Origin of the sequence: Mesobacillus subterraneus (assembly GCF_023715485.1) — a bacterium.
Lineage (GTDB): Bacteria > Bacillota > Bacilli > Bacillales > Cytobacillaceae > Mesobacillus > Mesobacillus subterraneus_B.
Window position 1 is genome coordinate 1 of record NZ_JAMBOF010000013.1, and the last position, 57,671, is coordinate 57,671.

At 41.7% G+C, this 57,671-nt stretch carries 49 protein-coding genes, 1 rRNA gene, 3 pseudogenes and 1 riboswitch (1 of these 54 running past the window's edge); of the genes and pseudogenes, 20 read left to right on the forward strand and 33 right to left on the reverse strand.

The features are described 5' to 3' along the window. Both M3204_RS17285 and M3204_RS17290 read right to left on the reverse strand, forming a co-directional pair. Nucleotides 1-105 (reverse strand): 16S ribosomal RNA (locus M3204_RS17285); the annotation flags it as partial. Between the two features lie 497 nt (nucleotides 106-602). Continuing rightward, entirely contained in the window at nucleotides 603-785 is a 183-nt protein-coding gene (locus M3204_RS17290; RefSeq protein ID WP_251484735.1) for a hypothetical protein, read from the reverse strand. Between the two features lie 799 nt (nucleotides 786-1,584). Here M3204_RS17290 and M3204_RS17295 point away from each other — a divergent pair. Next, nucleotides 1,585-1,785: a cold-shock protein gene (locus M3204_RS17295; protein WP_009791915.1), complete on the forward strand. Its 201-nt coding sequence runs from the start codon at nucleotides 1,585-1,587 to the stop codon at nucleotides 1,783-1,785. A gap of 251 nt (nucleotides 1,786-2,036) precedes the next feature. Here M3204_RS17295 and rpmG read toward each other — a convergent pair. Then, a pseudogene (rpmG, locus tag M3204_RS17300) lies at nucleotides 2,037-2,186 on the reverse strand (50S ribosomal protein L33). Nucleotides 2,187-2,235: 49 nt separating this feature from the next. Further along, a pseudogene (locus tag M3204_RS17305) lies at nucleotides 2,236-3,137 on the reverse strand (CobW family GTP-binding protein); the annotation flags it as partial. A gap of 164 nt (nucleotides 3,138-3,301) precedes the next feature. Here M3204_RS17305 and M3204_RS17310 point away from each other — a divergent pair. The 3 genes from M3204_RS17310 to M3204_RS17320 all read left to right on the forward strand — a co-directional run bounded on the left by M3204_RS17310 (nucleotide 3,302) and on the right by M3204_RS17320 (nucleotide 6,474). Beyond that, nucleotides 3,302-4,408: a metal ABC transporter substrate-binding protein gene (locus M3204_RS17310; RefSeq protein ID WP_251484737.1), complete on the forward strand. Its 1,107-nt coding sequence runs from the start codon at nucleotides 3,302-3,304 to the stop codon at nucleotides 4,406-4,408. Nucleotides 4,409-4,498: 90 nt separating this feature from the next. Then, on the forward strand, nucleotides 4,499-5,494 hold the full coding sequence (locus tag M3204_RS17315) for a permease (RefSeq protein WP_251484739.1): 996 nt from the start codon (nucleotides 4,499-4,501) through the stop codon (nucleotides 5,492-5,494). Between the two features lie 11 nt (nucleotides 5,495-5,505). Further along, entirely contained in the window at nucleotides 5,506-6,474 is a 969-nt protein-coding gene (locus tag M3204_RS17320) for a TIGR03943 family putative permease subunit (protein ID WP_251484741.1), read from the forward strand. 113 nt (nucleotides 6,475-6,587) lie between these two features. Here the strand turns inward: M3204_RS17320 and M3204_RS17325 are convergent, their stop codons facing one another. After that, on the reverse strand, nucleotides 6,588-7,481 hold the full coding sequence (locus tag M3204_RS17325) for an oxidoreductase (RefSeq protein ID WP_285857038.1): 894 nt from the start codon (nucleotides 7,479-7,481) through the stop codon (nucleotides 6,588-6,590). 661 nt (nucleotides 7,482-8,142) lie between these two features. Here M3204_RS17325 and qoxA point away from each other — a divergent pair. Genes qoxA through qoxD form a run of 4 tightly spaced genes read left to right on the forward strand, consistent with a single transcriptional unit; the run spans nucleotide 8,143 to nucleotide 12,032 of the window. Then, entirely contained in the window at nucleotides 8,143-9,168 is a 1,026-nt protein-coding gene (gene qoxA, locus M3204_RS17330) for a cytochrome aa3 quinol oxidase subunit II (protein WP_251484753.1), read from the forward strand. Continuing rightward, entirely contained in the window at nucleotides 9,158-11,137 is a 1,980-nt protein-coding gene (gene qoxB, locus M3204_RS17335; protein ID WP_251484755.1) for a cytochrome aa3 quinol oxidase subunit I, read from the forward strand. Before qoxA ends, qoxB begins: the two co-directional genes overlap by 11 nt. Beyond that, nucleotides 11,127-11,732, forward strand: coding sequence for a cytochrome aa3 quinol oxidase subunit III (gene qoxC, locus M3204_RS17340; RefSeq protein ID WP_251484757.1), 606 nt, complete (start codon nucleotides 11,127-11,129; stop codon nucleotides 11,730-11,732). The genes qoxB and qoxC overlap by 11 nt, the downstream gene beginning before the upstream one ends. Further along, entirely contained in the window at nucleotides 11,733-12,032 is a 300-nt protein-coding gene (gene qoxD, locus M3204_RS17345; RefSeq protein ID WP_251484759.1) for a cytochrome aa3 quinol oxidase subunit IV, read from the forward strand. Nucleotides 12,033-12,172: 140 nt separating this feature from the next. Here qoxD and M3204_RS17350 read toward each other — a convergent pair whose 3' ends face one another. Continuing rightward, a complete protein-coding gene (locus M3204_RS17350) occupies nucleotides 12,173-12,382 on the reverse strand; it encodes a hypothetical protein (protein WP_251484761.1) in 210 nt (69 codons plus the stop codon). A gap of 213 nt (nucleotides 12,383-12,595) precedes the next feature. Continuing rightward, a riboswitch (TPP riboswitch) is annotated at nucleotides 12,596-12,705 on the forward strand. A gap of 104 nt (nucleotides 12,706-12,809) precedes the next feature. On the opposite strand from M3204_RS17350, the gene tenA reads away from it, so the two are divergent. Then, complete coding sequence (tenA, locus tag M3204_RS17355) at nucleotides 12,810-13,499, forward strand: thiaminase II (protein ID WP_251484768.1); 690 nt, start codon at nucleotides 12,810-12,812, stop codon at nucleotides 13,497-13,499. A 244-nt stretch (nucleotides 13,500-13,743) separates the two neighbouring features. Here tenA and M3204_RS17360 read toward each other — a convergent pair whose 3' ends face one another. Further along, nucleotides 13,744-14,559, reverse strand: coding sequence for a DUF2935 domain-containing protein (locus M3204_RS17360; RefSeq protein ID WP_251484770.1), 816 nt, complete (start codon nucleotides 14,557-14,559; stop codon nucleotides 13,744-13,746). Nucleotides 14,560-14,736: 177 nt separating this feature from the next. Between M3204_RS17360 and M3204_RS17365 the strand changes: the two genes are divergently transcribed. Both M3204_RS17365 and M3204_RS17370 read left to right on the forward strand, forming a co-directional pair. Next, nucleotides 14,737-15,204, forward strand: a complete 468-nt coding sequence (locus M3204_RS17365; protein WP_251484773.1) for a hypothetical protein — start codon at nucleotides 14,737-14,739, stop codon at nucleotides 15,202-15,204. 68 nt (nucleotides 15,205-15,272) lie between these two features. Then, nucleotides 15,273-15,434 (forward strand): hypothetical protein, encoded by a 162-nt coding sequence (locus tag M3204_RS17370; protein ID WP_251484775.1) that lies wholly within the window; start codon nucleotides 15,273-15,275, stop codon nucleotides 15,432-15,434. Between the two features lie 318 nt (nucleotides 15,435-15,752). On the opposite strand, the gene M3204_RS17375 is transcribed toward M3204_RS17370, so the two are convergent. Next, nucleotides 15,753-16,919 carry a TraB/GumN family protein gene (locus M3204_RS17375; RefSeq protein ID WP_251484777.1) on the reverse strand — a complete coding sequence of 389 codons (1,167 nt, stop codon included), beginning with the start codon at nucleotides 16,917-16,919 and terminating at the stop codon, nucleotides 15,753-15,755. Between the two features lie 436 nt (nucleotides 16,920-17,355). Further along, on the reverse strand, nucleotides 17,356-17,913 hold the full coding sequence (locus M3204_RS17380) for a YdhK family protein (protein ID WP_251484779.1): 558 nt from the start codon (nucleotides 17,911-17,913) through the stop codon (nucleotides 17,356-17,358). 171 nt (nucleotides 17,914-18,084) lie between these two features. On the opposite strand from M3204_RS17380, the gene M3204_RS17385 reads away from it, so the two are divergent. Continuing rightward, nucleotides 18,085-20,040 (forward strand): alkaline phosphatase family protein, encoded by a 1,956-nt coding sequence (locus tag M3204_RS17385; protein WP_251484787.1) that lies wholly within the window; start codon nucleotides 18,085-18,087, stop codon nucleotides 20,038-20,040. A gap of 100 nt (nucleotides 20,041-20,140) precedes the next feature. On the opposite strand, the gene fdhD is transcribed toward M3204_RS17385, so the two are convergent. The 6 genes from fdhD to M3204_RS17415 all read right to left on the reverse strand — a co-directional run bounded on the left by fdhD (nucleotide 20,141) and on the right by M3204_RS17415 (nucleotide 25,758). Beyond that, nucleotides 20,141-20,935: a formate dehydrogenase accessory sulfurtransferase FdhD gene (gene fdhD / locus M3204_RS17390; protein ID WP_251484797.1), complete on the reverse strand. Its 795-nt coding sequence runs from the start codon at nucleotides 20,933-20,935 to the stop codon at nucleotides 20,141-20,143. A gap of 114 nt (nucleotides 20,936-21,049) precedes the next feature. Then, entirely contained in the window at nucleotides 21,050-21,190 is a 141-nt protein-coding gene (locus M3204_RS17395) for a hypothetical protein (protein WP_251484799.1), read from the reverse strand. Nucleotides 21,191-21,210: 20 nt separating this feature from the next. Then, nucleotides 21,211-21,423 carry a heavy-metal-associated domain-containing protein gene (locus tag M3204_RS17400; RefSeq protein WP_251484802.1) on the reverse strand — a complete coding sequence of 71 codons (213 nt, stop codon included), beginning with the start codon at nucleotides 21,421-21,423 and terminating at the stop codon, nucleotides 21,211-21,213. 13 nt (nucleotides 21,424-21,436) lie between these two features. Beyond that, nucleotides 21,437-21,934 carry a DUF1641 domain-containing protein gene (locus M3204_RS17405; RefSeq protein ID WP_251484804.1) on the reverse strand — a complete coding sequence of 166 codons (498 nt, stop codon included), beginning with the start codon at nucleotides 21,932-21,934 and terminating at the stop codon, nucleotides 21,437-21,439. Then, nucleotides 21,909-24,890, reverse strand: coding sequence for a formate dehydrogenase subunit alpha (gene fdhF / locus M3204_RS17410; RefSeq protein WP_251484806.1), 2,982 nt, complete (start codon nucleotides 24,888-24,890; stop codon nucleotides 21,909-21,911). Before fdhF ends, M3204_RS17405 begins: the two co-directional genes overlap by 26 nt. Next, complete coding sequence (locus tag M3204_RS17415; protein ID WP_251484808.1) at nucleotides 24,883-25,758, reverse strand: formate/nitrite transporter family protein; 876 nt, start codon at nucleotides 25,756-25,758, stop codon at nucleotides 24,883-24,885. Before M3204_RS17415 ends, fdhF begins: the two co-directional genes overlap by 8 nt. A gap of 93 nt (nucleotides 25,759-25,851) precedes the next feature. On the opposite strand from M3204_RS17415, the gene M3204_RS17420 reads away from it, so the two are divergent. Next, the gene (locus tag M3204_RS17420) at nucleotides 25,852-26,070 is read left to right on the forward strand and encodes a hypothetical protein (protein ID WP_251484811.1); all 219 of its coding nucleotides are present in this window, start codon (nucleotides 25,852-25,854) and stop codon (nucleotides 26,068-26,070) included. 319 nt (nucleotides 26,071-26,389) lie between these two features. After that, nucleotides 26,390-27,748, forward strand: a pseudogene (locus tag M3204_RS17425) (IS1182 family transposase). Nucleotides 27,749-27,890: 142 nt separating this feature from the next. Here M3204_RS17425 and M3204_RS17430 read toward each other — a convergent pair. After that, nucleotides 27,891-29,273, reverse strand: coding sequence for an LVIVD repeat-containing protein (locus tag M3204_RS17430; RefSeq protein ID WP_251484814.1), 1,383 nt, complete (start codon nucleotides 29,271-29,273; stop codon nucleotides 27,891-27,893). A 561-nt stretch (nucleotides 29,274-29,834) separates the two neighbouring features. Between M3204_RS17430 and M3204_RS17435 the strand changes: the two genes are divergently transcribed. Together M3204_RS17435 and M3204_RS17440 are read left to right on the forward strand one after the other, a co-directional pair. Further along, nucleotides 29,835-30,617 carry an SDR family oxidoreductase gene (locus M3204_RS17435; RefSeq protein ID WP_435367733.1) on the forward strand — a complete coding sequence of 261 codons (783 nt, stop codon included), beginning with the start codon at nucleotides 29,835-29,837 and terminating at the stop codon, nucleotides 30,615-30,617. A gap of 118 nt (nucleotides 30,618-30,735) precedes the next feature. Further along, on the forward strand, nucleotides 30,736-30,954 hold the full coding sequence (locus tag M3204_RS17440) for a hypothetical protein (protein WP_251484817.1): 219 nt from the start codon (nucleotides 30,736-30,738) through the stop codon (nucleotides 30,952-30,954). Nucleotides 30,955-31,004: 50 nt separating this feature from the next. On the opposite strand, the gene M3204_RS17445 is transcribed toward M3204_RS17440, so the two are convergent. The 4 genes from M3204_RS17445 to M3204_RS17460 all read right to left on the reverse strand — a co-directional run bounded on the left by M3204_RS17445 (nucleotide 31,005) and on the right by M3204_RS17460 (nucleotide 35,436). Further along, entirely contained in the window at nucleotides 31,005-32,180 is a 1,176-nt protein-coding gene (locus M3204_RS17445) for an amidohydrolase (protein WP_251484819.1), read from the reverse strand. Further along, entirely contained in the window at nucleotides 32,180-33,415 is a 1,236-nt protein-coding gene (locus M3204_RS17450; protein WP_251484821.1) for a Zn-dependent hydrolase, read from the reverse strand. The genes M3204_RS17445 and M3204_RS17450 overlap by 1 nt, the downstream gene beginning before the upstream one ends. 11 nt (nucleotides 33,416-33,426) lie before the next feature. Then, entirely contained in the window at nucleotides 33,427-34,614 is a 1,188-nt protein-coding gene (locus M3204_RS17455; RefSeq protein WP_251484824.1) for a hypothetical protein, read from the reverse strand. 279 nt (nucleotides 34,615-34,893) lie between these two features. Beyond that, on the reverse strand, nucleotides 34,894-35,436 hold the full coding sequence (locus tag M3204_RS17460; protein WP_251484827.1) for an HD domain-containing protein: 543 nt from the start codon (nucleotides 35,434-35,436) through the stop codon (nucleotides 34,894-34,896). A 182-nt stretch (nucleotides 35,437-35,618) separates the two neighbouring features. Here M3204_RS17460 and M3204_RS17465 point away from each other — a divergent pair, with 182 nt between their 5' ends. The 4 genes from M3204_RS17465 to M3204_RS17480 all read left to right on the forward strand — a co-directional run bounded on the left by M3204_RS17465 (nucleotide 35,619) and on the right by M3204_RS17480 (nucleotide 42,565). Then, a complete protein-coding gene (locus M3204_RS17465; protein ID WP_251484830.1) occupies nucleotides 35,619-36,926 on the forward strand; it encodes an alkaline phosphatase family protein in 1,308 nt (435 codons plus the stop codon). A gap of 281 nt (nucleotides 36,927-37,207) precedes the next feature. Further along, a complete protein-coding gene (locus M3204_RS17470; protein WP_251484832.1) occupies nucleotides 37,208-38,482 on the forward strand; it encodes an MFS transporter in 1,275 nt (424 codons plus the stop codon). A 63-nt stretch (nucleotides 38,483-38,545) separates the two neighbouring features. Continuing rightward, complete coding sequence (locus M3204_RS17475) at nucleotides 38,546-40,003, forward strand: M20 family peptidase (protein WP_251484834.1); 1,458 nt, start codon at nucleotides 38,546-38,548, stop codon at nucleotides 40,001-40,003. A 918-nt stretch (nucleotides 40,004-40,921) separates the two neighbouring features. Beyond that, a complete protein-coding gene (locus M3204_RS17480; protein ID WP_251484845.1) occupies nucleotides 40,922-42,565 on the forward strand; it encodes a sensor domain-containing diguanylate cyclase in 1,644 nt (547 codons plus the stop codon). 774 nt (nucleotides 42,566-43,339) lie between these two features. On the opposite strand, the gene M3204_RS17485 is transcribed toward M3204_RS17480, so the two are convergent. The 13 genes from M3204_RS17485 to M3204_RS17545 form a co-directional block, all read right to left on the reverse strand. Further along, on the reverse strand, nucleotides 43,340-44,077 hold the full coding sequence (locus M3204_RS17485; RefSeq protein WP_251484848.1) for an SDR family oxidoreductase: 738 nt from the start codon (nucleotides 44,075-44,077) through the stop codon (nucleotides 43,340-43,342). Continuing rightward, nucleotides 44,064-45,827: a M28 family peptidase gene (locus M3204_RS17490; RefSeq protein ID WP_251484853.1), complete on the reverse strand. Its 1,764-nt coding sequence runs from the start codon at nucleotides 45,825-45,827 to the stop codon at nucleotides 44,064-44,066. The genes M3204_RS17485 and M3204_RS17490 overlap by 14 nt, the downstream gene beginning before the upstream one ends. After that, nucleotides 45,805-46,377, reverse strand: coding sequence for a GNAT family N-acetyltransferase (locus M3204_RS17495; protein ID WP_251484856.1), 573 nt, complete (start codon nucleotides 46,375-46,377; stop codon nucleotides 45,805-45,807). The genes M3204_RS17490 and M3204_RS17495 overlap by 23 nt, the downstream gene beginning before the upstream one ends. A 74-nt stretch (nucleotides 46,378-46,451) precedes the next feature. Beyond that, nucleotides 46,452-48,062 carry an ABC transporter substrate-binding protein gene (locus M3204_RS17500; RefSeq protein WP_251484859.1) on the reverse strand — a complete coding sequence of 537 codons (1,611 nt, stop codon included), beginning with the start codon at nucleotides 48,060-48,062 and terminating at the stop codon, nucleotides 46,452-46,454. Between the two features lie 19 nt (nucleotides 48,063-48,081). Further along, the gene (locus tag M3204_RS17505) at nucleotides 48,082-49,122 is read right to left on the reverse strand and encodes a ketopantoate reductase family protein (protein WP_251484879.1); all 1,041 of its coding nucleotides are present in this window, start codon (nucleotides 49,120-49,122) and stop codon (nucleotides 48,082-48,084) included. A gap of 63 nt (nucleotides 49,123-49,185) precedes the next feature. Further along, nucleotides 49,186-50,460: a hypothetical protein gene (locus M3204_RS17510; protein ID WP_251484882.1), complete on the reverse strand. Its 1,275-nt coding sequence runs from the start codon at nucleotides 50,458-50,460 to the stop codon at nucleotides 49,186-49,188. Next, nucleotides 50,444-51,169 carry a creatininase family protein gene (locus M3204_RS17515; RefSeq protein ID WP_251484885.1) on the reverse strand — a complete coding sequence of 242 codons (726 nt, stop codon included), beginning with the start codon at nucleotides 51,167-51,169 and terminating at the stop codon, nucleotides 50,444-50,446. Before M3204_RS17515 ends, M3204_RS17510 begins: the two co-directional genes overlap by 17 nt. A gap of 15 nt (nucleotides 51,170-51,184) precedes the next feature. Further along, nucleotides 51,185-52,324: a M20 family metallopeptidase gene (locus M3204_RS17520; protein ID WP_251484888.1), complete on the reverse strand. Its 1,140-nt coding sequence runs from the start codon at nucleotides 52,322-52,324 to the stop codon at nucleotides 51,185-51,187. After that, nucleotides 52,317-53,654 (reverse strand): amidase, encoded by a 1,338-nt coding sequence (locus M3204_RS17525; RefSeq protein WP_251484900.1) that lies wholly within the window; start codon nucleotides 53,652-53,654, stop codon nucleotides 52,317-52,319. Before M3204_RS17525 ends, M3204_RS17520 begins: the two co-directional genes overlap by 8 nt. A 169-nt stretch (nucleotides 53,655-53,823) precedes the next feature. Beyond that, nucleotides 53,824-55,464 carry an ABC transporter substrate-binding protein gene (locus M3204_RS17530; RefSeq protein WP_251484902.1) on the reverse strand — a complete coding sequence of 547 codons (1,641 nt, stop codon included), beginning with the start codon at nucleotides 55,462-55,464 and terminating at the stop codon, nucleotides 53,824-53,826. Between the two features lie 84 nt (nucleotides 55,465-55,548). Then, nucleotides 55,549-56,367 (reverse strand): nickel transporter permease, encoded by an 819-nt coding sequence (nikC, locus tag M3204_RS17535; protein ID WP_251484904.1) that lies wholly within the window; start codon nucleotides 56,365-56,367, stop codon nucleotides 55,549-55,551. Between the two features lie 15 nt (nucleotides 56,368-56,382). Further along, nucleotides 56,383-57,396: an ABC transporter permease gene (locus tag M3204_RS17540; protein WP_251484906.1), complete on the reverse strand. Its 1,014-nt coding sequence runs from the start codon at nucleotides 57,394-57,396 to the stop codon at nucleotides 56,383-56,385. Between the two features lie 20 nt (nucleotides 57,397-57,416). Further along, nucleotides 57,417-57,671, reverse strand: the end of a protein-coding gene (locus tag M3204_RS17545; protein ID WP_251484910.1) for an ABC transporter ATP-binding protein. Its footprint extends 741 nt past the window's final position; 255 of the gene's 996 nt are visible here — the last part of the coding sequence; its start codon lies beyond the right edge, outside the window; it ends in the stop codon at nucleotides 57,417-57,419.

Sequence of the window (57,671 nt, forward strand, 5' to 3'; positions counted from 1 at the left end):
TCCGCCGCTGATCTTCAAAAGCAAGCTAATGAAGATCCGCTCGACTTGCATGTATTAGGCACGCCGCCAGCGTTCGTCCTGAGCCAGGATCAAACTCTCCAATAAAGAGTTATGAGTTAGCTCATAAAGTTAAAACGTTGGCTCATGATCTTCTATATAATAGAAGCCATGAAAATTTATTGTTTGTTGACGCTTGTTTGTTTAGTTTTCAAAGAGCAATTTACGTTGCCGTTTCAGTGGCAACTTTTATATATTACCATGTTGCTAGATTGCTGTCAACACTTTTTTAATAGTGTTAGTCAAACGGTGAAGTACTCCGTCTGTGTTTAATCATATTACCATCAGTGTTGTTTAAGACGCAACAAACAGATTATGGTAAAAAGGTAAATTGAATTCTATAAGCCGAGTTAACATTATTATATAGAAGGAAGTCGTCCGGCAATAAAAATGCCAGACAACCTGTCCTATTTCATTTTCTTTTAACCATGGGTAATCTTTTTTCTGCCAGACGTTTGGGTATTCAAACCTTCAGGCGGCAAATAAAAAGCCTCTTTGATCTAAGTAATTGTTCTAGTTTTCCACTTTGGACATACATTTCTAATTTACATTCCCGGCTGATGCTTTTTCAGTTGCTCATCAATAGCCTTATCCCTTTCTCCGCCATCTGCAAGTTCTTCAGAAAATTCGTGTTCTGACAGGCCTTGTTTCCCGACAAGCTTGGAACTTGCGATTGTTTCAGCTGAAAGATTATTGTTAGGAGCGCCTTGCTCATTCCATTTCTCCATCGCTTCACGACCCTTTTTTTAGATTACTATTTGTTAAAAGAGGCATTTTCATTCCAAAAAACAATAAAAGAAGCCGATTGCTACCTCCTCATTGATGAATGAAGATGTCATCCAGGGCACTCCCCTTACTTATCATTATGCAGAACTTCATTGCTAAAATAAGATTCAAAAATATGCGTGCTTAATTATTTACAGTATGAAGGCGCTTTTATCGTGAACCATGAGTATAACTTCGGAATGGATTTATTGACTCAAGCGGTCCGAGAATCCAGCTTCCCCTGGTTATCAGCAAATATCATCCTTTCAAAGACTTGCAAACCAACGTTTGAATAGCCTTATTTTATAAAAGAATTAACAAACGGTCTGAGAGGTGCAGTACTCGCTGTAACGACTCACTATATTCCGGACAGGAAAAATCCTGAATATTATAGAAGGAATAGATTTTCGTGATGCGTTCAAAACTACAAAAAATGGGTTGAACGTTTAAATGAGACGGAGAGATATATATTGAAGAATGAACTGATGAGGACTTTAAGAGTAGTACAAGATTATAAAAATCCGGAAAAACATTATAGGTAATTAATCCTGAAATTCAATTCAAAAACAGCGTGTCTACTGAATTGAACAGTTTTGCCAAATTAATAGTTACTATTTAATTTGCTATTCATACCAGTATCTGTTATTATGAAGTAGAATTATTTTTGTTCGGTGTAAAGGATAGAATATTTTCGTCTTAATGATCACCTTTGGGCAAGGATAGTAACAAATTGTGCGTGTAATGCACTAGGAGGAAACAAACATGGAACAAGGTACAGTAAAATGGTTTAACGCAGAAAAAGGATTCGGATTCATCGAGCGCGAAGGTGGAGACGATGTATTCGTACACTTCTCAGCTATCCAATCTGAAGGTTTCAAATCATTAGACGAAGGTCAAAAAGTAACTTTCGACGTTGAGCAAGGCGCTCGTGGACCACAAGCTGCTAACGTTCAAAAAGCTTAATATAGCTTGATAAAAGCAGATCCTACAAGGATCTGCTTTTTTTATTAAATAAATTTGGACAGTAAAAAACCTGCTCCAACGCAAGAGCAGGTTAATGGTGCAGGTAAAGTAAAGCAATAAAAAGGTTTAATTAAGTATAGCACAGTGAAATTAGATATCCTATTTATTTTAAAAAATATTTTTAAATGCCCTTTACAAAAACTTTCTGGGTTTTGCAAATACCATGGAAAACCGGACTATAAAATGAACAATTACTTTGTTTCTCTATGCAAGGTGTTTTTCTTTAACCGCGGACAGTATTTCATTAATCCTAATCTATCAGGGTTATTCCGCTTATTTTTTGTCGTAATATAATTGTGGTCACCAGTTTCTGTTCATGCTAAAGTTATATTTACTCTCACAACTGAGTCCTCCTAAATTTAAATTTAATTAAGCCTCCCCGTTAAATTATCAAGCAGTGAAGGCTGGGACCTGATCATTCATTATTGACCAATCCATGGTCATTTTTTGATCATCCAATTGCCATTCATCAAACCTTATTTCTATTTCATCTCTGTTCATATCGACTCCTATAAACACAATTGCTATTATTCGGTCCCATATAGTTTGTCCCATTTTGCCAGTAGTTCAGGTTCATCGATAAGGATCTGATCCTTTTCCTCTTTAGGATATGCCGCAACCCATTCCCCTGCTGCTTGTAGTGTAATCGAAGGTCCTGCTTGGGATAGTAATCCCGCAACATTATTCCTTGTTGCCAGCCAGAAAAAAACTTTTGCCCTAACTATCCTGCGGTACACAAAGGAAGAGTTTCCACATTCTACGGTCTCAGGGGTACTCCTTGATCCAGCCTGCTCCCTGGCTTACTTTTTAAAAATCAAATAAACCCGTTTCAAGAATTTCGCAGAGTGGTATTTCAGAATGGGCAGCCTCTATTATCCTCGCATCAGGATTTAATTTGTGCAGTATGGCTTTTAATTCTATTACAGACTCCTCATCCACCAGATCGGCCTTGTTCACAATCAGCACATTGGCAAACTCAATCTGGTCAATTAATAAATCGACCACTTTCCTTGTGTCTTGTTCATCAGTCCTCTGCTTTCTGTCTAACAGAGTCTCTCCCGAGGAAAAATCATGCCAGAATCGAATAGCATCTACCACGGTTACCATAGTGTCCAGCTTGCAGCGATCAGATAAATTTATTCCGAGGCCCGCGTCAATATATGTAAAGGTTTGCGAAACTGGAATCAGCTCCGAAATGCAAGATGACTCAATCAGTATATAATCAATATCTCAGATTCAATCAGTTTTTCAACTTCTATGATTAAATCTTCCCTTAACGTACAGCAAATACATAAAAGACGCGAAAGCGTTACAGCACATAGCAAAAATAAATCGTAATGATTACGAAAATCATTTACAAAAGCTGATTCGTATTTTAAACTATAAATCGTAATCATTTCGATTAAGGAATAATACATATTCATCCTTAAAAAAAAGAACCCGGAGGTAAGAGGAAATGAAAAGATTATTATTATTATCGATTTTAATTATGGGCACTATATTGGCAGGCTGCTCATCTACTAAAGAGGTTGAATCAATAAGCCAAACCCACACTGAAAAACTCAAAATCTATACTACTATATTCCCGCTTCAAGACTTCACGAATAAAATTGGCGGAGACTTTGTAGACGTTAAGAGCATCTATCCACCCAATGTAGACGCTCACAGTTTTGAACCATCCACAAAAGATATGATTAACCTTGCCAAAGCGGACCTTTTCATCTATACAGGTGCAGGAATTGAGGGATTCACAGAAAAAGCAGCAGAAGCTCTTAAGAACGAAAAAGTTGTGATTGTAAGAGCCGTCGAAGGAATACGACTACTTGAGATGAACGAGGAACACTCCCACGCGGAGGAAAGCAATTCAAAAATCGAAATTCACGAAGAGGATGCCGACCATTCCGAAGAGGAACATCACGAAGAGGAAGCCGATCATTCCGAGGAAGAACACATCGAAGCTGAAACCTCTGATTCCAAAGAGGACAATAAAAAAAATGACAGTACCCATTCCGGAGAAAACGAAGATCACGCTGAACACGGCAATTATGACCCTCATGTCTGGCTTGATCCATCATTATCTATACAAATAGCTTCTAATATTAAAGATTCTTTAATCGAGCTGATGCCAGAAAAAAAGACTGAGTTTGAGGATAATTATAAAATGCTTGAAAAAGAACTTACTGCACTGGACAACGAATTCAAGCAAGTCATCGATAATTCTAAAACTAAATACTTGTTGGTTGCCCATGATGCTTATGGTTATTGGGCCAACCGTTATGGAATCAAACAAATTGCTGTTAACGGTCTTTCCCCTACTCAAGAGCCGACACAAAGGGAATTGGCAGATATCATAAAAGAATCGAAAGAACATCAAATTAAATACATTGCCTTTGAACAAAACGTGTCTCCACGGGTAGCGGAAATTATCCAAAAAGAAATTGGAGCCTCGGCTTTAACTCTAAACAACCTGGAGTCGATTACTGAAGAGGATGTTAAAAATAATGAGGATTATTTCAGCCTGATGAGGAAAAATCTCGAAACACTCAAAAAAGCTTTAAACTGATAGATTTAATTCTATTTAATAGTAATAAATCGAAATTTAAAAAGTATATTAAAACTAGCAAATATTAAATTAAAAATCCAGGAGGGTAAAATGATCAGGCTGCTCCGTTCAAATATTTTAGATATCACTGGTTTCACTGTAATATTAGCTTTGTTGTGGCTGCTAAGCCTCGGTTCAGGTCTAAAAGAGACGATTGTAATTCCGCCATCTCTATTAAATTTAAATACTATTTTTCTGAGTATTTTAATAGAAGCCTTCCCCTTCGTACTGATCGGGGTTCTAATAGCAGGTATGATCCAAATCTTTGTGACTGAGGAGCATATCAGTAAATGGATTCCCAAAAACAAATACATGGCAATTGTAATGAGCTGCTCAGTTGGTGCGCTTTTTCCTGCGTGTGAGTGCGGCATCGTCCCGATTGTTAGAAGGCTGGTAGGTAAAGGCGTGCCAGTGGCTGCTGCTATCGGATTTATGCTGACAGGACCGCTTATAAATCCAATCGTTATCGCCTCAACCTATATGGCATTTGGCAATGATGTTAAAATTGCTGCATTGCGAATGAGTTTGGGGTTTATTATTGCACTCATTGTTGCCTTTATAATTGGCAGTTTATTTAAAGGAACTCAATTCAAACAATCATTTTCAGCTGTAACCCATTCACATATAAATAACAAGAACTTCTTCGAGAAATTTTGGTCAATGCTGCAACATTCCATAGATGAATTTTTCGATATGGCGAAGTATTTAATAGCCGGGGCATTCCTCGCTGCGGTCGTACAAACATACATGCCGGCTAAGTCATTGCTTGAAATAGGCAGTGGGACTGCCGCATCCTTGGCAGTCATGATGGGACTTGCTTTCTTCTTGTCTCTCTGTTCAGAGGCAGATGCCTTTATTGGAGCATCCTTCAGCAGTATCTTCCCGGCAACATCCATTCTTGGCTTCTTGATTTTCGGGCCAATGATTGATTTAAAAAACACTCTTATGATGATGAGCGTGTTCCGTTTTAAGTTTGTTATGTCGGTTCTTGCAGTTGTCGCTGGCACTGTATTTATTATTCTAATGCTGCTCAGCGGCTTGCTTTAGGAGGTGCGGAGATGAAATTTCATGCACAGCAGGCTGCTAGGTCCCTTATTCTGCTCGGCTTTTCCGTGTTGATTTATATGATGCATTACACAGGAGAAATCCTGTTATTTATCAATCCGAAATATCTATTGCTCAGTCAGGCTGCAGCCTTTATATTTTTAATTTTATTTTTCATCCAAATCACAAGAGTTTGGACTTTAAAAAGCGCTGATGCATCTGAGAGCTGCGGTCATGAAGATGGCTGCTGTTCACAAGATCATGACCATAATCATGATCATGGCGATACACCTTTTTCTGTAAAAAAACTAGTCTCCTATTCTATTATCCTTTTGCCATTGCTTACAGGCTTCCTCCTCCCGGCAAAGGTATTAGATTCTTCGATTGCAGATAAAAAAGGTGCCATGCTCTCAATTGCGGGTTCAAGTAAAAAGGAAAATAATAAGGAAAGCGTTAATGGAAATCTGTCAGGACAGGATACAAATAATAATGATCTACAAACCGACCAAGATTCCATATCTACAGAAGATACAGCAACTGTTACTGGATATGAGAATGAGAAATCCGAAGCGGAATATGAAAAACTTATGAAACAATTGCAGGAAAGTCCTCTAATAGATTTTAACGAAAGTATTTTCTCAACGTATTACGAAGAAATAAGCTCTAATATCGATAAATTCCAGGGGCGAAAAGTAAGTCTGAATGGGTTTGTCTATAAAGAAGAAGGATTCTCAGAGAACCAGCTGGTTGTCTCAAGGTTCCTGGTAACACACTGTGTAGCTGATGCAAGTATTATTGGGTTTCTTTCAGAATTCCCAGATGCGGGGAAAATACAGAAGGATACTTGGATTAGGGTCGAAGGTGTGATTGAGAACAGCACATATATGGATTCACCTATTCCTTTGATCAAAGTAACAAAATGGGAAGAGATCAAAGAACCTGAATCACCTTATCTATACCCAATAAGTATCAGAAGAAATTAGGCATGGAAAACTCCCGTGAATTATTATTTATGATGCTGCCATAACTAAAAAAAACCAGATCCGTCCAGGAATTTGGGCGGATCTGGTTTTTCTATTAATGACTTAATTTCCTGTTAAAATCCAAATTTCACTCCAGTTAATTTCTCCGAAACATCCCAAAGTTCAGCCATTATTTCTTTATTGTAGACTTCTGCTGCAGGTGTCTCTATCACAGGATTCCCTTTCCTGTTCCCTCTTCCATCCGGGCCAATATATTCTCCTCCCTTTAGACTGTCTTCAGTTGCAGCGTATATTGTTGAAAGTGCGCCCATTTCTGCTGGCTGAAAGAACATCTTCATCAGCGCTTTCATAAACCCTGGTGTCTCCGATCTTCCTAGCTTGAAAAGGTTGGTATTGGATATCCCTGGATGGCAGGCAATACTGATAGCATTGATCCCATGCTTTTTTAAACGATTATCTAACTCCCTTGCAAATAAAAGATTGGCAAGCTTGCTTTGGCCATAAAACTTCATCGCCTTATAACCCTTCGATCCATCGAGGTTATCAAAATCAATTTTAGCACCTCTGTGTGCAATGCTGCTTAATGTCACGATCCTGGAATCGGGAGTTTTTTTAAGGATCGGCAATAACAGTCCCGTAAGCGCAAAATGACCGAGATGATTGCTGCCAAATTGCAGTTCAAAACCATCTTTTGTCTTTCCGTATGGCGGAATCATAACACCTGCGTTATTAATTAAAGTGTTCAATGAATCATACTTGTTCTTAAAAGATTCGGCAAAAGTGCGAATACTATTAAGGTCGGCTAGATCAAGCTTCATCACTTCTACAGAAGCTTGATGATGGACATTCATAATATGATCCACAGCCGACTGTCCTTTTTCCTCATTACGTACAGCAAGAATTAAATGCGCCCCTCTTCCAGCCAAATTTTTAGCAGCTTCCAGGCCTATCCCACTGTTGGCTCCTGTTATGATCATTATATTTCCTGCTAAGTTTTCTTTTAACAAAATCACGACACCCCTGTTTTTTAAAAATACTAGTCTTTGTTTCCCGTTTATAATAACTTGTTGCAATAAAAATCTATTTGCAAATCTTGATTTCTTCTATGGTATCATAATTGGGCGGATTAACCATTGATTTATCTCTCGATTCATTTATAATTCTTACTAAACACATAGGAATTATTGGAGGGATGATATATGGATTTTTTTAAGGAGAAATGCCCCGTTTGTAATCAAATATTGAAGGTGAAAAATAACCCTTCTTGTAAATCGATTATTATAAAATCATGCCCCGAGGATCATTATGAAAAAGAATTCCACCCGGCATTTGAAACCTATATCGAATGCCATAAAGTATCTTAATATAACAAGCAGGGACTCGAATTTGTTGGGTCCCTGCTTTTTTGCTTCCTATTTTTCGTCAAGCACTATTTCAAAATATTCACCAAGCTGACATTAATTGTTTTCATAATTTGTTCACAATTGTCACTGAATCCGTAACAATTTCCATGTTAGAATCATTACAAATAGACCAGTGTGATTTTTATCACACCTTTTGCCACAACTTACCGCATACTCTGGAGTCAATTTCGACAACATTGTGAACAAATGAGCAAAAGTATGTGATATAATGAACAAGGTTTTCAATCTGAAAGGAGCTGCAGTGATGAAGAAATCCAAACTACTATTGGTCTCTCTCACCTCGATCATGGCTGTGCTGTTGCTTAGCGGCTGTGAGAATAATATGGTCGTTTTCAATCCGCAGGGACCAATCGCAAGACAAATTCTTGAGTTGATCAACTTCTCAATCGCACTGATGCTTTTGGTTACAATCGTTGTATTCGGACTATTTGCATTCATAGTCTGGAAATACCGTGAACGCAAGGACAATATGAGTTACGAGCCTCCAGAAGAACACGGCAGTACAGTACTCGAAATTATTTGGACAGTCATCCCAATTTTAATCATCGTCGCGTTAACCATACCAACGGTCAAGACGATTTATGCAATAGATGAAATACCACAAGGCTACGAAGATAAGGAACCTTTGGTCATTAACGTAACATCGGCTGACTGGAAATGGATATTCAGCTATCCAGAGCAAGGAATCGAAACAATCAATTACGTAAATATACCAGAGGACAGGCCAATCGATTTTAGGCTGACATCTGCAGGTACGATGCAAAGCTTCTGGATTCCAGCCCTTGGGGGTCAAAAGTATTCGATGGCAAAAGCTGAAACTCAGCTCTATTTAGTAGCTGATAATCCAGGATCTTACGTTGGGCGAAACACAAACTTTAATGGGCAGGGTTATGCAGGTATGGAATTTGAAGTCCTTTCGCAAACTCAGAAAGAATTTGATGAATGGGTCAAAGAAGTAAAAGAAACTGCTCCAAAGATGACTTTATCAGAGTATGAAAAAATGCTCGAGCCTTCACACTTTGGACGCAAGACATTCTCAAACACACATCTGGAATGGGTTGACCATTCAGACCCGCACTCAAAGAACTATACAAATCCAGAAATGTATGACAGAGGACATGGCTGGCCTGGAAAGATCTTTGAAGACAAGGATAATTACAAGAATAAAGACGGAAACACTGTAAATACGAAACACGATAACTCTGAAGATATGAATCACAATGAATCTGAAACTGATGATTCTCACGGGGGTGAACATAGTGGGCATTAAATGGGATGAATTTTTCGTAACAGGAGATCCTTTAATTTTCGCTTCACAAATCGGTATTGCTCTTACAATGATTGGAGCGCTTGCCGCACTGACCTATTTTAAAAAATGGAATTACCTTTGGACTGAATGGCTAACAACAGTTGACCACAAGAAGATCGGGATCATGTACATTCTGATGGGAGTCTTGATGTTCGTCCGCGGCGGTATTGACGGCTTGATGATGAAGGGCCAGACTGCTGTTCCTGAAAACGAGTTCCTGAATGCTCAGCACTATAACGAAGTATTCACGACTCACGGTGTCATCATGATTCTATTTGTGGCGATGCCGCTATTGATCGGTTTAATGAACTTTGTGATTCCGCTGCAAATAGGAGCGCGAGACGTTGCTTTTCCACAGCTGAACGCTCTCAGCTTTTGGCTGACATTCAGCGGTGCGATGCTTTTCAATATTTCCTTTATAATCGGTGGTTCTCCAGATGCTGGCTGGACTTCCTACTTCCCTCTCGCCGGGAAAGAGTTCAGTCCCGGCATTGGTAACAATTTTTACGCCGTAGCCCTGCAGATTGCCGGTGCCGGTACCTTAATGACTGGTATCAACTTTGTGGTCACAGTGTTAAAAATGAGAACCAAGGGCATGACGCTGATGAAAATGCCGATGTTCACATGGACATCTTTCATAACATCGATCATCATCGTAGCGAGCTTCCCGATTTTTACTGTGGCACTTGCATTGATGACGTTTGACCGGACATTTGGCACGCATTTCTTTACCATTTCCGGCGGCGGTATGGATATGCTCTGGGCAAACCTTTTCTGGCTATGGGGACACCCAGAAGTTTACATTGTTGTATTGCCAGCATTCGGTATGCTGTCAGACATTATCTCAACATTCGCTCGTAAAACACTTTATGGCTATAAATCAATGGTCATTTCGATCGTGATGATCTCGGTATTAAGTATGCTTGTCTGGGTTCACCACTTCTTTACGATGGGCAACAGTGCGGGAGTAAACTCATTTTTCTCGATTACAACTATGGCGATTGCCATCCCGACCGGGGTTAAAGTATTCAACTGGCTGTTCACAATGAGAAAAGGCCGGATAAAGTTTACGACGGCGATGCTTTGGTCACTTGCTTTCGTCCCTAACTTTGTCATCGGCGGTGTGACTGGCGTCATGCTTGCGATGGCTGCGGCTGACTACCAGTATCACAATACATTATTCCTTGTGGCGCACTTCCACTATGTATTGATTCCAGGGGTTGTCTTCCCGATTTTTGCAGGTCTTTACTTCTGGTGGCCAAAAATGTTTGGTTATATGTTGAATGAAAGAATCGGAAAATGGCACTTCTGGCTGTTTGTGATCGGCTTCAACGTAACGTTCATGCCAATGTTCTTCCTTGGACTTGACGGTGCAGTCCGCCGTGCATACACCTACTCAGCTGAAACTGGGTTCGGTCCATTAATGATGATCTCGGCAGTTGGGTCGGTCATTCTTGCTGCAGGCTTCGCGGCACTTGTTTACAACATTTACTGGAGCGCTCGCCACGCAGACCGCAATATCGGCAATGACCCTTGGGATGCAAGAACACTTGAATGGGCTACAGCCACACCAGTACAGCATTATAATTTTGCATCCCTGCCTGATGTATCAAAGATTGATGCTTTCTGGCACATGAAAAAGAACAATGAAATTCAGCCTTTGACTGAAGATGAAATTGAGGAAATCCATTTACCAAGCAATACATGGATTCCAATTTACATGGGAGTCATTTTTGGGATTTCAGGATTCCTTCTTGTATTTGAATGGACAATCGCAGCTGCAATTGCCGCATTAGGTATATTTGCCGGATTAGCCTTCCGTTCATTTGATTACGATGAAGGCTTCCACGTCCATAAAGATGAGATCCTTGAAACGGAACGGAAATGGAGAAAAGGTGCGAATAAAGGAGTGAAGAACCATGTCAGCTAAAGTGAATGCAGCTTTGCCGCTTGAGTACCAGACTGAACAAAACAGGATGAATATTCTCGGCTTCTGGATCTTCCTTGGAGCCGAAATTGTTCTCTTCGCTACTCTTTTTGGAGTGTACGGTGTACTCGGTGAACGCTATGCCGGCGGACCTGCACAAAAGGATATATTCGTAGTTAAAGACGTCATGATCCAGACGTTCCTGTTGTTGACGAGCAGTTTTACAATGGGAATCTCGATCTACGAAATGCGCCGCAGTAATATTAAGGGTATGCTTATGTGGCTTGTGTTCACATTATTGCTCGGCGGCGGCTTCCTGTTCATGGAAGTCCGTGAGTTCATGCATTACGTACACGAAGGTGCCACGATGCAGACAAGCGCGTTCCTATCCAGCTTCTTCGTTCTTCTCGGAACGCACGGATTGCACGTAACGATCGGGATTGGCTGGGCCATCCTGTTAATGATCCAGATATTCCAGCGCGGTTTGACCCCAGTCACTGCACGTAAAACTTTTATCTTTGGCCTTTACTGGCACTTCCTTGACGTTGTCTGGATCTTTATCTTCACATTCGTATATTTAGCAGGGTTGGTGATGTAAATGGATAATCATTCTAAAGTCTTTCCGATCAGCCATGTCGTTGGATTCTTTATGTCACTTGTCTTAACCTTCGGAGCAGCTTGGATTGCCCTTCAAAGTTCATTGTCAATGAAGGCGGTCATGTGGATCATCGGCACCCTTGCCGTTGTCCAGGCTGGCATCCAGCTTTATATGTTCATGCATATGAATGAAGGCGATGATAAGGTGACCAATAATATTAATATCCTATACTCTGCTTTCATAGCAGTGGTGATTGTTGCTGGATCTATTTGGGTAATGACGTCCGGACACTCACATTAAAAAAAATGAAACCAGGCGTTCCTTGCGGGCGCCTGGTTTTTTGCTCTATTTTCACCTTTTTCAGTTAAAATCTTTTTTCATCGCGTCTATTTTTCTGGTATAGGACTCCGTTTAAGCACCCCTACATCTACATTGGTACTTTACGCTAATTCACTTTTTTGCCCTTTGATCAATTTTAAACGCGGCAGCTTTCCTTCTTTTCTAAAAAGAGAAAACATCGCGAAATTGAAAACCGCCAGGAACAATGAGAGAACAGCATGCTGAAATCCATGAGAATATAATGCCAGGAATCCGCTTACAACACAATACACTCCAACTGTTAAATAAAAATACATAAGAAGCTTCCCCACTTCTCATTCCCCCACTTTTTCGTATGTATTTCTAATATTAACAGAATTTACGAAAAAATGTCACATAATGTTCACATTTTCTTTTAAGTGTTTTCACATATAGGTTGATACATTACTAACAAACTCAAATATGAAGCAATTTACTCATATTGAAATTCTTGCCTATTTAAAAAACACCATGCTATGATGTTGTAGTGATAACTTAATAACGTTTTTTACCACTAGGGGTGCCTTTTCCTGAAGGCTGAGATTAAAGTGAGACTTTAAGACCCTTGGAACCTGATCTGGATTATACCAGCGTAGGGAAGTGGATTGCTGGAGCATTTTGTCTTTTTGCTGTTGCCAATACAACCACTTTCTCTTTGGAAAGTGGTTTTTTTATTGGAAATTTAAGATTATGTAAAAATCAAAAATGGGAGGTATTTTCATGTCCACATTCACCAACCAACTTCGTAAAGAAGCAAATGCCATCTGGGAAGCAAATTTTGAACATCCTTTTGTAAAAGGAATAGCAAATGGAGATTTATCTTTAGAATCATTTCGCTACTATGTATTGCAGGACTCTTATTATCTGTCCCATTTTGCCAGGGTCCAAGCTATCGGTGCATCGAAGGCAGAGGATTTATTTACGACTTCAAGAATGGCTGCCCATTCCCTGGGGACATACGAAGCAGAGCTTGGGCTTCATGAAAAGTTCATTAAACAACTGGGAGTGACAAGAGAAGAAATAGCCATTTTTCAGCCTTCCCCCACTGCTTATGCATATACGTCCCATCTATACAGAGTAGCCGCTTCGGGAAGTTTAGGAGAACTTATCGCAGCGATTTTACCATGCTACTGGATTTACTTTGAAATTGGACAATTACTGAAGGGCTCAAACCCCGGGGTTCCGATCTATCAGCAATGGATCGAAGCATATGGAGGAGAATGGTTCAGCGATTTAGTGAATGAACAAATCTCGCGGCTCGATGCCCTGGCGCTAGAAGCTTCTTATATGGAAAAGGAAAAAATGAAACAACACTTCTTAATCAGCAGCCAGTATGAATTCCTGTTCTGGGATATGGCCTATAAGCTTGAGAAGTGGCCATTAGTGATTATGGAGGAAGCCATCAAATAAAAACAACGGGAGTATTCCTCCCGTTGTTTGTTTAACCTCTATTTTTGCTTTTACGGTAATAGATATACCCGATTAAAAACGCAAAAAATCAGAAAAATTGGCCAACATGACAATTTTCGATGACTGAGAGCAATTTACTTAAGTCTGCTTAGGGTTTTACTTCCCCTTTTTACGGAAGGAATCGTTAAACCTTCCCCAGTGGAACATCAGAGTTCAAAAATTAACCATACCCTGTAACATAGCCTTACTTAAACGATGGTTTTGTTAAGGAGCAGTTCCTGACTTGTGCCTGCAGTCTCGGTTCGTAATAGCTAAGATGGGTCAGGAAATAACAGGTTTCGGGAAAATGATGCTCTAAAAAACGCAGATTCGTCTTATTCAACAGTGTGTTTTCTTTATATTTCTCGACCATGCTTTTGATGTATTGATTCATTTCCAGAGTGGTTTTCCCTACTTCATATATAAATTCCTGCTGACGGGCAAAACCAGGTTGTTTGACTCGCAAATAATTTTTTAAATGATGGTTTTGGACAATAAAAAGCTGGAATCTGCTTTTAAACCCCTGTGAAACAGTGAGTGCACCTACTTCAATAGGATCTAACATGTTCTCAAACAACACAGCGTGCCCTAACTGGTCTTCCAGCCAAAGGTCCATAATTTCTGCAGCCGACAATCGTACAGGCTCACGTCCCTCTGCCATGTAACTCAAAAGCCGTAAGTATTCCTGATTTTCGCTTAGTGTCCCATTTAAGTAAGTTGGCGACAAATTCAAATTCACTTTGTTATCGATCCTCAATGCTTGCAATGTTCCCTCAAAATCGAAATATGATTTTGCTACAGGCCAAACCTTTCTCGAAAATTCAATCATTACTTGGTCATTATAGTTGGCTGTCCGCGGAATCGTTCGCAAGTCCGCCAGCAGGTCACCATATAATCCGATAAATTGCTGCGCAATATTAACATACTCTGTCTCTGCCGGAGATAATGCATCTCTTACGAAGTAAGCATGGTCCTGGAGCATTTCAAGCCAAAATAAATGTTCATCCCATAGAGTAATCATAAATTCTATCCCTCCTTCTCCTTCTAATAATTACTTTTAAAAAGAGGAAGAAATGATTATTCAGCAAAATTTTAGCGTGTTAAGATATTTATTTTGATTTTCACTTATCTTTTATCCTCAGTTAGAGATAATAAAAAAGATCAAGAATTAAAACTCCGATATAAAGGAGGTTAAATAGTGAAGAAATTGAACTTTTATATATTATTTTTGTTTTTACTCCCATGGCTTTCTCTGCCACTTCTCGGTAAAAAGACGATAACCAAATTTCTTCCTGGCGCTATATTCATGGGATTCTATGTAACGCTAGAAGGGATGTTAGCCGAGAAAAGAAAATGGTGGTGGTTTCCGTTTAAGATTAAGCCAAATGTCCTTGGAGAATTACCTTTAATATGGGGCCCATTTTTCATTGGGTCGTTCTGGATTTTAAAATACACTTATAAAAAGTTTAATTTGTATTTATTGGTCAATATTGTCGTTGACTCACTATTTACGTATTTCATGTTAGATATTTTTAAGAAATTTGGCTATGTGACTTTAGTACGGTTAACTAGATTCCAGCTGTCAATTGTATTTTTAATCAAGTCATTTGTGATGTATGGTTTCCAGGTTTTTTATGACAAAGTGATAAGGGGCGTTTCCGATTAAATGAAACTCCAATAATAATATGAGGAAATGAGCATATTATAAACGAACAAAAAAGAAAGCGAGTTGAGATGAAAATGGCAAGACAAGGGATGCAAAATAAGGACCAAACAAGAGAACAAATTGAGAAACATGATAAAAGAAACGATGTAGAACTCGGCAGTGAATTTCAAGTTGGCAATTCAAAGTCGCAGAGCCAGAAAAAGAGCGGCCAGCAGGTAAATAAGAAATAACAATAAGAGCTTGGGACTCCAAGCTCTTTCGCTTTACAATGCTACTAGATCTCTTTGTTTTTTATCTGCTCCAGTAATTCAACGATTTTTTCATTTGATTTATTCATTTTCCTCAACTGCACTTCCATCGAAAAAATAGTTATTATCACGATTAATCCAATGAATATTTCCACTTATTAACTCCCCCTGAAAAACAATCACCTAATATTTTTTTGATAAAAAAAATACAATTATAAATATTCCATAATATGTAACCTAATCCCTTTTTTAAATGCACAAATAAAAAAGGATGAAATCAAAGTGATTTCACCCTTACTTTTAAAAGTTTTCAAAAAAAGTTTTAATTACATCTGCCCCGCCAATGAAAGTTCCAAACGAAGCACCGATATTAGAAAGTAAGACAATAAGCAGAATCCTGCTTACTTTATTTCGCCAAAAACCTTTTACGCTGAAGACATCTTCTGAAAGAGTTTCAAAATCCCTGACGCTAGGCCTGCGAATATAGGCTTGTGCGAGACCCGCAAACCAGCCTGCTGCAAGCAAGGGATGAAGAGCTGTAAAAGGCGCGGCTACAAAAGCGGTAAGGATGGTCAGTGGATGGCCCATCGCAATAGCAGTTCCTAAAGCGGATAACGAACCGGTCCATAAAATCCAACTGATTGACTGGTCTAGCCCTGCAGATGGGTTAGCGAAAAAAGTAAAAACGATGAGTGCCACAATCAAAATCGGTATACTCCAGCCGATAATCTTCGGCCAATTGGATTTTGGCGGAATCGCCGTTAACTTTTTCAAATCGTGCTCTTTTTTAATTTCTTCTTTTATTCCTGGTACGTGGGCAGCCCCAAGTACAGCAACGATTTTTTCTCCTGGTGCGTCCTTAATCTTCTGCGCCAGATACTGGTCACGCTCATCGATCAAGGGCTTCTTTAGGCGCGGAAATGTTTCAGTAAATTCATTCAGCATCGCATTGATGGTATCTTGTTCCTTCATCTTCTCAAGATCTTCCTCAGAAATGCTATCCCTGCTGAAGATGCTCGTGATAATTTGGCTTAGCAAGATCGCTTTTCCTTTAAGACCAAGATTACCCCAGATCCTTGAAAAAGTGATCTGAATATTACGGTCAGCAAGTACGAGCTTTGCACCTGTCTCCTTTGCTGACTCTATTCCCTGAATCATTTCCTGTCCGGCCTTGATCCCCAGTTCCTTCGCCATCCTGTTTTGAAAAGAAGAAATAGCAAGATTCATCAGCAGCAATGATGCCCTCTTTTCCTTAATAACCTGGATGATGTCCATTTCCTTCCATTTCGCGCCTTCAGTAATTGTTTTATAGCGCTGCTCGTCCAATTCCACACAGACAGAATCCGGTCTTTCTGCTTCGATTACCTCTTTAACCTGCTCAGCACTATGCTTAGAAACGTGAGCTGTTCCAATCAGTATGTATTCTTTTCCATTCATTTCAATTCTCGTTATGTTTTCTTCGACCATAGATACCTTCCTTTATATAAACGACTGCATTCTATCTTATGTATTAATTTCTTATGATTCATTTTCCCATTATAACATGAACCATGGGCTCAATTATAAAGAAAATTTAAAATCCCTATTCCTTACCCCAGTTGGCTTCTGCTCAGATGTCGGTGACGTTCTATCAATATTGCAAAGTTGTACAAGAGAAAAGGCCGCACTTGAGTTTTAGACTCAAAGGGCGGCCTTTCCTTTAATCGTTTATTTTGAGTAGCTTTTAATACTAGTTGTTTTTCGGCTATCAATCATTTTCTTCACGATTGGGTATACGACTGGTCCCCATTTGATTGCGGCCCTGATCAGTTTATTCATGAGCAATCCCTCCTCATTTCTTACTGCTTGTATACCCGGGTTACTGGACAGCCAATCCTGCATTTTTTTGGAAAAGCGTTATAAATTACTTTACCGGAGAAAGTTCACTTTCTGTTACCCATTGGTGGTTCGTGACTTTTTCAGAACCGTCTGTCGGATTAAAATCAACCATATATACCGTCATTTCTTCTGCTGTATCGATTGTTGCTTTTGCTCCTTTCATCCCTTTCATATGATCCGTATTGATCGTTGCCTCATCACCTGGCTTCAATGGGTCGTCACCAGCATCAAGAAGCTCCTCATGGATAACCCATTTATGGTTTTCAACTCGTTCTCCGCCCGTGGTCGGGTCATAGGATAAAGAATAGACAACTGTATCGTAGGCTCCAACAATCGTTGCTTCTGCTCCATCCATTCCTGGCATGTGATCCTCTGTAATAATAGCCATGCTCCCCACTTTATAGGTCGAATTTTCAGCATCCTTCAACCCTTCGGGAAGCTCTCCTGATCCAGAATGGTCCATATTGGCATGGCTGCTATGGTCTGTTTCGCTTTTTTTCTCAACATCACCAGAACAAGCTGTTAAAAAAAGAGCTGTCGTGACCGAAATCATCACCATTAAAAATTTCCCTTTTAGTTTCATATGATTTCCTCCTCTAGTTCTTATATTTAACTTTATAACAGGAAATTGTGCAGAAAATATCGAGCAACAATCACGATTTCTGCTTGCTAACTAAATGGCAAATTTTCAAAAAGTTTTAACTCCCTAAAAAACAGGTAAATTCTCTTTATAACAGCAAAGTAAGGAGCAACTATGTCACCAAGAATCTTTAAAGTACTTATCTTATTTTCAATTATTTTAACGGGTATGGAAGGATCGATTGCCTCGGCAGAAAATGATAATCAGGTGATCCTTATATCCTTTGATGGAATGCGCAATGATTTAACCCGTAAATATGTCAAAGATGGAAAGCTTCCTCATATAGAAGAGGTCATTAAAGATGGGACGATAGCAAAATATGCAAAAACAGTAAGCCCATCGCTTACGGCTCCATCACACGCCGCTATAGCGACAGGAGCAACTCCCCTCAAAACGTCGATTGTCAGCAATGTATGGCAGGAACCAGATGAGGGGCTCACGAACAAGCAAGACGCATTCTTAAGCAAGCTTGAGGTTGACCCGCTCTGGGTAGCAGCGAGGAAACAGGGGAAAACGACGGCAACAGTTGCTTTTGCGGGTGCCAATCCGCAAACTGGGAAACAAGCAGACTATACGATTTATTATGGAGATACATGGTCACCAAGCAGCCAGGAAAAACTGACCTTCACGGAAGCCATAGATTGGAAGCACTCTCCTCAGAGTTATAGTCCTTTAAAGGAATCATCTTTCTCTATTAAAGTCGAGAACGGTAAAAATCAGACCATTCACGTGTTGGCATATGATTCAACAAATGATCAAGAGGTAAACTACAATCAATTTATTGTAGCTGAAAGTAAAGAGGCTGATGCTAAGGCAGTTCAGAATAAGTCCTGGGGATCTGTCATGCTGGAGGTTAAGGAAGGCAAGACAGCCGGCTTTTGGTTTAAGTTATCTCTACAAGATCAAAAACTGGAAAACGGAGCTCTCATCTATCGATCTGCCGTTACCTCGGGACTGATTGATGGACCTGAAGGGTTTTCAGAGGAAATCAGAAATCGATTTGGATTTTTCCCTCCCCAGGATGATGATACAGCTCTGGAAGAAGGCTGGATTTCAAGGAAGGAATATGAACAGATTACTGAAAGATTTGTTAACTGGGTAACAGATGTTTCTCTTTTTATTAAAAACGAATATGAACCTGATCTGCTGATGTTCTATGCCCCGCAAATCGATCATCAGGAGCATAAATATTTATTAACAGATCCAAGGCAGCCAGACTATACGCCGGAAATGTCCAAAAAATACATGGAGTATATAGAATGGGCCTATCAGACAGCAGATCAAGTGGTGGGTAAAACGGTAAAATCTCTTGATGAAAACGATCATCTATTTATTGTTTCTGACCACGGCATGGAACCAGCCCACTCTGCACTGGAACCGAATAAAGTGTTAAAGGACAACGGCCTGCTTGTTTTGGACTCCAAAGGCAAAATTGATTATGAAAAAACAAAAGCAATTGCCATTCCAAGCGGTTCGGCTGCACATGTATATATTAACCTTGAATCAAGAGAAAAAGCGGGAATTGTACCCCAGCAGGATTATGAAAAAGTTAGAGAGGAAATCATACAATCCTTTAATCAGGTTGAGGTGAACAGGAATGAAAACGGACCGGTTGTTTCACATCATCTAAAAGAAATGTGGGACAGCATGTTTAATGAGGGTTTATCACTTACTGCCTTAAAGGAAAATTCCAGGGATTTGTATGGATATCTTATGAACTCTAACATTCATCCATATCAGGACATAAAAAAGATCCCGAAAAAAGGAAATTCAGAAATGAAGGATCAAAATGAGGGAGACATATTATTAATGGCTGCTCCTGGCTATATCATGGGTGAGGGAATGTCAGAGATCGTCAAGCCTTCTCCAGAACTGGGAACCCATGGCGGAGACCCTAATCGCGAAAAATTGAAGGCTGTCTTTATGGCAATGGGTCCAGAAATAGATGAAGGCAAACAAATACAGCCCACTTCGAATTTAGATATCGCCCCGACCATTTATGAAATACTCGGACTTGAAACCCCTTCCTTTGTAGAAGGCAAACCGATAGAAAAATTAAGAGTGAGATAAAAGAAAAAGCGAATCAATTCCCGATTGATTCGCTTTTTCTATTTTCAATTATTTTCCATAGCCCCAGCTTCCGTGTGCTCGAATCAGTATGCTTAATGGTTCAATTTAAATACACTCTTTCTTGCCCTGTATACACATTCAATGAATCATTGCGGATAAATCCTATTGTGGTAATACCTAGGTCCTCTGCAAGCTTCAGTGCCAGTTCAGTCGGGGCAGATTTAGAAAGGACAATTTCGCAGCCGATTTTGGATGCTTTCAATAAAATCTCTGCAGAAATCCTTCCGCTGAAGGCAAGGACTTTATCTTCAAGCGGAATATTGTTTTTCAGGCAATGCCCATAAATTTTATCCAGAGCATTATGGCGGCCGATATCCATTCTTGAAATAACGACCTTGCCTGCCTGGCACAAGGCGGCATTATGGACGCCGCCTGTATTTTGGAAAACGGTTGACGAATCCTGCATTTCCTTCATCAACGAGAAACAATCGTCAGATGAAACCTTCACCCGTACCTTATCCATTTTCTTCGCAGTCAGAGCATCGTTTATGAAAACAAATCCCTGTCTGCCGCCCCCACAACACGAGGTGATATATCTCTTACCTTGAAAGTTAAGAAAATACGGGTTCACTTTCTTAGTTTTGACATGAGCGGTCCCTGCTTTTCCATCGACCCAGAAATCCTCCAGATCATCAAATCGGCGAATGACTCCTTCAGATGCTAAAAATCCTGTTACAAGATCTTCGATATAATCCGGAGAACACACAAGTGTGGCAAACTCGGTCCCATTGATTTTGATTGTGACCGGGTGTTCTGTGACCACACTATCTACAATGCGTTCAGCTCCTCCATTACCTAATCGGAGGACTTCTCGCTTCACTTCAATCGGTTCCAAAGTTTTACCACCTCGTTTCTTATAATTTAAAAATTGTCATTTTCGTTTATAATCTCCTCTTACCGAGACAGCCAAATGGGGTACGAAAAGGATCTAACTAAAAATCAACCTCATCTAAAAGGCCCAATCACCTAAAGTGTGAAACTTCCGGTCCTCACGGCAGCTTTCACATACATGAAGCGTCACAGCCTGAATCATTTCGTCTTCCTGTTTCTCGAAATCCTCTTTTGTCCCGCATACTTCACATAATCTCAAATCAATCACCTCTTATATAATCATTCGCTAACAAGATTAAATCCTGCTTCGCGCACCGCCTGTTCAAAATCATCCGAAGACGCCATTCGTTCATCAAACCGGATTGATACTGTTTTATGCTGCGAACTTGCTTCAGCCTGGGAGATCCCCCAGACATCAAGCATTGCCTGGGTGATTTTTTCGGCGTCTTCCGATGTATTCAGATCGCTGACTTGAAAAGTCTGTTCCTTCATGGTTACACCACCTTTACTCACGCTTTTCCCTGTTCTTCAGGAAGGCTTCGCCCATTCCCTCCATAAAATCGACCATCGTTGTCATCGCGGCGCGAATTTCTGGACTCCGCAGCCTGATTCTCATTTTCCAAATGCTTTGTTTCTTGCCTTGTTCCCCCGTCTGGGACATGCGCTTCAGTCCAAGGGTTACTCCCTGCAAAAGAGTATCAAGCTGGCCTGGCTGCAGACCTCCCAGAAACTTAAATAAACCAAAACCGCTTTTGATGATATTATGGACGGCAGGCTGGTTAACCTGCTGCATGGCAATGACCCCTACCTCATTACGCTGTTTTATTAATGCACCCGCAGTCTCAAAAACATGAACCTCATGGAGCTCTTTTGTCAATTCAATGAATGAAAGAACTGCTTCCTTATTTTCAGCAAGAGCTTTAAGAATTTCATCAACTGCCTGTGCCTGCACATCTGCCTCGTTTGCGATCCCTCTGCTAATTTGCCTGATCGGTTTCGCCATAATGCCCCTCCTTCAAATCATCGATTTCGGAGATTGGAATATAATCCGAACGCTGCCATTTTTCCTCGACCTTCACGCTTATTTGCGGAATCCTGTTCCCAAACCGATGATTATGCTTGGGCAGCGGCGGTTCGCCCGTCGTTTCAAGCACTTCCATTTTAACGCTCATTTCCTTATAAGCCGGAGTATGGGTTATGATGTCATGGTAGCTGCTCGTCAGCCTGTTAACGGCTTCATTATCCTCTGCAGAGTTCATCGGCAAATAAAGTTCCTTGCCCTTAACCCTGTCCGTGACTATTACTCGGACTTCAACATGTCCATAAGGAGATGTCAGCCCAACAAGTGCGCCATCTTCAAGACCTCGTTCTGCTGCAAGCTCTGGTGAAATTTCAAGCCAGACATCAGGCACCTTATGAACGAGCCCTTCCGTCTTATGCGTCATATTGCCTTCATGGAAATGCTCCAGCAGGCGGCCATTGTTCAAATGCAAATCATAGTCCCCGCCTGGATCAAATGGTATTGTCCATTCGACTGGAAACAGTCTCGCCTTTCCATCCGGGAATGCAAATTTATCCGTATATAAAAGCGGTGTATCGGTTCCATCCGCTTTTACCGGCCAGACGAGCGATTCCCACTCCTCAAGACGCTCATAGCTGACTCCGGCAAACATCGTCGCAAGCTTTGCTGCCTCATCCATAATTTCCGATGGATGCTGATAATTCCAATTTGCTCCCAGCCGGTTCGCCAGTTCCTGAAAAATCAGCCAATCCGGTTTTGAATCACCCATCGGCTCGAACACCTTGTAAAATCTTTGGATCCGTCTTTCTGTATTGGTAAAAGTACCGTCCTTTTCAAGGCTTGGTGCTGCCGGTAAAATAACATCGGCAAATTGAGCCGTTTTACTGAAGAAGATATCCTGGACAACAAAGAAGTCCAGTTTTTCAAAAGTCGAGTGAACATAGTTAGAATTCGCATCGACAATGGCCATATCTTCACCAAACAGGTAAAGGGCTTTCAGCTTGCCTTTATTGACCGCTTCAACCATATGGTGATTGTCATAACCAGGATTTTCGGGAAGCTTCACGCCCCATGCTTTTTCATACTTCGCCCTGACTGCCTCATCCTGCACGGGCTCATATCCTGGCATCCAAGGCGGAAGTGTTCCGAAATCACAGGCGCCCTGTACATTGTTATGCCCACGAAGCGGGTAAGCTCCAGTGCCAGTGCGACCGTAGTTTCCAGTGACCAACAGCAAGTTGGAGATGGCTGTACTAGTATCGGATGCTCCCATATGCTGAGTCACACCCATCGCCCACAGCATACAGACGGATTTTGCTTCCTTGATCATTTCTGCAAGCGCAAGAAGCTGCTTCATGCTGAGACCTGTTTTTTCAACTGCGTATTCAAGCGTGTATTTTTCCAGTGAAGCTTTAAATTCTTCGACACCGTTGACTCTCTCTGTAAGGAAATTTGCATCCTCCCAGCCCTGGTCGAAAAAGTATTTCGCAATCGCGTTCAGCATAATGATATCTGATCCCGGCTTTGGATGGAGGTGGAGGTCGGCTCTTTGCGCAAGTTCGTTTTCCCTTAAATCAACAACAACCAGCTTTTGGCCATGAAGCTTATGAGCACGTTTGATACGTGTAGCCAAAACTGGATGAGACTCAGCTGGATTCGCGCCAACAACAATGATTAGTTCAGATGCCATGATATCTTCCATCGTCCCTGAATCACCACCGAGTCCAACCGTTCTCATTAAACCGGTAGTCGCAGGAGACTGACAGTATCTCGAGCAATTATCCACATTGTTGGTACCCATGATCGCACGTGCGAACTTTTGGAAAAGGAAGTTCTCTTCATTCGAGCATTTTGATGATGCGATATACCCTATTGAATCTGGACCGTACTCTTCCTTAATGCCGGATAATTTTTCAGCAATAAGCGACAGCGCCTCGTCCCAGGTCGCCTCCACAAATTCATCGCCTTTGCGGATCAGCGGCTTCGTCAGGCGCTCCTCGCTGTTGACAAAATCCCAGCCCCATTTCCCTTTTACACAAGTGGAAATTCCGTTGACCGGAGCTTCCGTTTTCGTCTGGATTTTGAGAATTTCACGATCCTTCGTCCACACTTCAAAGCTGCAGCCGACTCCGCAATACGTACATACGGTCTTTGTCCGCTTAATCCTTGCCTTTCTCATCGCCGCTTCCACTTCAGAGACCGCAAAAATTTCCCGGTAGCCAGGTTCCACTTCTTTTGTCAAATCAATCATCGGGGCAAGGATGTTTGGAGCGATCCCTGTCAGGAAGCCCGCGTTTCCGACCATCGATTTTTCCATCAAAGCATTGCACGGGCATACATTTACACAATGGCCGCAAGAAACGCAGGAAGACTCGTCAATTGGTACGTCATTGTCCCATATGACACGCGGAACTTCGCGGCTCCAGTCGATTGTCAGCGTTTCATTCACCTGCAAATCCTGACATGCCTCCACACACCTGCCACATAAAATACATTGATCCGGCTCATATCGGTAAAATGGATGCGAATTATCTGGCGGATAAGGCTTCGCTGCAAATGGATATTTTTGGTGTGCCAGTCCCATTTCCTCAACCGTGTTATGTATTGTGCAATTCCCGTTGTTGTTATCACAAACCGTGCAATAGAGCTCATGATTCTTTAAAATTCGGGACATCGCTTCATACTGCGCAGCTTTTACATCCCCGGACATCGTATCTATTTTCATGCCTGGTTCGACTTTTAACGTACATGACCTGGCCAATTGTCCATCTGCCATAACATAGCAGGTGTCACATGTCTGGATGGTGCCGAGGTCTGGATGATAACAAATTCCCGGAATGAAAACATCCTCTGCCCGTGCCACCTCTAGAATCTTTTGGCCTTCCATGGCAGGATAATCCTTGCCATTAATATTAACCGTAAAACGTGAATCACTCATTTCCCTGCCTCCTCAAACCGACTTTATTGACCCCTTGTCTCCGAATACCTGTTTTACTGCTCCCCTGTTTCCTTTTGCTTTCCCTGCCAGCACCTTGCTCGAATGTACCTCGATAAGCAATCCAGTAGAACATCGAAACAAACACACTGCCCCCAATGGCATTGCCGATAAAAACCGGAATAAAGTTTCCGATAAAGTCCTGCCAGCTGTAATAACCGGAAAAAATCGCTGCAGGAATCACAAACATATTGGCAACCACGTGCTGGAAGCCGATTGCTACGAATGCCATGATTGGAAACCAGATCGCAAGGATTTTGCCGCCAATGTCTTCTGCCCCATATGCCAGCCAAACTGCGAGACCGACCAGCCAATTGCAGCCAATGGCTGAAACGAGACTTGCTAAAAAGCTTTCATCCAGCTTTCCGCCCGCAATCGCAACTGTCTTCTCGAGGTAAGGTCCATGGGCCGTCAATTCTGCGACCTGTCCAAAAAAATATGCCACGAATAAAGCACCGATAAAATTGAAAACCGTAATCCAAAACCAATTTTTCAGCAGCTTCCCTACCGAAATCCTCTTAGACAGAAACGCCATCGATACAGCCATCATGTTCCCGGTAAGGAGTTCACCGCCTGCAATAATAATAAGGATTAGGCCAACCGGAAAAACAGAAGCCCCAATTAGTGTACTGAACGTTCCCCATTCCTCAGGAAGACTGGCGATGACGCGAATATCAAGCAAGTACCCTAGAGAAATGAAAGCACCGCCTAAAAATCCGAGTACCAGCACACTCGAAAATGGCAGATTCGCTTTCTTCTGCCCATGTTCAGCGGTCAAATGGGCAATTTTATAAGGCGCGTGAAATCCCACAATATCAACTCCTTCAATTTCCCTAATAATATTTACATTACTGGGAAAATTATTTAGCATAATCGCGACAATTTTCTATAGAGGAGTAGTCTGATGGATAAAAATCAATTGCTGCAGCGTGTCCATGCCATGATCCAGTCATCAACAAAGAGACCAAAATATATGACCATTTCCACAGTGAAAGTCGCAGATATTCTCGGGGTAAAACCAGAAGAAGTTCAACAAGGACTCGAGGAATTAGTAACAGAAGGATACTTAAAACAATCTAAGTTGGATGGCCCGCCATACCATGACATTTTTCTTTTGCCATAAACATAAAAAAGCACATTCCCTTAAGAGAATGTGCTTCAGACTGTAGACAAACTCGATGAAAATCGTGTTTGTTTACAGTCTTTTTTTTTGGTTGGTGCTGGAACGGGGCTGTTGATTTCCGTTCCAGGCGCTTCGCTTTCCGCGGGGCCGGCGCTGAGCCTCCTCGTCGCCGCTGGCGCCTGCGGGGTCTCACCTGTCCGTCTGATCCCGCAGGAGTCTACGCGCCTTCCACTCCAATCAACAGGACTTACAAACTTAACGTGGAACTAAACTAAAGTCTATTTTAAAATAGATATATATAACGCTTGAGGTGATAAAGATGCTTTCGAAAAATAATCCAATCCAACGAGATCAATTAGAGATGGTCGCTTTAGACCAGCTTGTTCCTCAGGAACATTTAGTCCGCAAGATGGAAGCAGCCCTTGATTTTTCTTTCATTTATGACTTGGTGAAAGATGTGTATTCGGAAGTAGGGCGCCCAAGCATTGACCCTGTAATTCTGGTTAAACTCTCATTCATTCAATATACCTTTGGCATCCGTTCCATGCGCCAGACCATTGCCGAAGTTGAAACGAACATGGCCTACCGCTGGTTTTTGGGTTATGGTTTCCATGATAAAGTGCCCCACTTCTCCACCTTCGGGAAGAATTACGAACGCCGTTTTAAAGACACCGATTTGTTCGAACAGATTTTCTATCGAATTCTTAAGACCGCAGCTGATAAGAAACTCATCAGTGCAGAACACGTATTCATTGATTCGACCCACGTAAAAGCAAGTACGAATAAGCATAAATTCGAAAAGAAAGTGGTGCGAAAGGAAACACGCGCGTATCAAGAGAAACTCCAGGAAGAAATCAATCAGGATCGGGAAGACCATGGGAAGAAACCTTTTCCTCCTGATAAATTCGATAAGGAAGAAACGAAGGAAATCAAGGAAAGCACTACCGACTCGTAGAGTGGATACTACGTCAAGGACGAGCGAACAAAACAGTTTGCCTACGCCTTCCATGCCGCATCAGACCGTAACGGATTTGTCCTGGGAACCATTGTGACACCTGGCAATACGCATGACAGCCTGATTCTTGAGCCACTGGTAGAACAAGTGATAGAGAAAGTCGGAAAGCCTGATGCCATTGCGGCCGACGCAGCCTATAAAACTCCAGCTATTACGAAGTTTCTGTTGGAAAACGAAATAACCCCGGCTTTGCCTTATACTCGACCACGAACGAAGGATGGCTTTTTCCGCAAATATGACTATGTGTATGACGAATTTTACGACTGTTACTTGTTTCCTGCCGGTGAGGTCCTGAAGTATTCGACCACAACTAAAGAGGGGTATCGTGAATATAAATCCCCTAAACAGACCTGCGCCAACTGCCCGTTTTTAGCACAATGCACAGAAAGCAAAGACCACCAAAAGGTGGTAACGCGCCATATCTGGCAGGAGTATGTGGAAGAGGCAGACCACTTGAGGCACAAACCAGAAGTAAAACAAATCTATGCGAAGCGCAAAGAAACCATTGAGCGTGTATTCGCAGATGCAAAAGAAATGCATGGCATGCGTTGGACAACCCTCAGGGGACTTAAAAAATTGTCGATGCAGGCGATGCTTACTTTCGCTGCCTTGAACTTGAAGAAGATGGCCAACTGGACTTGGAAAAGTCCAGTAATGGCCTAAAAGTATAGCAAAGAGAGTCTATTATCTTTGAAAAATCCGATGAAATCCAAAAAGGGGTTCGGGATGAGAGCATTCCGAACCCCTTTTGTCTACAAACTGAAGCACATTCCCTTAAGAGAATGTGCTTAGAGTTTTATTTGGCTTATTCTATCAATCCCTGTGATGATTGATCCCCTGATTTTTGCAGAACCTTCAGGCCAGATCCAATATCAGACGCTAATACATAGTTTCTATCTACGAAAACTCCCCAGATATTTGATTTACTTGGAATGTACATTCCAGTTTGTTTCGGTGCAGTGGGGTCCGTGATATCAACTGTTCTGACACCCCCGGAATAATGGGAAAGATATAATGTATTCCCATGTACCTTTGGATCATGTACAGTAGCTCCTCCCGGGATCACCTCGGTGAAATCAGTCCTAAAAGTGCTCAAAAGTGTTGGATTGGTTTTATCTTTAATATCATAAATCATCGTATATCCGTATGCTGATTCGAATCCATCCCTTGTTGGGCCGAAGACTTCCCTTGTCTCAACCAGAACAGTGCCCCCTTTGGCTAAATCCATGGAATGTGCAGCACCTTGAACATCATCAGCAAAGTCCGTTCTTCCAAGATAGACTGGATTTTTCGCATCACTGATATCTAGCATAATTGTGCCCAAATCCCAGAATGATAGGAAAGCAGTTTTTCCAGTTTCATCTGTTTTTACACTATGAGCGAATGCAACCCGCTTGATGCCTTCCTCATCTGTCCAATTATAGCCGTCATAGTTTGCATCACTTACTTCCGTGATATAATCACGAGGATTAAATTCGTAAATGGTATCCGGATTAGCAGGGTTTGATACATCAACAATTGACACATCCATTTTTTCTCCATTTGAGTAATAGTCAGCATAACTATCTGCTGTCAAAACATACACATTGTCTCCTTGGACAGTTAAATAAAGTTCATGAGTACCACGTGCCCCTGAAGAAGAAGATTCCCAAAAGCCGAGCTTCTTTGGTTCGCTAGGATTGGTCACATCGTAAAGCACAAAGCCGCCTTCTGAATTTGGATCCTTTTGATCCATTTTTTGCACACTCACAGCAGCAAGGTCGCCTTTAAAATGCTTTGTATTAACTGACTTGACTATGACTTTTTCCTGCCATGTGTCTTTAATATCAGCAAACGCTGCCACTTCAACTGGATTAGAGGGATCCTTCATGTCAAAAACTCGGACTCCACCGCCACCGCCACTTGCTCGATGTGTTCCTAGGTAAGCATATCCTTTATGGGCGTATACGTCCCCTGTAGAATTTTTTACACCTTCACGAATTTCCTTTAAAGTAACCGCAGCTACTTCCTGAAGGTTTCCAGTGTTCTTGCTGCCTTCAATCAATGGCACTGCCAATTCAACCCCAGCCAGGCTGTCACCCTTTTCTACCCCTCCGCCGATTTCATCATGGGCGAAAGCCGAAGTACCTCCCGCTGAAAAGACCAATGCTCCTGCTAATGCGGTGTTGACTAGAAATTTCTTTTTCAATAGTATTCCTCCCTTAATAAAATGACTGCTTATGTAAAAACCAAATCCCTACCTTTCGAGAGTAGAAATATTGTAATTCATATCCTACAGAATATTCAGTTATTTATACATCACCTATATTTCCTAATGTTTCTACATAATTAGACAAGCTATTTTTCTTTCGATTTAACTAGAAAACTTTGGAAAATAAGAGGTTTACACTATAGCTGAATTGTTAATCTCGGGCCTTTTGACGGTGTAAATCAAAAACCATTATCTATTGAGAAATTGCATTTCATTGCAAAATACCTAAACTGTCTATTTAACTTGGGAAAATACTTACGGAGCAAATTTGAACCCCCTTTCTTAGGAAAAATAATTTATTTTATATATTGAACTATTTGTTTACATAATATTATTATGGTTTCGGTTAAAACGAAATCAAATACTAAAATTCTTTTTCACAGATTTATGCCAGTAAAAGTATTAAAGATGGTCATCTTACTAATACCATCAGTTTTACCACCAATTAAATTGGGCATTAGTATGAATAATTCAAAAAACATGGAGGAGGCACTTAATTTGAGGCAATTGATAGGGAAAGTCGCATTCATAACCGGGGCAAGTTCAGGAATCGGGAAGGCCGCTGCTATCAAATTAGCGGAAGAAGGAGCGAAGATTGCACTTGTTGATGTTAAAGAAGAAAATGCATTGCAAGTAAAGAAAGCAATAGAAGAAAACGGCGGAGAATCAATGATCATCGAGTGTGATATATCAAAGCCAGAGGAAGTTGAACAAAGCTATCAAAAAGTAGCCGAGGCATGGGAACGAGTCGATATCGTCTTTGCGAATGCTGGCATCAATGGTGTCATCGCCCCGATTGAAGACCTTAATCCAGAAGATTGGGATAAGACGATCAACACCAATTTGAAAGGAACATTCCTGACTGTTAAATATGCAATCCCTCATTTGAAGGAACATGGCGGAAGCATTATCATAACCAGCTCGATTAACGGCAACAGGATTTATAAAAATTTCGGGATGTCCGCCTACAGCACCTCGAAAATCGGCCAAACCGGCTTTGGAAAAATGGCTGCGCTCGAATTGGCACAGTTTAAAATCAGAGTCAATATTATCTGCCCTGGCGCCATCGAGACAAACATTGGCAAAAACACCTTCCCCCAAGATCACGATCTTGAAAAAATCAAGATACCTGTCGAGTACCCTGAAGGTAACCAGCCACTGGAAGAGCGTGCAGGCAAACCAGCTCAGGTTGCCGATCTAGTCTTTTTCTTGGCATCAGACATGTCCAGTCATATAACCGGTACAGAAGTTTATATTGATGGAGCGGAGTCGCTTTTGTAATAAAAGCTTCGAAGTTTCTCTGCCTGTCCAAATTCTTTTTATGAAATGGTCTAAACATTAAAATCTCCCAATATTCTATAGAAAGGCAAAATTATTCTATATGAAATAGGTGAGCTGAATGTTTGTTGTCCATTTCTACGAAAACAAAAATGCCCTGCTGAATCAACTGCTGAAGCGTGTTCCTGCTGTTGGTGAAGATTTAACAATCAAGGGGCGCAAAGGGAAGGTTACCGGCGTAACTGAAGTTGATGAAAAAACGGTCCATGTTCAAGTAACCCTGGAACCTATCAAAAAAGCAAGCCTTGTCGCTGATCCTGCAAAAAAGAAGAAAAGATAAAAAAAAAGAGGAGAACCGCTACAGTTCTCCTCTTTTTTACTTATAATCTATTATTCATTCAAATAGGCCCAGGCATATTGTGCGTACAGTTCTGCCCCAGTTGCAAGTGCCTCTTCATCGATATTGAATTTGCCATGGTGATGGGCCCATTCAGTATCTTTTTCCGGGTTTCCGCTTCCGACAAGAGCAAAGCTGCCAGGCACTTCATCCAGATAGAAGCTGAAGTCTTCGCCGCCCATTGTTGGTTTCTCATGAAAAATCACGTCCTCACCAAATGCTTCTGCCGCCACCTTCTGGACCAGCGACGCACTGTATTCATCATTGATGACAGCCTGAGTTCCGCGAATATATTCCACTTTGGCAGTTGCTCCGTAAACAGCGGCGACACTTTCTGCATAATGCGATAACTGCGCTTCAATATGGTCACGAGTTGCGGGATCAAAGCAGCGCACCGTTCCTTCAATCACTGCATTTTCGGCAATAACATTGAAACGTGTCCCTACTACCATTTTCCCAATTGTCAGGACTGCTCCATTCTGGGGGTCAATCGTTCTTGAAACGACAGATTGGACATTCATGACAAAGGATGAGGCAACGATTGCTGCATCAATACATGCCTGCGGAATCGCACCGTGCCCGCCTTTCCCCTTGAAAGTGACCTTAAATAAATCAGCTGAAGCGAAGGATGGACCAGGTGTACAGCTTACCTTGTGTGTAGGCATCTGCGACCAGATATGGATGCCGAAAACATTATCGACACCTTCCACTGCACCTTGTTGGACCAATGCTTTAGCACCTTCTGCCACTTCTTCTGCTGGCTGAAACAGAAGCCTTACATTCCCAGGCAGCTCATCTTTAATTTCATTAAGAGCCTTTGCCGCAACGAGCAGCATCGCTGTGTGAGCATCATGTCCGCATGCGTGCATTTTTCCGTCTTCTCCGGAGGCGTATGGCAGCTCCTTATTTAACTCTTCTACAGAAAGTGCATCCATATCCCCTCTCAGTGCTACCGTCTTCCCTGGCTTCCCGCCTTTGATTTCGGCGATCACGCCAGTTGGTTCAGCACGTCTGTATGAGATTCCAAGTTGATCGAGATAATCACATACAAAATCAGTCGTTTTGTATTCCTCCCATGACAACTCCGGCTCGCTGTGGAGCTTCCTCCGTAATTCAGTTAGTTCATCTTTATATTCGATAAAAGCTTCTTTTAATTTTTGATTTATCATTATTCTGCCTCCGTTAAGCTCTTAGCTGCTTCATAAAAGATTTGTACAGCTTTCGCGATATCCTCAGAATCAGACCACTCCTCTGGACAATGGCTCAGGCCATCTTTACTTGGAATGAACAGCATTCCGACCTCTGTATAATCGGAAAACACCATCGCATCATGGCCTGCCCCGCTGTTAATCGAGCAATATGGTATATTCAGTCCTTCACTCTTTTCTTTTAAAAGGGAGCGAATGCCGGCATTCAGCTCTTTTGGCTGGATGTACAATAGCTGCTCAACTGAAGTTTCGATTCCATCTTTATTAAAAGAATCAATGAGTTCTTTCGTTTTCTCAATTACATTGAGAACATTTTTTTCCATCCCCGAGCGAATGTCGACAGAGAATACAACCTGATCAGGGATGACATTTGCACCGTTCGGAAAAACATTAAGGCGGCCTGTTGTTATGACTGTCCCTTCTCCTTCAGCAACAGCGAACTGAGGCAATTGCCCAATAATCTGTGCTGCTGTGACAAGCGCGTCTGCCCGGCGGTCCATCGGAGTCGTGCCGGCGTGGCCTGCTTGGCCCTTTATCGTCACTTCCAGCTGTGTCAAACCAACAATTGCTTCGACAACTCCTACAGGAATCTTTTTTTCTTCTAAAATAGGTCCCTGTTCAATATGCAGTTCCAGGAATGACTTCATCGTTTTGGGATCTCTTATTCTTGGAAGCGATGGATCAAGCCCGATTTTCGCCATTGCTTCCTCTGTAGAAACGCCATCTTTATCTTTCAGATTTCTAAAATCGTCATTACTCAGCAAGCCAACAATCCCTCTTGAACCCATCAGCCCGCCGCCAAATCGTGAGCCTTCTTCTTCGACAAGGGCAATAATTTCGAGAGGATACTTAGGCGTAAACTTATTTTCCACAAAAAGTCGGGCTACTTCCAGTGCGGCCACTACTCCGGCCGGTCCGTCATACGAGCCGCCGTTTGGTACAGAATCAAAATGCGAACCAATCATCACACTCGGCGCATCCTTCAATGTTCCCTCCAGCTTGCCGAAAATGTTCCCGAAACCGTCTTCCTTTACCTTCAACCCATTTTCTTTCATTTTACTTTTAATATAATTCCTGGTTTGAAGATCTTCTTGGCTGTAAGTAAGCCTTGTCGTACCTTTTCCCGGAGTTGCTGTGAATTCACTGATTTGATCGATATGCTCTTCAATACGCTCTTTTAAATCTAGCAATCTCATTACCTCTTTTCTTACAAGAATCCTACAAAGATACCAGCAAGTACGACTGATACAATCGTTACTGTCACAAATCCGCCAACGAGCATCGGAGGAAGCATGTGGCTAGTCAATGCAGCTCTCTCTTTTTCGTCCTCTGTCAGTGAATTGATTACTTCATTTGTAATGATATAATCAGCCGGGAATCCGTAAAGCGCAGTCAATGACACTGCAAAAGCCATTTCCTTGCTGACCTTCAGAATTTTGCCGGCGATGAACGAGAAGATATACATTCCGACAACCCCGAGAATGATCGTCCCGATTAGCGGAACTATGATTTCTAAAAGCATGCTCGGCGTCGCCTGCTTGAGTCCGTCAAAGATAAATAGCATTAAAACTAAAATCGCAATCCCGAATCCATTTGCCTTTTGCAATACTTGCTTCTCAAGGAAACCTGCACTCGTGGCGATGACACCGAACAATAACGCAAGAACGAACGGGCTAACGGATACGACTGGAGCCAAAAGTGTCGAGACAAGATAAGCAAGGTAAGCCACTAATGCAAGTCTGAAAAACTTGAAGAAATCAGTATTATATTTTTCCGGCATATTTTTGAATAGCTTTAGCTCTACAGCAGGTGTAGTTTCAACTGCAGCAGCCACTTCCGCTGAAGCTAGATTGCCCTCACGATATTGCGTAAGCAGTCTCTTTCCTTCTTTTTTCAATACCAATGAAGTTAATGGATATCCAGCAAAGCCCTGCATGACATAAATCACGATTGCGAAAACCGAAAGAGACGCAAGACCAGCTTCCTTCGCTCCTTCAGACATAATCAAGGCTGATACAACACCACCGACTAAAGGCGGGACAGCAACGACCATCGTTTGAAAGCCGAATACAAGCGTACCAACACTTAATAGAACAGCGACAATCCCTAAAATACCAGATAAAGCTATAACAATCGTTTTCCATTGATTTTTTAATTCCTGGAGGGAAAGCAAGGTTCCCATATTCGTGATTAGCAAGTACATCATCATAACCGCGACAGCCGATGGCACACCAGCGAGTGCGACGATTTCTTTCGGGAAAAATGTCCAGTATCCGATGAGGAACAGGACAGCAGAGATGAACATGGATGGAATCCACGCCTTTGTCCTTACAGCAACAAAATCACCAACCAATAAAATGAATACAACAATAACTAAAGCTAACATCTGTGACATGATGAATCCCCCCAATTTTCGCTTTTTCGCTTTGACGCTTCGTCTTACGAAAGAAAAAATGTTATGAGGACAATAATAATATAGTTGAATTATTCAGTCAATTAAAATTATTAGAATTTTCTAAAGAAAGCGTTTGCTTTGATATTTTCATACTAATGGCTTAGCAAATTGTTATATTAAGGTATTGAACTTCAGATTTCTTAACTTAGATCCCAAAAATAAAACAACCCATGGCAAGCTGCAATAGAAGCAGTCTGCCATGGGTATAACACCCAACTTCTAATTCATTTGAAATAAACGATTAACTTCCAACTCCAGTTCTTCAAGCAATGGAAATTTCGAAGCATAGCCCAGGCTTCCAATTACATTTCTGTAATACCATTCCTGTTGTACTTTTCCGCGCCGGAACCTTGTCCAGACAGTATCGCCATTTTGCTCTTCATCAGTTCGGATCGACTTGACATTATGCAGTTTGTCCGCACAGGCAACAACTCTGATTTCTACAGGTGCTGTTTTCAAAAACTCAATTGTGTGTTCCTTACGCTCTTCCCAGAATAATGATTTATCAGGTTCAGAGCAGCCTGCTACGATTGCAGCAATTTCTGTTCCAAACTCTCGCTCTATATCTGCGATAGTCAATTCTGTGTCTTCAATCGTGTCATGCAGGATTCCAGCCGCTACCATTTCCTCACTGTAACCAGCCTTTTGTAATATCATCCCCACGGCAACCGGGTGGGCTATATAGGGGATTTTTGTATTTTTTCGGTATTGTCCCTCGTGTGCCATCGCAGCAATTTCTAACGCCTTATAGATTTTGTCCACTTAACTCATCTCCCAATTTATCTTAAAGAATATATTCGAGCTTCTGCTCGCCATTCCTTTCGCTTAAAAAAGATAAACAGCAGCTAACAATGATGTCGAAAAGCCTCCAAATATTATTTCTCGCTATTTTTCCCAAAATATTCTGCTATATTTATATTAAAGAACTTCATTTGGAGGCCGCTATGACCCGTCTTACAGACCACCTAATCGTCCTATCATTCGATTGCCTCTCTGAGCACGATGTTCCATTGCTCAGGGAGCTTCCTAACTTTAAAAAGTTTATTGAAAACAGCTCATTTTGTACACAAGTTGAGACGATCTACCCTTCAGTCACCTATCCGTGCCATGCAACGATCGTGACTGGAAACCTGCCTAATCGGCATGGCATCGTGAACAATACCTTTATCCAGCCTGGGAGGACTTCACCAGACTGGTACTGGCATCGCAGACATATAAAAGGGACAACCCTTTACGACGAAGCCAAAAACGCCGGAATGAAAACAGCAGCCTTATTATGGCCTGTAACCGCAAAAGCAGACATTGACTACAACATGCCTGAAATTTTCGCGAACCGTCCATGGCAGCACCAGATTCCTGTTTCGCTGTTCAATGGCAGTCCAAGATACCAGCTCGAAATGAACGCGAAATTCGGGCATGTACGCAAGGGTCTTAGCCAGCCGGAGCTTGATGATTTCGTTCTTGAATCTACGGTGGAAACCATCAAAACGAAGAAGCCCGGGCTGATGCTCGTTCACTTTGTCGATTTGGATTCTCAGCGCCATATGTACGGTTTTTCCTCTAAGGAAGCACAAGCAGCAATCCACCGCCATGACCAGAGATTAGGCAGAATCATCGAAGCCATTAAAGATGCTGGAATTTATGAAAATGCAACTATTGCTATTCTTGGTGACCACAGTGCACTTGATGAGTCTAAAGTGGTGAAATTGAACGTATTATTTAAAGAACGAGGACTTATCCAAACGAACCCTGCCGGCAAAGTAACTGAATGGAAAGCTTATTGCAAAAGCTGTGACGGTTCCGCCTATGTTTACCTAAAGGATGAAAATGATCATGATACAAAAAATGCGATAACGGAGCTTTTGGCAGAGCTCATGCTAGCATCAAGCAATGGAATCGAAGCTTGCATCACCGGCCAGGAAGCAAACGCAAAAGGCGCTGATGGAACAGTTTTCAGAATGCTTGAGGCAGCAAGGGGATATTATTTCAGTGAGGCTCTTGATGGTGAATATATCGAAGAAGTTACCGAGCTGGATGTAAAATCGAAGAAATACACCTTCGCCTGCCACGGGTATTCACCAGAAAAGGAAGGTTACCACACAGTCTTCTTCGCAGCAGGTAAAGGCATCCGTCCAGGTATATCGATTCGCTCCATGCACCTAGTGGACGAAGGCCCGACTTTCGCCCGCTTGCTCGGACTAGACCTCGGGAATACAGACGGCCGGATCGTAGAGGGAATTTTGGATATTTAAACACTTGAAAAGCAGGTCCTGCAAGAGTTAGAAGCGAAGTATATTAGCAAAAGGAAGAATTTAATCCTAGTTTGCTGATTTTTAGTCCGGATTTGTACAGATTTATTCTTGGTTTGTGCAGATTTATTCTAGTTTGAATACATTTAATCCTAGATGAGTAGATTTCGTAACTATTTGGGTGGTTGAAGAAGATTCATCTCACCTAAATGGATTTGGTTCCTAGGGGGATTACGAACTAACGGGCAATAGCAAAGATGAAATTACAATATATTGGGGGGAAAATGATGAAAGGTTTTACGAAAGAAGAGAACAGCTGGATTCGTTATGACTGGGCCAGCTCGGCCTACTCAATCATTATTTCGACGGCTGTGTTTCCGCTGTTCTACAAAGCTTCTGCGACTGAAGCTGGCGTAAGCCTGGCGAACTCGACGGCCTATCTTGGTTACACAATCGCGATTGCGACCCTCATCCTTGCATTGATTGGCCCAATTCTGGGAACAATTGCTGATTACAAAGGAATGAAGAAGCGTTTTTTCACAATCTTCTTCACGCTTGGAATCACTTTTACAGCAATGCTCGCATTTGTGCCTAGCGGTAATTGGCTTATGCTGCTGGTTATCTATACACTCGCCGTCCTCGGTTCAACCGGTTCCAATGTTTTCTATGATGCGTTCATAGTCGATGTGACGTCCGATGAAAGGATGGACAGAGTTTCATCGCGCGGCTATGGCATGGGCTATATTGGGAGTACGATCCCGTTTATCATCAGTATTGCAATCATCATTTTAGCGCAGCAGAAGGTCCTTCCGATATCAATGACCTTAGCCAGTCAAACCGCTTTTATCATCACAGCCCTATGGTGGGGGCTTTTCTCAATCCCATTATTTAAAAATGTTCACCAGAAGCATTATATCGAACGTGAACCGCAAATGGTTTTGCAAAGCTTCAGACGTCTTGGTAAGACGTTCAAGGAAATCCGTAAATACAGGGCATTATTTTTATTCTTATTAGCTTATTTCTTCTATATCGACGGTGTCGGTACGATCATCACGATGTCAACAGCATATGGCACGGACCTTGGAATCAGCTCTACTAACCTACTAATTATTCTTTTTGCTACCCAGGTTGTTGCGTGGCCGTTCGCCCTTTTATTCGGAAGATTGTCCGAACGATTCACTGGTAAAAAAATGCTTTATGTCGGCATTACCGTTTATATCTTTGTTTGTATCTACGCCTACTTCCTGGAGACAACTACAGACTTCTGGATCCTGGCAATGCTCGTTGCCACATCACAGGGCGGTATCCAGGCACTGAGCCGTTCTTACTTTGCAAAGCTGGTGCCGAAAGCAAATGCAAACGAGTTCTTCGGTTTTTATAACATCTTTGGAAAATTCGCGTCAATCATGGGACCGCTTATGGTCGGATTAACAGCACAATTAACCGGCAATTCAAGCATGGGTGTTTTCAGTCTCGTCATCCTTTTTGTTATCGGAATGGTCATTCTGGCGTTCGTGCCTGAGCCTGAAGCACAACAGCATGCACCTGAAATCGTCTAATCAACAGCCTCTGGGAAACCGGAGGCTTTTTTCAAAAGAATTTTCCGGAGGTGTAACCTATATATGAAAAAAATCGCTCTATCCATCCTCGTCAGCACGTTCCTTCTTTTCATCATTATCACCATGTTTAATGCCCTCTCCTTGGAAACACGCCAGCCAGTATCCGAGCCATTCAACAGCACCATTGCAGAAAACCATGCAATTGATACCCTTTCTAAAGCAATACAATTTAAAACGATTTCTTATCAGGACCGCAACAAAATGGACCTGGAAGAATTCGATCGCTTCATCTCCTTTTTGGAACAGAGCTACCCGCTAATACATGAACAGCTTGAGTTGGAAAAAGTAAATGGTTATGCCCTCGTTTATAAATGGAAAGGAACAAACGTGAATAAACTCCCCATCGGATTAACAAGCCATTATGATGTCGTCCCAGTCCTTCAAGGGACAGAGGGAAAATGGGAACATGGTCCTTTCAGCGGAACAATCGCTGACGGAAAGATTTGGGGCCGAGGTACATTGGATGATAAAGTCGGTGTCATCGGGATACTCGAAGCAGTTGACCACTTGCTCAGCCAGGGTTATCAGCCTGAGCGGGATTTTTATTTTATGTTTGGACATGACGAGGAAATCGGCGGAGATGAAGGTGCTGCCAAGATTGTCAGCACGCTTGAGTCAAGAGGCATCCAATTTGATTTTGTTTTAGATGAAGGCGGAGCCATTGTTGAGAACATGGTTCCTGGTGTTGACCAGCCCGTCGGCGTGGTTGGTATCTCCGAAAAAGGATCTGTTACATCTGAACTGTCAATCGAAGGAAGCGGCGGTCATTCATCTCAGCCAAAAGACCAAACAAATATCGGCAGGATTGCCAGAGCGATCGCCAAGCTTGAGGAAACCCAGTTCCCTGCCGACTTAAAAGGACCAGGTGAGGATTTATTCGAGTTTGTCGCTCCTGAAATGAGCTTCGGGATGAAATACGTTTTTGCCAATAAATTCATCTTTGAACCCGTGATTGAAAAAATCCTTCTGCGGCAGCCGGCATCTGCAGCTCTAATCAGGACGACCATCGCGCCAACGATTTTTCAGGCTGGCGAGCAATACAACGCCCTTCCAGAAAAAGCATCGGCCATCATCAACCTCCGCCTTATGCCAGGAGATTCTTTGAAGGAAGTGAAGGATTATATCGAAAAAACCATTGATGATCAGGATATCAAAGTAACCCTAAACGGCTCTGAAGCTTCCGGAGTTTCCTCCGTTGACAGCTGGCATTTCCAGACCATCCAGCAAAGCGCGAAGAATATCTATGATGACGCAGTCATTGCTCCCTATTTGATGTTTGCCGGATCGGATGCAAAGCATTATGACAGTATTGCTGTAAACACATACCGCTTCTTGCCTGTCCAGCTGACATCACAAGACCTGAAAAGGATGCATGGAACGAACGAACATATTAGTATTGATAACTATTTAAAAGCTATCGGTTTTTATATGGAAGTCATTAAGGAGAGCGATCAACATTAAATGCTCCGTTTTAGAGGTGAAATGGTGAAAATTTATTTGCTTTCAATTTCCGTTTTTTTATTATTTTGGATTATTGCATCAACTCTATATGAAGAACCTGTCTGGTGGTCGATTTATTCTTCCGCTCGCTCCACCCATACACCTTTGAGTGAACAAATTTCTCTCATTAAGCTCACTATTGCTGCAGTTATTTTACTTGGGATAACTGCATTAATACGGAATCGTCTTTCCAAATAACCGTTAGATTCAAGGTTACTCCCCTACTCTTTTATAGAGTAAGATTTACACAACAAAGTCGACATTAATAATAGAAATAACTGTCAGGGCATTGGATTATTAGTCTTGTGCCCTTTTTTCAACCTTCTTAATTCAGCACCATCTTTTACCATTTTTGCTTTCGTCTCGCCTTTTCAGGCAATGCAAAGCACCAGCTTTTACCATTTTTGCTTTCGTCTCGCTTTTTCAGGCAATGCAGAGCACCTGCTTTTACCGTTTTTGCTTTTGGCTCGACTTTTCGGGCAATGCAGAGCACCTGCTTTTACCGTTTTTGCTTTTGGCCCGACTTTTCGGGCAATGCAGAGCACTTGCTTTTACCTTTTTTGCTTTTGGCTCGACTTTTCGGGTAATACAGAGTACCTGCTTTTACCATTTTTGCTTTTGGCTCGACTTTTCGGGCAATACAGAGCACTTGCTTTTACCGTTTCTCCACTTATTCAACCTTTTCGGGCAATTCACAGACAACCGTTAAAATTCTTCCACAAGCAAACTATTTTTTGAAGATCGGCATTAATGATCATGCTTCTCCCCATTTGCCGTCATCAATAAAAAAAAATTCTTAGTATCTATTGAAAAAGCGTAAAATTTGTCGAAATAACTATGTAGAGATTTAAGTTTTGCAGAACGAAAGGATTTACTTATATGAAGATTAACCTGAGAGCCTATATGGCTCTATTTTTTGGTATCATGATCATTGCACTTACGATGCTGTTGAGCATAACAATCAGCAAGCAATCAGGTGATACAATCAAAAGAGAAATTGGAAACAGCCTATCCACTACAGCGTATCATATGGCAGATAAGCTAGATTCATTCATGTGGTCACGAGTTGGAGAAGTAGAAGTTCTCAGCCAAATAGGTGACATTCACTCCCCACATGACATCACAGCAGCGCAGTCATTGTTAGACCAATTGAAAGCTAGTATCCCTGTATTTTCTTGGATTGGTCTCACCAATGCAGATGGGACGGTCATCGCGGCATCGGACAAAATTCTGGTAGGTTCTGATATTTCAAAGCGACCAGTTTACCAGGAAGGTAAAAACGGGACATTTATAGGAGACGTGCATAACGCGGTTCTCCTGGCAAACCTCTTGCCAAATCCATCTGGAGAGCCGATGCAATTTGTTGACATCAGTAAGGCGTTAACGGATGAAAAAGGGAATTTCACAGGTGTTTTGGCAGCGCATCTCAGCTGGGAGTGGTCGAGGCAGGTTCAGGATGAGATTGTCGAGCCTCTAAAGGATGAATTAAGTGGAGCAGAAGTCTTTGTAGTGAGTAAAACAGACAATACCGTGCTCCTTGGACCAGGCGAGATGACTGGGACAGTACTTGAACTCAATAGTGTACATAATGCAAGAAAGGGTGAAAATAGCTGGCTGGTGGAAAAGTGGCCCGATGGAAAGCGCTATTTAACTGGCTTTGCGGTCGGTGACGGCCATCATGATTACTCAGGACTGGGATGGACAGTTATAGTCCGCATCCCCGAGGAGAATGCATTTGCCCCTGTCGAAAACTTAAAATCTTATATAATCAAACTGGGTACAATAACTGCAGTTACCTTTGCCATCATCGGCTGGCTCCTTGCCGGGTTCATCACAAATCCTTTAAGGAAAATATCAAAAGCCGCCCACAGCTTAAGACTCGGCAAAGAAACCCCTATCCCTTTTATTAAAGGAATCAAGGACCTTGAACTACTTTCAGGCTCTCTTAGGGATTTGGTAGATTCTTTGGTACGTACAGAATCCAATTTAGGAAAAATGGAAAACCTGGCCCACCACGACCTTCTGACCGGACTCGGAAACCGTGTCGCTCTCGATCAATTTATAAAACAGGCCAGAACTGACTCCAATTCCCTGTCTTTCTTGTATTTAGATTTGGATGGGTTTAAAAAAATCAACGATTCATATGGACATCATATTGGGGACCTACTTCTCCAGGGAGTAGCATGCAGGCTGAAAGAAATCACACGGGAAAAAGATACTATTTTCAGGCTTGGCGGTGATGAATTCCTTGTCGTAGTCGAGACTCCAAGTGAATCTGTTGAACATGTTCTTGCGTCAGTTGCAAACAAACTAATCACACATATAAACAAACCATATGACATAGCCGATGCTAAACTTCAGGTCGGATGCAGTATCGGCGGTGCAGTTTGGCCCGATCATGATATAGATCCTTTTACCGTCATCAGTTACGCTGATGACGCACTATATGTTTCAAAAAGAGCTGGTAAGAACAAATTCACCTTTCATTCGAAGAAGCAGATTAACGAAATGCCAGGAGCTTAGTCTCCTGGTTTTTTTAATGATTTTTCTATTATCTACGCCTAGGTAAGGGCCTAATTCCAAAGGGCACTTATTATTGCCCAAAGTACTTTTTCTTCAAAACCTCTCTCCTTCCTTTTTTGATAAAACTCTCCCTAAAACCAAGCCATAAATCCAATGACCCACCATCCAAAATAGAAAAGCATATGTATTTGTGATTGAGGGTGTCCGTTCTGATAGAACCGTTGTGGGAAATAGCAGCAAACCAACGATTAAGCTATACCTAATAACAAAGTGATATATTGATTCTTTTCCTAATTCCTTTCTGATTATGTAAAAGTTAATCACGTAGGCCAGCACTATTGATATCACCATATGCAAACCAAACTCAACTATTTCAGTCAATTCGATATTTTTTAGGATTGGTACATAATCAACATTTAGCAATAAGGTATACACTTTAAGGTTTGTTATAGATTGGATGATTTTTAAAAAAAGCCCAAGGACGATCCCTGATATCAGCCCTGCGACTAAGGGTATGAGTTTTGCATTGATAAGACTTCCTCCTCCTCTAACTTAACATAAAATCTTATAGCAGATTCACTCGTTATCTATTCGGGAAAAATAGCGGATTTTCCTGTAAGAAAATAAAAAAGCAAGTCTTAATGACCTGCTTTCTGTGATACAGCTACTTTATTCTCTCGATGTGGGGAGTAATTGATTGTTCTCGAATCACGCCAATCCTTCTGTACCTGTTCATAAACGATGATTAATTCAAGAAGTGTGCGTTGAGAAAAATCATCCCTGATTTGTGGGCCTAATGATGATTTCATTTACAGCAACTGTTGCTGGTTGTGATAAAGCATAAAATACCGCGTTGGCAATGTCCTCGCTTTTAATTGAAGGAAGTTCAGGATTCTCAAAGATTGGTCTCACTTCTGGGTCAACAATCAAATCTACGAGCTCTGTATCAACAACTCCTGGTGAGATTGTGGTGGTTCTGATATTCGATTTCGTCAATTCTTTATTCAGTCCCTCCATTATCACTCTTGCAGCAAACTTTGTTGCACAATAAACTGTTCCTGAAGGGAATATCCCGTGTCCGGCAACTGAAGAGGTCGTAATGATATGACCACTGTTTCTTTCAAGCATATGAGGGAGGACAGCGCTTACGCCATGTAGGACTCCTTTAATATTGACGTCTATCATTTGATCCCATTCTCCTACTCTATTATTTTTCATGTACGAAAGCGGCATGATTCCAGCATTATTGAAAAGCACATCAATTTGACCGAATTGCTCCAGTGCGAAATCAGTCAAACTTTGAACCTGCTCCAGTGAAGTGACATCAGTTACTTTATAAACAGTTGTGCCGCCAAGTGATTGTATTTCTTCGGCAAGCTGCTGCATTAGTTCTTCTCTCCTGGCAGCAAGAACAATTTTCGCTCCTTCATTTGCTAATTTCATAGCAGTTGCACGACCGATCCCGCTGCTAGCTCCTGTAATAATAACGATTTTATTTTTAATTGCCGACATAATTCCCACTCCTTTTTTTATTAACAGTTAATAAGTTGTAAGCTTCTTTAAGCGCATTTTTTATAAAATAATTCACTTTATTAATCTGTCTAATTAGAGATGTGCTCAACAAATAATATTCATGCGTACCCTTCTCCAATGTAGCAATTCTATTAATCGAGGAAAGTGCGGGAATTGGTAATAAACCAATAGCTGCATCATGTTCAAAAATATCAGTACTTACATAATTAAGAGGAACAAGATTGCGAGAGATTCCCATAATTCTCTTATTCAGTTCTTTCCGATCTTCAATCGACAGACCCGAAGACAAAAGATTAGATTGAGCCTTTGTAAGAACTTCCTCTAGTTCATTTAAGCGTTCCATCGTTAAATCGAGATTTATTTTATCTCCTGCGACTTCCTGATAGTTTTTAATCGTATCTTTAATTTCTTGAACCGCAGCCAGTTGGTTGATTGGCACAATAGGATCGGATAAAACTTTAAAGATTGAGAGAGCATAGATTTTACAATCGCGCTTTAAATTGTCCGGATCGATTTTATCGATTGTGTCTTCAACTGTATGCCACCACCAACCGAACCCTCCTGCCTCCTTTCCCGCAAATACTTGAAACACTTTTTGGGACATCGGGTCATTAGATAATCGTTGTTCGGACATTCCCATATACAAGGAAGGAACTCCTGCTCCCCAAAAAGATTGGTCAGCGTACTTTCCATATCTGCTTCCAATATAATCCTGGCCGGATAATTCCTTCACATAGAGAGACGCAATATCTTTAGTTTCACTCATACAGTTACTCTCGCTAAGTATAGTAGCTCCTTTGCCTCCGACAGAATCAACATAGAAATGCATGACGCAATTCTCGTGGATTTCTTCCCTATGCTTATCACAGTAGGCTTGTGAACCAGCATATCTGCCATGAGAATGTCCTGACCAAAAAGCAAAACGAATCGATCGTTTCATGTGCTCTTTATATTTTGACAGCACTCTTGCGACCTCTAGCATGGCCGCATTCGCAGACCCGTTATCCATTGCTCCGTAATGCCACGAATCGATATGGCCACTGAATAAGACAAAATGCTCTGGTTCTTCTTCCCCTTTAATTTCGGCGATTAAAGTTGGGATTGCTGTCCATTTCGTTTCAACCTCGGTATGTAACTCTACCTGGCTCTTCCCTTCAGAAATCGACTTTTTTAGGATTTCACCAGAGTCATCATTTACTGAAACGACAGGAATCTTCGGCATTTGTGAGATATTTTCGGCAGTGGGACTTCCCCAAACAGTTGAAACAATCATTTCATGTGTATAAGGTCCATTTATAAAGACGGCGGCAAGAGTTCCAGCACCACTAAGCTTTGCTATAACTTCTGGACTTGCAATCCCTTCTACGACACATATTTTGCCCTTGCAAAGAGAAAGCTTATCATCTGAATAATCACCAATATAAACCGATTCTCCTAATAAGTCGCCTTCTATGGTGGACGGTGCCATTGAGTGAGTAATACAAGGCACATCGATATCCCCAACCTTTAAGCTAGCTTTACGTGGAAGAGAAATGTACGCTTCGTGAAAAGAAAGTTCAGTCTCTAGCCCAAAGCTTTCCAAAGTCTTTTGGGCAAACTTGAACGCACGAAGCTCTTCTTCAGATCCTGACAGCCTTACCTCTTTGGCAATTTCCCTGTTAAAATCCATTAGTTGATTTGCATCTATATGGGATATTATTTCTCTTTCAATCACCGTCAAATTTTCCAAGGTTCTCCCTCCCATTTCCATTTAATGCTGAACTCCACTCTCGATCCAAAATACTCATCTCATGATAACTCCAAAAATCGTTCCCGATTCTTGATGCTTCTCTAATCAAACCCTCTGTTCGAAAACCCATTTTCTGATAGAGTTTAAGAGCTGAGGTATTGAAATCATATACAGCAAGGCTCACCTTATGAAGTCCAAATTGTACAAAAGCTATATTTAAAAGCTTATTGACCATGATAGGAGCTAAGCCCTTTCCTTTCATCTCCTCATCACCAATTAGAACTCGACACATTCTCGCATTCCGATTATGGGGATTGATTGAACCGAGCGAAATATGCCCGATTACCTTCGATGATTCAACGTGAATAACCTTAAAAGCCTGAATCTCTGAATCTTCTTTATTGGCTTCACCCAAATACTTAATGAGCTGTTGATGAGTCAGCGGATAGGTAAATCCTGTCCCGCTCCATTGCAGTAAAAATTCAGGACTATCAATCCAGCTTATAAGTTTTGGGATGTCACCTTCTGTAAAGTATTTCAATTCGATCATGTTGATGAGCCTCTTTCACTTTAATATGAATGAAGGGAGCAGGTTTAAATCTTTCAAAACCTGCCCTCTCATAATTATTTGGACATTTTATGGAAAGGCACATACCATGTATTCATTGGATTCATTTCATATCCTTTTACATAATCTTTTACAGGCGCGCTTTCCATCGTTTGTGCTATAAAGGCGTAAGGAATTTCTTCTGCCATGATTTTCTGAACTTCTTCATATAAATTTTCGCGTTTTGCTTCATCAACAGTAGTACGTGCTTCTTCTAACAGTTGATCAACTTGTTTATTGTCATAAAATGCTGTGTTAAAGCCCGGCCCTTTACTTGAGGAATGCGCAAAATACCATAAGTTATAATCCGGGTCGGCAAAGTCAGGTGTCCAAGCACCTAAGGAAATATTATGGTTTCCTGAAGTTATTAAGTCTAGATAAGTAGGCCACGCGTATTCTTTTATAGTTACTTTTGCACCAATCTTTGCCAAATCTGATTGGATAGTCACGGCCATATTTTTATAAACCTCATCATTTTCTGAAATTGAAATTTCAAATTCAAGCTTATCTTTATAACCAGCCTCTTCGATTAATTGCTTTGCTTTTTCTAAATCATAAGGATATAGAGGAGTATCCTTAGCAAAACCGAACATACCCTTAGGAACTGCCGAGTTAACCCTAAATGCATTCCCAAGATAGATATTTTCTATAATCGCTTCATAGTTAACAGCATGGACAAACGCCTTTCTAATAAGAGGATTATCAAATGGAGCTTTCGACATGTTCATGTCTCCAAATACTAGTTTGTAGCTTGGAGAAGAATGAACTTTGATTCCATTTTTGCCGTCCATTTCTTCCAGAGTCGCTGGAGAAATAGTGGTAGTGTCCAGCATATCCACTTCACCTTTCTCCAGCATGATTCTTGCTGTCGATGCTTCTGGAATAACGAGTATATTGACTTTCTTCAAAGTTGGCTTTTCTCCCCAATATTCTTCATTTGCAGTTAAGACAAGTTTCTGCCCTCGTTCCCAGCTTTCAAGTTTATAGGGTCCAGATCCCATTTCTTTATCAGCAAGGTATTCTTCTCCTAGGTCTTCACCCTCATGTTCAGCTAGTTTCGGATTGACTATATTCGCATAAACAGTTCCTAACGTTTTAAGAAATGGAGCATATGGATGTTTGAGATTGATAGTGATCGTATGATCATCGACAATTTCGAAACTATCTTCATCAATTACTTTTTTAAACTGTCCCGCTGCTGATTTACCTATTTTTAATGCTCTTAAGTATGAATATTTAACCGCTTCTGCAGTAACCGCGCTGCCATCATGAAACTTTGCGTCCTTTCTTAAATGGAAAGTATAACTCAGTCCATTGTTTTCAATGTCCCATTTTTCCGCCAGCATTGGGGAAATTTCTGTGGTGGTACCATCATAATTAACAAGTCGATCATAGAGCATATAAGTTATTCTAAAAGATGTATTAGCGCCGGTTCCGTGAGGATCTAAGTGAGGAATATCCTGATTGGTTGCAAAATTGAAGACTTCACTGGCAGTGTCAGCTTGTGGTTTGTCTTTTTGATCATTCGATTTTGTTGTAGTCTCTTCATTGTATTTATTACACCCAGCTATTAATAAGACTGAACAAAGCAGCAATATAAATAATACAAAAGGTTGACTCTTTTTCATCCTCAAACCCCTCTCTTCATTATCTTAGTACATCATCCTCATATAGCTTTTTCAAATCCATTAGATTATCCCATGACATTTGCTTGGCCCCTTGCTCTAACTCTTTTATTCTTTCAATTACAAATTTAGTTAGAGGGAAGGACAAATTATGCTGTCTGCCGATTTCTAATATAGGAACTAAATCATAATCTACTTCTGTCTTTCGCCTTCTTATGGCAATGTCCCGCCATATTCCACTTTTTTGTTTTTTATTCTTTGACATCCAAAACGAAATCCGGTCAAATTCTTCATTTAGCAAGTCTGTGTTTTGATTGTCCCTCGGATAAATTAGTCCCGGCTTCCATACGTCAAAAGAAATTACATTCACACTCTTTATATGTGCTGCTTCAAGTACTTCAGCACAAAGCTCAATAAGTGCTGGCCTGAATTCTTTCCTCTCAACAACATTTGCCATTGTTTCATCCACAAGAGCTGTTGCATATAATAAGGCTGCATAGGATAACTTGCTCCATAAGTAACCCATTATATTATTCGTTTCTTTAACTGGTCCCCAATGTTCCAATAACTTTTTCAACTCTTTTAATCTATCGGTAGATGTCCCGTTAAATTCTCCTATCGCAACAGAGGATACCCCACCATACAAAATACGGCCTGGCTCAAGATAATCTGCCGAAAAGTTGACAAAACAGCATAGTGGCTCATACACCTTCTTGTGTAAGGGAACTTTTAAGTCTATTAAACCGTTTTGAAAGGATACAATTGTTGTGTCTTTGTTGATCAATTGGTGGACCTGGTCCAAGGCATGTTGAGCATGGTGGGCCTTCGTGCAAATAAAAACCCAATCAAGCTGCTTGTTTCTTGCTATCAATTCTTCTGGGGTATACGCTTCTCCTTTGAGGACAAATTCTTCTGCTGGACCCTCTATTCTTAATCCTTTATACCTGATGTGATTTACATGATCTTGCTCAATATCACAGAAAACTACTTTTATACCAGCTCTTGCGATATATGCGCCAAGAACACCTCCAATTGCACCCGATCCAATAACAGTTATTTCCATTCATTCACCTCCACTCAAAATTTTTTTTGAAGGTGAAGCTCCCAAAAGCCTCACCTTCCATTTTTATTGTTTCAACGTGTTAAAAGCATCGAATTCTTTTCCGTTCAGCTTGCTGATCGCTTTGATAAAAGTATTCGTTGTATGTGGTGTGTCATAGAGAATGGAGAAATACTCACCTCGTTTTTCTTTGGGAGTTTCTTTATAGGCGTTTCCTACCATCCAGCGGCCATAATAGTAGCAAGGGAAATAAGTTTTTTGAATAGGATCTGAGAAGAATCGGAAGGCATTGTTTGCTTCGATTTCGGTGATTCCGCCTTTGTTGATCAAATAATCGATTGCTTCCTCCCTGGATACCTGGCCGAGGTTATACATATAGCAGGCATTGGTGGTGAACATCCTTTGGTAATCGAGATAATTCCTTGCGAGCAAGTACTGTTGCTTCTGCTCATCCGTTACACCAGGAGCTTCTTCCTTCACATCATCCCAGCCGAGGAAGCTCAATGCTGTTTCAGGTCCACCTTCAAATAATGCATTGGTAGGACTGTTGATTAAGTAGTACGAAGCCTCGAGTGGAAGCTTTCCCTGCTGGAATAAGTAATCCCATCGGCAATAGAACGCCTGGTGTCCAGGATAGCCTTCATGCGTCATGATTTGTGCAAGGATCGGTTCTGTCCATGGGCGGTCAATATTGAAGGTTAAGTTACCGCGATAGCTACCGGTATATTTGGAATACCCGCTCCAAAACACACCCCTGATAGGCTTGATCCAATCGATTCCATCTTCCTCTGGAAGTCCGATCACCCTTTTCAAAGTCCCTTGCTTGCTGTTTTCACGGAAGTTTTCTGCTACGGTTGTCACCTGTTCAGGATCAATCAATGTATCAGAACGCCAAGCAGTAGCTTTTTCAAATAAACTTCCTTTGTACCCAAAGTCTGACAGCCCTTTTTCAACCAGCTCCCTAGCATGTTCTAGCTGTTGGTCAGTTATCAAGGTGGATGGCAACTCCTGTATGTTCGCAATCAGTTCTTCATATGGAACATTGTCACCCTGCATGCTTCGAGCAAAATAACGAAACCCGTTCGCCATTGCTCTCATATATTCTCCTTCATGTCCTGATGTCGTTTTGAGTGCATTTTCTACTACATCCAAGGAGTCACCAATCTCATCAAAGCCGGAAAGTGTGGGCTTCACATGACTGTAACTTGCCGTGGCAACCTCCTGGCTGTGTAAATTTTGAGCCTGTTCATTCAAACTGACAACGATATCAACGATTTTTTCCCCAACTGGTTCATCAGTCCATCTCAACATCTGCTTCTCCTCCTTAATTGACTGATTCATATGCAACCCTCCATAGATCTTCAATATCGGATAAAACTAGTTCCAGCATCATTTCATATAATCTTTCGCCTTTTTCGGCTGTTGCTGCTCCTGCATTGCCTAGATAGCCATCCTTAAATAACACCTTGCCTGATTTTTCGTACTTGATTTTCGGATTCACATTTACCTGATGATCACCAGCAAGACTAGGATCAGCAAGCTTCTCATCAATAGCAAGAACTAACGAAGTCTCATCTTCACCACCATGGCCAGGTCCTTTTGTGATTTCAAAAATTTGTTCACGGTAATCCACCCACCAATTGATGGTTAAAACCTTCATCCCTAGGTCAGCAAGCTTTTCGGCAACAGTCGTTAAGCTTGGAATATTGCCTCCGTGCCCGTTGAACAAGACAATTTGTTCAAAACCATTCCGGTGAAACTCCTTCCCGATTTCATAGACATATTGAGAAAAGGCCTCAGCAGAAATATCAATCGTTCCTTCAAATGGGGCAAGCCCCCATGAATGACCGTAAGCAACTTCCGGAGCCATCAATACTTTGTCGCCAATCCTCTGGTCAAGCCGGCGAACAAACTCACGCGGAATCCATACATCCGTTCCGAGCGAACAGTGAGGTCCATGCATTTCAATCATTCCAATTGGCAGCAATACAGTGTCTACGGAAGATTTAATTTCCTTGAATTTTGAGGCAGTTAAATCCATCATGTACATAATGCCAAACCCCCTTTATTTATTGGCGTATCTCTGGATAATTTCAGCAATAAGTGCGGCCCTGTATGGGAGATTAGATAAATCAACATGCTCCTTCTCAGTGTGGGCTCCATCACCAAGCGGCCCCAGTCCATCGATTGTCGGAATGCCCATCCCTGAGGTGAAGTTGCCGTCGCTCGCTCCGCCTGAAGATCCTTCATTTAAATCATATCCGTGTGATGCGGCGATTCCCTTCAACTCGTCATACAATTCAATAACTGCCTCCGTCCGTTCAAGAGGGTATCGATCGATTTCTCCAATAACCTCGACCAATGTTCCTTTTACAAAAACAGGCCTGTTTAAGATTGCTTCTGTAATCTTTTCTGCCTGTGCTTTTTTGGTGATGCGAACATCAATTTCTGCTAACGCTTCCTTGGCAATGACATTCCCTCGGGTACCGCCTTTCACTACCCCGACATTCACCGAAATCCCTTCATCACGGTTTTCAAGCTTTTTCAAATCTAGGATTTGATGAGCCAGCTCTTCGATTGCACTGGCACCATCCCAGGCATTTATACCAGCATGTGCTGCAATTCCTTGAACTTTCATAAGGAACTGAGCTGCTCCTTTTCTTTCGGTTTTTACAGCACCATCCGGTCCGATACTTGATTCCGGAACAAATACGACTGAGCTTTTTGCAGCTTCCTTGAGAATAATCTCCTTCGAATGGCCACTGCCTATTTCTTCATCAGTCGTTACCAGGAATGTAATTTTCTTGTTCAACTCTGCACCAGTTTCTTGCAACGCCTTTAATGCCCATAGTGTTATTGAAAGGCCGCCTTTCATATCAAAAACCCCAGGACCATAGAGAAGGTTTCCATCCTGCTTTATTGGAAGAACCCCCACATCCCAAACCGTGTCCATATGGCCGATTACTAAAATCTGACCTTCTTCGTCCCCTGCTCCATATGTAAATTTGTATTGGTTGCCAACTTCCTGTTTCTCAATCATTTCGACGGAACCGCCAACTAATCTATCGAATTCTTCCCGGAGTACATCACCGCACTTATCTACAAGTGCTTTTGTATGGGACGGAGATTCAGCTTTTGTTAACCTAAGCAAAGTGTCTGTGATGTAGTTACTGTGCTCTTTAAGGTAATTTAAAATATCAGACATTCAACTGAATTCCTTTCATTGATTTGGATAGCAGCTTTTCTAAATTGACCGCTGCTTCAATCATTCCTTTGTCCTCGAAACGTCTTCCGACAAGTTGTAGTCCAACCGGAAGCTTATTCTTTGTAAACCCTCCGTTAACCGTTATAGCTGGATGTCCAGTAACATTGAATAACCCGGTAAATTTCATTTCGTTATCATCCTTAAGGGCTGGATCCTCTTCAGGTGCAGGATAAGGAACAGTAGGCATGAGCAGAAAATCCACGTCTTCCAATACTCCGTCCACATCCTTTCTCGCACTCACTAATTCATTTTTCGCTTTCAAGTAATCAAGAGATCGATGAACCAAACCAGCCTCAATCTGTTTATATGTTAAAGGAGCATACTCTTCTTTCCTGGAAATCCATTTTTCATGAATTGAAGCCGCTTCCGGTAAAAGCACATTCATAACGATCTCTTCTGTAATATCAAAGTACTTCAACTCGATTTCATGTACAGTCCATTCTAGTTTCTTTACATGTTCTAATGCCTCTTTATAAATTCTTGCTACCTCTTCGTTTACATCTGAGACTTTGTCAGCTGGAAGGACTCCGATAATCACATTTTCATTTTTGGGAATTTTTGCAGAGTGAAAACCCGGCACAAGTGCTTCCATCACAACCATTAAATCTTTCGAACTTTTAGCCAAGGGACCGGCATGATCGAGTGAGGGCGATAATGGAAATAGACCTTCGAGTGAAAGCAAGCCATATGTCGGTTTAAGCCCTGCAATCCCACAATAAGAAGCGGGAATTCTTATAGATCCTCCCGTATCTGAACCAAGAGAAAACAACCCAATCCCGGCAGCGACCGATGCAGCAGAACCGCCGCTAGATCCTCCAGCAGTCTTTGTCAGATCCCAGGGATTGTTTGTCTGCCCATACTCCGGGTGAACAATTCCATAAGCAAACTCCAGCATATTCGTTTTACCAATGAGAATGGCTCCGCAATTCTTCAGCCGTGATACCAATGGAGCAGTGGTGTCAGGGATATACCCCTTAAGGATCTTGGACCCGCACGTCGTCCTGACTCCTTGTGTATAATAAAGATCCTTTACGCTGTATGGAATGCCGTATAAAACATGCTTCACTTCATTTCTTAAAAAAGCATCCTCAGCCTCTTTCGCTGCTTGCTTGGCTTCTGATTCCATTACCGTAATAAAACTGTTAAGTTTTGAGTCAACTTCTTTAAGCCTTTCGAAGGTGCTTCTGACTAGTTCAACAGGCGACAATTCCTTTCGTCTGTATAACTCAGCCACTTCCAAAATCGATAAATCGGAACACTTTTTCATCATTCATCACCTTTTGCCAGTAAAGGATCAATCCTATTTACCTGTGCTGTTACCAGGAAGCAATCGACCTCGCCAGCCTCCAGAATCCAATACTTCCACATGGCTTTTCCTCCTGAATTTGATTGAATAAAACGACCGCATACAATAAAGTCCTGCGGTCGTTTTACTGGAATTATTCTTTCGTCATCTTCTGGAACGGAACATACCATGTGTTCATTGGATTGATTTCATAACCTTTTACCCAAGATCTTTGAGTAGCCTGGACAAGACGCTGTGCAGGGAAGATGTATGGAACTTCTTCACTCATGACTGCCTGGATTTCCTTGTAGATTTCCTCACGTCTGCCTTCATCGACGGTCTTTCTGCCTTCTTCCAATAGCTGATCGACTTTGCTGTTTTCATAGAATGCAAGGTTAAAGCCTGGGCCCTTACTAGTAGAATGAGCAAAGTACCAAAGGTTGTAATCTGGGTCAGCATAATCTGGTGTCCATGCTGCCAGTGCTAACTGATGGCCGCCTGAAGTAACAGTTTCAAGGAATGTCGGCCATGCCAATGTCTTGATTTTCAGGTCAACACCAATCTTTTTAAAATCTGATTGCATCATGACTGCAATATTTTTACGTACTTCATTATTCTCGGAAATCAGGATTTCTGTTTCAAAACCGTCTCCGAGTCCTGCCTCTTCAAGTAATGCCTTAGCTTTATCAAGGTCAAAATCATATTGTTTCACATCGGGGTTATAACCAAACATACCTTCAGGAATGATTCCGCCGATACGCTTACCAGCTCCAAGAAGAATATCATTATTGATAGAATCGTAGTTTACAGCGTGTGCCAATGCCTGTCGGACCTTCACATTATCAAGAGGTTTCTTCTCCATGTTAATCGCGATATCGTCAATTTGATACCCAGGTTGTGTGATGACATCGATTCCCTCTGTGCCTTCCATTTGCTTCATGACATCAGGAGATAGCATAGAGTAATCCAGCAAATCTACTTCTCCTTTTTCGAGCATGAGTCTAGCAGTTGAAGGCTCGTTAACAATCATAACGTTGACTGTTTTTAATTTAGGTACTTCTCCCCAGTAATTCTCATTCGCTTTTAAAACCATTTTCTGGCCGCGATCCCAGCTTTCAAGAATATATGGTCCAGAACCGTAACCCTTATCTGCAAGATAACTTTCACCTAAATCATCGCCATGATTTTCAGAAAGTTTTGGATTGACGATATTGGCAAAGACAGTTCCAAGCGTTTTGATGAATGGAGCAAATGGTTTCTCAAGAGTAATTTTGATTGTGTGATCATCCACAATTTCAAAACTATCCTTCGAAATAACCTTTTTAAATTGTCCAGCAGCAGATTTTCCAATATCAATTGCACGAGTGAACGAATACTTTACAGCTTCTGCCGTTACTGGAGATCCATCATGGAATTTGGCTTCCTTATTCAAGTAGAAAGTATAAGTCAAACCATCATCAGAAACATCCCACTTTTCAGCCAGTTGAGGTTTGACTTCAGTATCTGTGCCATCATAAGTAACGAGGCGATCATAAAGCATATATGTTACACGGAACGAAGTATTTGCAGCAGTGCCATGTGGGTCAAGGTGAGGTATATCCTGGTTGGTGGCGAAATTGAAGACTTCTGGATTTCCAGAACCCTGTGGTTCTGCTGGTGTTTCGTTCTTTTCTTCTTTCTTACCCTCTGCCGGTGTAGTCGTCGTCTCTTGGTTGTACTTATTACATCCAGTCAAAGCAAGTAACAGAATCAGGGCCATGGTCATCACTTTAAATAAGATACTTTTCCTCTTCATTTGTTTCCCCCCAGATTTTTAGTGGATGTTTTATTACTAGCAAAGCTTTAAAAGGCAGGAATCACCCCTTTCAAAGAATTCAAATTACCTATTTTTAGGATCAAGTAAATCTCTCATGCCATCACCCAATAAGTTAAAACCTAAGACGGTCACGAGGATCGCTAAACCAGGGAATGTGGCGGCCCACCAGGCATCACGGAGGATTTCCCTGCTCGAGGATAGCATCGCTCCCCACTCAGGAGAAGGAGGCTGAGCTCCCAACCCGATAAAACTTAGACCAGCTGCAGCCAGGATGACGAACCCTAAATCCAAGCTCGCCTGGATGCTTGCTGGAGCAATCGCGTTTGGAATGATTTCCTTAAATAAAATCCTAAAAGGGTTGGCTCCGATCGCTCTTGCTGATTCAATAAACTCCGAGCTCTTGATAGACAGGACTGACGAGCGGACAATCCTTGTGTACCACGGCCACCATGTTATCGCTAATGCCAGCAGGACATTTTCAATCGATGGCCCAAGGGCTGCGGCTATGGACATCGACAGTATGATGCCTGGAAAGCTGAGGAAAATGTCAGTAAGCCTCATGATTACCTGGTCTACCATACCACCTACATAACCTGCTATTGCGCCAAGGATGGTGCCGATTGGGAATGAGATCAAAACGACCATTAACCCAATCTTTAAAGAAATCCGTGTTCCAAAGATAATCCGGCTTAGTATATCCCTTCCTACTTCATCCGTCCCGAACAAATGCTCGGAACTGGGAGGAAGCAATTTTTGTCCCAGATTTACCTCCAGGGGATCCTTAGGGGCAAGCCATGGTGCGAATATGGCTAAAATGATGATCATTGCTACCAGGAAAATCCCTAACACTGTTAAAGGACTTTGTAATATCCGTCTAACCACTTAAATTGCCTCCTTTTAATCATAGTTAAGTCGAGGATCGACAACCTGATAGAGTATATCGATGATAAGGTTTACGAGAATGAAGAGAACGGCGATCAGAATCGTGACGGCCATAACAGCCGGAAAGTCCAGGTATGTAATGGCATTGACCGCATACTTGCCAAGTCCTGGCCACGAAAACACCGACTCAACGAGGACACTTCCACCTAGAGAATGACCAAATGTCATGCCAAGAAGCGTCATAATCGGCATCATCCCATTCCTTAATGCATGGCCGTAAAGTACTCGCTTTTCTGATCCACCTTTTGCAAAGGCCGTTCTGATATAGTCACTTCTTAACACTTCAAGCATGGATGATCTCGTCATTCTTGTAATCATCCCGATTGTTACGGCAGCTTGCGTAATCCCAGGGAGGATTAAATGGATCACCGCTGATTTAAAGACCGTCCAATTTCCTGTCAGAATCGCATCAATTGTGTACATTCCAGTGATTGTCTCTGGAGGAGTGAGCCCTGTATCTAACCGTCCTGAACCAGGTAAAACCCCAAGCTTTAAATAGAAGAATAATAGAAAGATGATTCCCAGCCAGAAGGCCGGCATGGCCACCCCTACGAGTGCCATGACCCTAGCAAATTGATCAGCTGCTTTATCCTTCTTGCTCGCACTTATGACACCTAAAGGTATACCTATTAAAATCGTGATAAACATCGAGAAAAAAGTTAATTCTAAAGTTGCCGGAAAATATTGTTTGATATCCTCCATTACGGGCTGATGAGAATAATTACTGTTTCCAAGATCCCCTTGAAGTAAATTTTTCATGTAATTGGCATACTGCACATAAACAGGATCATTCAGGCCCATTTTTTCCTGCAACTCTTCGATTACCTTCGCATCTGCGTATGGACCTGCAGCTAATCGAGCTGGATCACCAGGAATGGTATTCGAGATAAAGAAAGTCAAAATGCTTATTCCAATCAAAATCGGTATCATGAGGAAAATCCTTTTTACCGTGTAACGAAGTGCGTCCACCGATCCCGCCTCCTTTTAGGTTAAGAAATATGGATCTTTGTTTTCGTACTCTGCTCAGGGTGTACATGAATACATGACGCCCAGTGTCCCATCGCTTTTTCCCTGAGCTCAGGTGTTTCCATTTTACATTCAGGAGTAGCTGCCGGGCACCGTGTATGGAATGCACAGCCTGTAGGAGGGTTGATCGGGCTTGGAAGATCTCCCTGCAGAATAATTCTATCTCGCTTTTTTGTAGGATCCGGAAGCGGTACGGCTGTTAACAGTGCCTTTGTATA

Excerpts from the sequence above, each read along its gene's own strand:
- qoxC (WP_251484757.1), top strand. The coding sequence starts at position 11,127 with ATGTCAGCTAAAGTGAATGCAGCTTTGCCGCTTGAGTACCAGACTGAA.
- M3204_RS17455 (WP_251484824.1), bottom strand. The coding sequence starts at position 34,614 with ATGTCACAGATGTTAGCTTTAGTTATTGTTGTATTCATTTTATTGGTT.
- M3204_RS17380 (WP_251484779.1), bottom strand. The coding sequence starts at position 17,913 with ATGAAACTAAAAGGGAAATTTTTAATGGTGATGATTTCGGTCACGACA.
- qoxA (WP_251484753.1), top strand. The coding sequence starts at position 8,143 with ATGAAGAAATCCAAACTACTATTGGTCTCTCTCACCTCGATCATGGCT.
- M3204_RS17290 (WP_251484735.1), bottom strand. The coding sequence starts at position 785 with ATGGAGAAATGGAATGAGCAAGGCGCTCCTAACAATAATCTTTCAGCT.
- M3204_RS17465 (WP_251484830.1), top strand. The coding sequence starts at position 35,619 with ATGACCCGTCTTACAGACCACCTAATCGTCCTATCATTCGATTGCCTC.
- M3204_RS17445 (WP_251484819.1), bottom strand. The coding sequence starts at position 32,180 with ATGATAAATCAAAAATTAAAAGAAGCTTTTATCGAATATAAAGATGAA.
- M3204_RS17530 (WP_251484902.1), bottom strand. The coding sequence starts at position 55,464 with ATGAAGAGGAAAAGTATCTTATTTAAAGTGATGACCATGGCCCTGATT.
- M3204_RS17310 (WP_251484737.1), top strand. The coding sequence starts at position 3,302 with ATGAAAAGATTATTATTATTATCGATTTTAATTATGGGCACTATATTG.
- M3204_RS17320 (WP_251484741.1), top strand. The coding sequence starts at position 5,506 with ATGAAATTTCATGCACAGCAGGCTGCTAGGTCCCTTATTCTGCTCGGC.
- M3204_RS17510 (WP_251484882.1), bottom strand. The coding sequence starts at position 50,460 with ATGAATCAGTCAATTAAGGAGGAGAAGCAGATGTTGAGATGGACTGAT.
- M3204_RS17470 (WP_251484832.1), top strand. The coding sequence starts at position 37,208 with ATGATGAAAGGTTTTACGAAAGAAGAGAACAGCTGGATTCGTTATGAC.
- M3204_RS17515 (WP_251484885.1), bottom strand. The coding sequence starts at position 51,169 with ATGTACATGATGGATTTAACTGCCTCAAAATTCAAGGAAATTAAATCT.
- M3204_RS17400 (WP_251484802.1), bottom strand. The coding sequence starts at position 21,423 with ATGAAGGAACAGACTTTTCAAGTCAGCGATCTGAATACATCGGAAGAC.
- M3204_RS17525 (WP_251484900.1), bottom strand. The coding sequence starts at position 53,654 with ATGATGAAAAAGTGTTCCGATTTATCGATTTTGGAAGTGGCTGAGTTA.
- M3204_RS17370 (WP_251484775.1), top strand. The coding sequence starts at position 15,273 with ATGAAAATGGCAAGACAAGGGATGCAAAATAAGGACCAAACAAGAGAA.
- M3204_RS17520 (WP_251484888.1), bottom strand. The coding sequence starts at position 52,324 with ATGTCTGATATTTTAAATTACCTTAAAGAGCACAGTAACTACATCACA.
- M3204_RS17505 (WP_251484879.1), bottom strand. The coding sequence starts at position 49,122 with ATGGAAATAACTGTTATTGGATCGGGTGCAATTGGAGGTGTTCTTGGC.
- M3204_RS17485 (WP_251484848.1), bottom strand. The coding sequence starts at position 44,077 with ATGTCGGCAATTAAAAATAAAATCGTTATTATTACAGGAGCTAGCAGC.
- M3204_RS17500 (WP_251484859.1), bottom strand. The coding sequence starts at position 48,062 with ATGAAAAAGAGTCAACCTTTTGTATTATTTATATTGCTGCTTTGTTCA.
- M3204_RS17480 (WP_251484845.1), top strand. The coding sequence starts at position 40,922 with ATGAAGATTAACCTGAGAGCCTATATGGCTCTATTTTTTGGTATCATG.
- M3204_RS17295 (WP_009791915.1), top strand. The coding sequence starts at position 1,585 with ATGGAACAAGGTACAGTAAAATGGTTTAACGCAGAAAAAGGATTCGGA.
- M3204_RS17385 (WP_251484787.1), top strand. The coding sequence starts at position 18,085 with ATGTCACCAAGAATCTTTAAAGTACTTATCTTATTTTCAATTATTTTA.
- qoxD (WP_251484759.1), top strand. The coding sequence starts at position 11,733 with ATGGATAATCATTCTAAAGTCTTTCCGATCAGCCATGTCGTTGGATTC.
- tenA (WP_251484768.1), top strand. The coding sequence starts at position 12,810 with ATGTCCACATTCACCAACCAACTTCGTAAAGAAGCAAATGCCATCTGG.
- M3204_RS17360 (WP_251484770.1), bottom strand. The coding sequence starts at position 14,559 with ATGATTACTCTATGGGATGAACATTTATTTTGGCTTGAAATGCTCCAG.
- fdhF (WP_251484806.1), bottom strand. The coding sequence starts at position 24,890 with ATGAGTGATTCACGTTTTACGGTTAATATTAATGGCAAGGATTATCCT.
- M3204_RS17440 (WP_251484817.1), top strand. The coding sequence starts at position 30,736 with ATGTTTGTTGTCCATTTCTACGAAAACAAAAATGCCCTGCTGAATCAA.
- M3204_RS17420 (WP_251484811.1), top strand. The coding sequence starts at position 25,852 with ATGGATAAAAATCAATTGCTGCAGCGTGTCCATGCCATGATCCAGTCA.
- M3204_RS17475 (WP_251484834.1), top strand. The coding sequence starts at position 38,546 with ATGAAAAAAATCGCTCTATCCATCCTCGTCAGCACGTTCCTTCTTTTC.
- M3204_RS17405 (WP_251484804.1), bottom strand. The coding sequence starts at position 21,934 with ATGGCGAAACCGATCAGGCAAATTAGCAGAGGGATCGCAAACGAGGCA.
- M3204_RS17495 (WP_251484856.1), bottom strand. The coding sequence starts at position 46,377 with ATGATCGAATTGAAATACTTTACAGAAGGTGACATCCCAAAACTTATA.
- M3204_RS17450 (WP_251484821.1), bottom strand. The coding sequence starts at position 33,415 with ATGAGATTGCTAGATTTAAAAGAGCGTATTGAAGAGCATATCGATCAA.
- M3204_RS17315 (WP_251484739.1), top strand. The coding sequence starts at position 4,499 with ATGATCAGGCTGCTCCGTTCAAATATTTTAGATATCACTGGTTTCACT.
- M3204_RS17375 (WP_251484777.1), bottom strand. The coding sequence starts at position 16,919 with ATGGTCGAAGAAAACATAACGAGAATTGAAATGAATGGAAAAGAATAC.